This window comes from Luteibacter sp. 621, from assembly GCF_050435445.1.
Taxonomy (GTDB): domain Bacteria; phylum Pseudomonadota; class Gammaproteobacteria; order Xanthomonadales; family Rhodanobacteraceae; genus Luteibacter.
Window position 1 is genome coordinate 1 of record NZ_JBNDKI010000020.1, and the last position, 57,671, is coordinate 57,671.

Genomic DNA, 57,671 nt, shown 5'->3' on the forward strand with positions numbered 1-57,671 from the left:
CCGGGGCCCCCTCCGTCTCTCAACCCAAGCCCCCCGGCCCCCACTCCCGCCCCCCCCCCTCCAAAACCCCCCCCCGCGGGGGGGGGCGGGGGGGGGGGGTCGGGGCGCCCCCCCCCCCCCCCCCCCCCCCCCCCCCCCGCTCCTACATTTATTGATTTATTGGTTTGCGCGCTCGTCTTGCAGGTAGGTGGCGATCAACGCTTGCTCTTCCGGCGTGATCGCCGGGTTGGGCGGCATGCCCTTGTCGCGCAGCCCGTTGACCATCAGCGCCTTCAGCGACGCTCGATCGGTCACGTAGGCGAACTTCCGCTCAACCAGGTTGGGCGCCGAGCCACCGCGCAGGTCCGGACCATGGCAGGCGGCGCAGTGCGTGGCGATCGCGCGTTGCGTGGGCGATAGCGGTTGTGTCGCGGCCTCGACGTGGCGAGGTTCGATGGCGGGGTAAGCCTTCGGTGCGCTCGCCGGCACCAGGCGCACGATCAGGTCATCGTCCGGGCGCGGCTGTCCTTCCGCCGGGTCGTACTGCGACGTGCTGAAGTACAGGTAGCCCTCCGGGCTCGCCGTCACCGCGCGAATACGCCCGAACCCACGGAAGAACAGGCGCCGCGGATTCGACAGGCGGTTGCCGTCGCGATCGAGCACGAGCAACCCTTCGCCACGCAGCAGCGCGACGATCAGCTTGCCCTTCAATTCGGGAAAGGCGCTGCCCTGGTAGAGCATCACCTTGCCCGGTGCGATCGACGGCGAAAACTCCAGCAACGGCGAACGCATGCCCTGCTGGGTCGCCGCATGATCAATCACCGGCCATCCGTAGTTGGCGCCGCGCTCGATGATATTGATCTCGTCACCGCCATTCGGGCCATGCTCGCTTTCGAACAAGGTGCCCGTGCGCGGATCGAACGCAAGCCCCTGCGGGTTACGGTGGCCGTAACTCCACACCTCGGGCCTGGCGCCCGGCGTATGCACGAACGGGTTGTCCGCCGGCACCGAGCCATCCCGCTCAAGCCGGAGGATCTTGCCATTGAGCTCGCCCAGTTGCTGGGCTTTCGCTGGCTCATCCGCATCGCCGGTGGTGATGTACAGCCTGCCATCGGGCCCGAACACCAGCCGGCAACCGGTGTGGTTGGTCGCCGCGGGAATGCCCTCGATCAGCGTATGCGGCTCAACCAATGCATCCCTATCGAGTCGGTAGCGCGCCACGCGCAGCTTGAACCGGCGCACCCCCTCGTTCGCATCTGCATCGCCAATGACGTAGTCGTAGGCCACGTACACGAAATGATTGCGGGAAAAATCCGGGTCCAGCACGAGGCCGAGCATGCCCATCTTGTTTCCCAGGGCCACCGCATTACGCAGCGCGGGCTCCGCGCCGCGCCCTTGCCCGAGCAGGCGCACGTGGCCGTCGCGTTCGGTGAAGATCAAGGCGCCATCGGGCAGGAAGGCGAGCTCCCACGGCACGCGCAGATCAAAGCCGACGCGCTCGAAGCGATGCGCCGTTGATAACGTCATGTCGGGCAGTGTCGCGATGGACTGCGTCGCGGGTAACGACGTGGGCGGATTCGTCGCAGCGAACGCGCCTGGTAGCAACGCGACGCTGCAGACGAGAAGAACAAGCGCCTGGCGGTGCCTCATGGGGTCGCTGCCGGTGGTCTTCGGAGCCCACATCGTGAGGCGGCCCGGGATCGCGCGCAAGCGCGCTCCCGGAGGTCAGGCGGCTTCGGTGTAACCGCGGGCGTGCATGACCTGGCTCACGGCCGCTTCGGCGTTGCCGATGACCGTGGCGAGCGGCTGGTTGGCATCGATATCCACGATGGGCGCGCCGCTGTACTTCAGCAGCGGCGTCACCGCGATCTTGCGGGCCAGTGCCTCGGGCCGGTGATCGGGCTTGCGTGCGCACGCCGTTTCGAGCGCTACGTTGAGGCGGAGCACCAGGTCCGGCTTGTAGCTGGCCATCCACTGGAAGCTGTCGTGCTCGAACTTCGCCAGGCGCAGTACAAGCCACGATCCCTTTGCGGTTTCAGGGAACCCCGGGCCATCGTACGCACCCGGAATCTCCACCTGCGGGAAACGATCGGTCACCACGATCAGGCCTTTCCGGCGCATGGCCAGCATGCGCTTGAAGCGGCGGATGCGGCGCAAGGTGAAGGCGGCGATGACCAGCGAGGGGAACAGCGTCGGCTGCTTGTGCTCGTCGATCCGCTTGTTCACGCCATCGGATTTCTTCCGGATCAAACGCCCCAGGTAGCCGCCAATGAGCGGCAATTCGGCGAGTGCGCGACCGATATTGCCGGCCTGCTTGCCCAGGTGGGCCTGCCCCGCGGGCCCAAAACGGCCGATCCAGCCGACCATGTGTTCGGCCACCGTCGACTTGCCAGACCCGTCCGTGCCAATGATCGCAATGAGGGGTGCGAGATTATTGCCATTTTGTGACACGGTGTTTATCGACAATTTCATGTGAAGGGGGGGTTATATTCTAGTGGACGCGACAATATATAGCGTCATAACATCGTAATTATATTGCGCTACCGGGCCCCTGGTGTGCTCCCCCTTTCTGATAACACTATGTCAATGAAGCCGTTACCGGTTATTGCCTTGACCGGCTCCGACGGTTCCGGCAAATCGACACTGGCCGCCTCCCTTGTGGCGCGGCTGCGTACGCTCGCGCCTGTGGAACAGCTTTATCTGGGCCAATCCTCGGGAAAGATCGGCGACTGGATCGGCACGCTGCCCGTAATCGGCAAGCGCTTCAAGGCCTACCTGGTACGCAAATCGGACAAGGTGCACGACCAGCCGGGCAAGCCGCCGGGTAACGTGACGGCGCTGGCCATCTACCTGCTTTCGCGCTGGCGTGCGTACAAGTTCCGCCGCCTGCTGGCCATGGCCCGCCGCGGCACGCTGGTCGTCACCGACCGTTTCCCGCAGGCCGAGAAGCCGGGCTTCAGCATTGATGGACCGCAGCTGGCCAAGACCGAGGGCGGCAACTGGTGGGTGCGCATGCTCCGCCAGCGCGAACACCGCCTGTATGAGTGGATGGCCACGCATGTGCCCCTGCTCGTGATCCGCCTTAACGTGGATGTCGAGACGGCACACGCGCGCAAGCCGGACCACAAGATCTCGTCGTTGCGCGAGAAGATCGCCGCCATTCCGCACCTGCATTTCAACGGTGCCGCCATTCTCGACCTGGATGGCCGCGACGCCGCCGACCATGTGCTTGAATCCTCCATGCGTGCCGTCACCGCGGCGCTGCAGGTAACCGGCGCATGAGCGCGCAGGCCGCCCGCATGGCTGCTGATATCGAGCCCACGACACCGACGATGCCCACCGCCAAGGTGAAGACGCCCTTGCTCAGCGGCCTCGTGGCCGTCGTGGGTTGCGATGGCACCGGCAAATCCACCATCACCCACGACCTGGTGAAGCACTTGCGTGCTTTTGGCCCGGTCGAGCGCCGTTACCTCGGTCTCATTTCCGGTGAGCAAGGCGCCAGGATCAAGGAGCTGCCGATCATCGGCCCGCGCCTTGAACGCCGCCTCGCTGCCAAGGCCGATAAGGCGCAGGACACGAAGAACAAGCTGCCAGGCGTGCTTGGCTCGCTCATCATGTACGGCTTCTCGCTGTGGCGTGCGCGGCACCTGAAGCGCGTGTGGCGCCTGGCCAACAGTGGCGTGCTGGTGATCAGCGATCGTTATCCGCAGGCCGAAGTAACCGGCTTCCGCTATGACGGCCCGGGCCTGGGCGTGAACCGCAGCAAGAACTGGCTGGTGCGCAAGCTGGCCGTCCGCGAGCAGCGCCTCTACGAGCGCATGGCCCAGTACAAGCCCACGCTGATTATCCGGCTTGATATCGACCTGGCCACGGCCTATGCGCGCAAGCCGGACCACAGCGTCGCCGAGCTCAATGACAAGATCGCGATCATGTCGAAGCTTCAGTACAACGATTCGACCATCGTAGACCTTGATTCTCGTGCGCCGTACACCGATGTGTTGGCTCGCGCCATGAGCGCTATCCGAGGCAGCGCCACCGCAGGTGAATCGCAAACGTGAATACCATTGCATCCAAAGCCGCGCAGGCGCCCTTGTGGCGACGCGTACTGATCAAGGGCGGCAAGCGTTTCCTGCGCTGGAGCGGCCGCTTCCAGGCGAAGCATTCGCTGGTTCCGTCGACGCCTGTTATCGCGAACAGTGAGTTCGCGTGGGTGCCACAATTGGAAGCCGCCTGGCCAGAGATTCGCGCCGAGCTCGATCACCTGCTCGAGCACCCGGAAGATATCCCGGCGTTCCACCAGCTCTCCCCGGACCAGAAGCGCATCTCCAAGGGCGATAACTGGAAGACGTTCGGCTTTTACGTTTACGGCAACCGCTCGGACGAGAACTGCGCCCTGTGCCCGCGTACCGCCGCCGTGCTGGATACCCTGCCCGGCATGCGCAGCGCCATGTTTTCCATCCTGCAGCCGCGCTACCGCATCGCCGCGCACCATGGCCCCACCCGCGCCGTCATCCGTGCGCACCTGGGTCTCAAGGTACCGGCAGACTCGAAAAACGTCTGGATCCGGGTCGATGACCAGATCCTGCACTGGGAAGAAGGCAAGGTCGTGCTGTTCGACGACACGTACGAGCACGAGGTGCACAACGACACCGATGAGCTCCGTGCCGTGCTGTTCATCGATATCGACCGACCCATGGACCGCCTGGGCACCTTCTTCAACGGCATTATCTTTCGCCTGATCCAGGCCAGCCCGTATGTTCGGGCGCCGATCAAGAACCTGGCTAACTGGAACCGGGAACGGGTCCGACGAAGTTAAGGCTCCGAACGGCCAAAGCCGCCTTCAGGCGACGGCCGTAAGCGATTCCGGCAGGGAAATGTGAAGTCCCTGCTAAAAGGCACGTGGCATGTAAACGAAAACCGGAGCATTCTGTCACCCGCTCTGAGGATTTTCTTAACAAGCCTGAAATATGGTACCATCCGGTACAGTTACCTGTTGGCACGGGCCGTGGGCTGTTCCCCGGAGTGCGCAACTCGCTGGTGAGTTCAATAAAACCATGAGTGCAGACGGAAATCTTTCAATTGAACCCGGGGTCGCAACCCCTACCGTGAATACGGTACCGCTGCGTCACGGCGACTTTGCCACCCTGGCAGAGGCGCTGGACTATGCGGCTGCGGGCGTTACCGGGGCAAATTTCTACGCGGGCGGCAAACTGGTCACCGCGCTCCCCTACCGAACCTTGCGCAAGCAGGCGACGGAACTTGCGCACCGTTTGGCGACGCTGGCCCTTCCGCGTGGATCGCGTCTTGCGATCGTCGCGGAAACCAACGCCGACTTCCTGCGCTTCTTCTTCGCCTGCCAGTACGCCGGCCTGGTGCCGGTGGCGTTGCCTTCCTCGGTGAACCTGGGCGGCCACGACGCGTTCGTGCACAAGCTCAACGGCATGCTCCAGGCGGCTGACGCCTCGATCGCCGTGGCTTCCGACGGTTTCCTGGGCCTGCTCGGCGAAGCCGTACAGGGCCTGGAGCTGGCCATGTGGGGCGCGCCCGCCGCGTTCGATGCGCTGGCCCGCGACGACGCCGCACTGAAACCGCTCACCGCGAACGAAATCGCCTACCTGCAGTTCACCTCGGGCAGCACCGGCACGCCGAAGGCGGCCATGATCCCCGGCCACGCGCTGATGGCAAACCTGCAGGGTTCGGCTGGCCCAGGCCTGGGCCTGCGCGATGACGATCGCTTCGTCTCGTGGCTGCCGTTCTATCACGACATGGGCCTGGTCGGTTGCCTGCTCACCGTGATGGCCGCGCAGCGCTCGATCGATTACCTGGATACGCGCGAATTCGCGATGCGTCCGCGCCGCTGGCTGGAGCTGATGACCCAGTCGAAGGCAACGATCGCGTACAGCCCGCCGTTCGGTTACGACATGTGCGCGCGCCGCGTGCGCCCGGGCGATATCGCCTCGTACGACCTCTCGCATTGGCGCGTCGCCGGTATCGGCGCCGAGCCGATCCATCCGGAAGTGCCGGCGCGTTTCGCCGAGATGCTTGCACCGGCCGGTTTCAACGCGAACGCGCTGGTGCCGTCGTACGGCATGGCCGAAGCCTCGCTGGCGGTGAGCTTCTCGCCGGTCGGCAAGGGCATCGTCGTCGAGTGGATCGATGCCGACGAGCTGTCGGAAAACCTGCTTGCCGTGCCCGCCGTTGAAGGTACGGGTACCGGTTTCGTGCGCTGCGGCGGCCCGCTGCCCGGCCACGAACTCGAAATCTGGAACGATGCAGGCGAGCACCTCGCCGATCTGCACGTTGGCCGCATCATGGTGCGTGGCCCGAGCGTCATGTCGGGTTATTTCCGCCAGCCGGAAAAGACCGCCAGCGTGCTGGCCGAGGATGGCTGGCTCGATACCGGCGATATCGGCTACGTCGTGGACGGCGAGGTCGTCGTGACCGGCCGCCATAAGGACATGATCATCGTCAACGGCCGCAACATCTGGCCGCAGGACATCGAGCACATCGTGGAACGCCAGCCGGAACTGCGCTCGCAGGATGCCTCCGCATTCAGCGTGCCGGGCCCGAGCGGCGCCGATGTGGCTGTCGTGGTCGTCCAGTGCAACACCGTGGATCCGGAAGCCCGCGAAGCGCTGGTGCACCGCATCCGCCGCGAGCTCATCGAAGAACTCGGCATCACCTGCCTGATCGAACTGGTGCCGCGGCACACGCTCCCGCGCACCTCCTCCGGGAAGCTGTCGCGTTCGGCGACGCGCCGTGGGTACCTGGAACGCCGCGCACAGGAGCTCGTTCCCGAAGCTGTCGCCTCGTGAATAACGAGGCCACGGGGGAAGGCGGCCCGGTCGTTGCACTGACGGGCGCCACGGGGTTCATCGGCACCGCGCTGCGTGCGCAACTCATGGCCGCGGGCTATCGCGTGCGGGCGCTGTACCGCCCCCGCCGCGGCCGTAACGTACAGTGCGCCGATGGCCTGAAATGGGTGGCGGGTGACCTGGGCGACCGTGATGCGCTTGCCGCGCTGGTCGAAGGCGCCGATGCCGTGGTGCATTGCGCCGGCAGCGTGCGCGGAGCCAGCCCCGAAGCATTCAACCAGGTCAACGAGACCGGTGTGCTGGATATCGTGCAGGCGGCCACCGCCTCGCCGACCTGCCACCGTTTCCTGCTGGTGTCCTCGCTTGCCGCGCGCGAACCGGAACTCTCCGATTACGCGAACAGCAAGCGCCTGGGCGAGATCGCACTGGAGGCGAATGCGGGCCGCCTGAACTGGGCCATCATCCGCCCGCCCGCCGTGTACGGCCCGGGCGATAAGGAAATGCTGCCGCTGTTCCAGGGCATGGCCCGTGGGCTGGCAGCGATCCCCGGTGACGGTAGCGGGCGCTTCTCGCTGATCCACGTGGCCGACCTCGCGTCCGCCGTGGTGGCCTGGCTGAACACCGAGTCCGCCTCCGGCTGTACGTACGAACTCGATGACGGCCACGAGCGTGGCTACGACTGGGATACCGTGCTCGGCACGGCCTCGCGCGTACTGCGCGGCAATGCGCCGATCCGGCGCCTGCATATCCCCGTACCGGTGCTGCGCACCGTCGCCGGCATCAATCTCATGGCCGCGCGCGCCTTTGGCTACGCGCCCATGCTTTCCCCGGGCAAGGTGCGTGAAATCACCCACCCCGATTGGGTCGGCAATGGCCATGCCTTTACACAAGCCACGGGCTGGCAGCCTGCGCTAGGGTTTGAACGTGGCCTTGCCGAAACACTCGGCGTGGCTGCCCCCGCTATTTCCGGAATACCGTCGTGAACCTTCCTGACATCACCACCCGCCTCATCCAGATCGTCACCCCGTTCGGCCAGGGCCGCGTGCCCGTGATCAGCGCCGCCACGGAACTCACCGGTGACCTGGAGCTGGATTCGCTGCGCGTCATGGACCTCATGCTGGCCGTGGAAGACGAGTTCGACATCTCCGTGCCGATCAACTCGCTGGCCGATGTGCGCACCGTGGGCGACCTGGCCGTGCTCATCCAGAAGACCGTGGGCGACAGCGCATGAGCCTCAACGCGCGGCTGCAGGCCGTTCGTGCGGTTCGCGAAGAACTGGCCACGCTCGGCATCGATCCGTTTGGCGTGGAGATCGACCAGATCATCACGCCCACCGAGGGCGTGATCCAGGGCCGGCCGACGATCCTGGCCGGCACCAACAACTACCTCGGCATGACCTTCAACGAGGCGTGCATCGCCGCGGCGCGCACCGCGCTGGAAACGGCCGGCACCGGCACCACCGGCTCGCGCATGGCCAACGGCAGCTACGCCTCGCACCGCGAGCTCGAAGTGGAACTGGCGCGCTTCTACGGCAAGCGCGACGGCATCGTGTTCTCTACCGGTTACCAGGCCAACCTGGGCATGATCTCGGCGCTGGCCGGCCCGGGCGATAACGTGCTGATCGATGCGGATAGCCACGCCAGCATCTACGACGGCTGCAAGCTGAGCGGCGCAAACGTCATCCGTTTCCGCCACAACGATCCGGCCGACCTGGCCAAGCGCCTGCGCCGCCTGGGCGCCGATGCGTCGAAGGCGCTGATCGTGATCGAAGGCGTGTACAGCATGCTCGGCGATCGTGCGCCGCTGCAGGAGTTCGTCAACGTCAAGAAAGAATTCGGCGCCGCACTGCTGGTCGACGAAGCCCATTCCATGGGCGTGCTCGGCGAACGCGGCCAGGGCCTGGTCGAAGAAGCCGGCGTGCTCGCCGATGTCGATTACGTGGTCGGCACCTTCAGCAAGAGCCTGGGCAACACCGGCGGCTTCTGCGTGGGCGATTCCGAAGACATGGACGTGCTGCGCTACGCCAGCCGCCCGTACGTGTTCACCGCCTCGCTCGCCCCGGCCACCATCGCCGCGACGCGCCAGGCACTCAAGGTGCTCGAGGCTGCCACCGACCTGCGCGAGCGCCTGCGTGAGAACGCCGAGCGCCTGCACTCGGGCCTGAGCGCCCTGGGCTTCCAGCTCGGTGCACCGGCCAACGCGGTCGTGGCGGTGCTGGTCGGCGAGAAGGTCGAAGCGCTGCGCTTCTGGGACCACCTGCTCAAGCACGGTGTGTACGTGAACGTCATGGTGCCCCCGGCCACCCCTGGCGAAAGCTCCCTGCTCCGCTGCAGCGTCAGCGCCGCGCACACGCCCGAACAGATCGATGCGATCTGCGCCGCGTTTGCGAGCTGGCCCGGCGCGAGGCAGCCTGCGCATGGCGGGTGATCAGGTAGCGGCGGCATGAAACACTGGTTCTCCGATGGCTCGTTCCGCACCATCCTGCGGAACGCGTCTTACCTCGGCTCAAGCAATGTCGTGAGCGCCCTGCTGGGCCTGCTCGCGCTCGCCTGCGCCGGCCGCGCCATGTCGCCGGCGCTGTTCGGCACACTGGTCGTGGTCCAGGCGTACGCCAAGAGCGTCAGCGATTTCGCCAAGTTCCAGACCTGGCAGTTCGTGGTGCAGTTCGGCACGCCGGCGCTCGAGCGCAAGGACCTGGCGCGTTTCCGCGATGTCACCGGCCTGTCGTTTGGCCTGGATCTCGCCAGCGGCGCGGTGGCGGTGGTCGGCGGCATGGCCTTGCTGCCGCTGCTGGGCCACGCGGTGGGCCTGAAGCCGGAGGATTTCTGGTGGGCCCTGGCGTATTGCACGCTCATCCCGACCATGACCGCGGCAACGCCTACCGGCATCCTGCGCTCCATCGATCGCTTCGACCTGATCGCCGTGCAGCAGGCGGTGACCCCGTTCCTGCGCGCCGTGGGCAGCGTCCTCGCTTACCTACTCCACCTCGGCTTCCCCGGTTTCATCGCCACCTGGTACATCTCCAGCCTGGTCGGCGACATGTGCCTGTGGGTGTTCGCGGTGCGCGAACTGCGCCGGCAGAACATCGAGCATGCGCTGCGCCCGGGCCTGCTCGCCCCTGCCCGCCGTATCAAGGGTGCGTGGGATTTCGTCTGGACCACCAACTTCGCCCACTCGATCTGGTCGGCGCGCAACGCCGGCAGCAACGTGCTGGTCGGTATCGTGCTCGGCCCGGCCGCGGCCGGTGTGTTCAAGGTCGCGCTCACCTTCTTCGATGCCGCCGGTACGCCCGCCTCGCTGATGCAGAAGAGCTTCTACCCGGAAATCATGCGCCTGGATCCTGCCAGCACGCGCCCGTGGAAGCTGGGCATCCGCTCCGCGGCGCTGGCCGGCGGCCTGGGCGTGCTCGTGGCCCTGCTGGTCATCCTGGTTGGCAAGCCGCTGATCGGCTCGGTATTCGGCGCCAAGTACCTTGAGGCGTACAGCCTGCTGCAGGTGATGTCGGCGGCCCTGGTGGTCTCCATGGCCGGCTTCCCGCTCGAATCCCTGCTCTATATCGCCAGCCGCCAGCGCGCCGCCCTGGTCGCGCAGGCCCTGGCGGCCCTTACCTACGCGGGCCTGCTGGTCGGCCTGAGCCACCTCATGGGGCTCATGGGCGCGGCGATCGCGTATTTCATCGGGACGTGCCTGGAGGCATTGTTCTCGCTAATCCCCACCGTGGCGGCGTATCGTCAGCGACACACGCTCTCCTTCCATGCACCGGAGGAAGCACGTTAATGAACACCATGATGACCGAGTGGCCTAAATTTTCCCCGGAGACGCTGGGCCGTCTCTTCGATGCCGTGGATGTCGATGACATCATCGATGCACACACCTGCCTGCCCGATCCAATCGTGCTGGCCGTGCCCGAGGATGCGATCCGCCGTTGCTATGCGCTGTGCCTGCAGTTCTGGGACGATGGCGTATCGCGCGAAGAGCTGGTGCATCTGGTCGAGAAGCTGATGCGCAATGAAGGCCTGAGTGCCGACGAGCGCCTGCAGTACAAGCACAGCCGTGCACGCTACAAGCACTTGCGCTTTGCCCAGCGCCTGTACAGCCGCAACCATCGCTCGAGCTACCTGTTCGACCTGACCACGCGCGTGCTCGGCCACATGCAGGATGGTTTCCGCGGCGGCAAGCGCGGCACGATCGTGCGCCAGGGCTGGAAGCTGCGCGTGCTGCTGTCGAAGCCGGTGTGGAATTTCGTGCGCCGCGGGATGGTGGAGACGCGCCTGGATACCGAGGCGGGTGTGATCGCGTTCCAGAAGGCGGAGATGAGCCGGCTGAAGAAGGCGGTGAACCGCACGATCTTCGCGGGCGATCAGTTCCATGCGGTGCGGAAGATCGTGAGCATGCAGGTGTCGTATTACGACACGCTGCGTTCGCTGGCGCCGAATGAGCATGCGTATTGCATGTCGCGGTTCCTGGCGGCCATTAACGGGCTGATGGGGTCGCGGCACGATGAGATGGTGGCGGAGTCGCTGTCGGGGCGCCGCAGCTACAACACGCCTGCACCGTTGGCGAAGGAAACGCGGTCGCGTCTTGAGACGCTGGTGGCGCGTTATCCGCTTTGAAGCGGTTCATTCGCTTCGCGAATGCGTGAGGCCAGCGGCTTGCGCCGCCTCGCTCGTGATCGGTTGAGGAAGCTGCGGGTGGGCAGGCCCTTGGGGCCGCCAGTCGCGGACCTTCGGACCGGGCCGTAGGCGCCCATATCTCGACAAGCGTGGCGTCGGGCGGCCCTCCGCTCATGTCGGCCCCAAGGGCCTGCCCACCCGCGCACCCCACACCGCGGATAGCCTTAACGCGGCAGGCGAGAAGCTTCTTGTTCGACTCCGGGGGGGGCGGGTCTTTACGTGATTACTCACCAGATAGGCCGACACGGCCGCGCTACATGAATAGCTCGGCCGCCGTCGAACGCTCTGGTGCAACCTACGCTCCACTGGCCTTGTTCAGCACGCTACGCAACAACTCCGGTACTAAGCCCGCGGCCTGCAGCGTGGCCGCCCGATAGGCATGCTCATTCTTCGACAGCCGCACTCCCGTAGCTGCTTCCAGTTCGTCGCACGCGTTCATCCACTCAGGCCACCTCGCACTCAAGAAGGCTTCGAGATGATCATCGAAAATTGCGATCGTATCGGCAACAACTTCAGCCGGAAAATCCTCTTCCGGCCGGCCGAAGTATTTCAAGACACTTCGATTGGCCGCAGTATGCGTTCTTCGCTCATCCGCTATCTTCTCAACCGATTTGCCATTTGCCCTAGCCCTTGCATCAAATCCTACATCGGCATCAAAAAGCGCATAAACGGGAATGCCAAACGATGAGAGGATTGCGTGCGCTAACGGAATGGATGTCTTGCCTCCTGCCGCAACGATACACAAGCCGGCAGCCTCCAATGCACCCAGCGAAGCTTTGTCACCTATACCATGGAAGATGGCGGCCTCTGTGGTACCTTCCACGATGAAAGCCCTGTGCGAAAACATTGCTATTGCAAGCTGATTCGTCACGCTGCTGTCCAGTTGCCGATCAACAGTCTCGGCACTCAATACATTCAGAAGTTTCGCCTTGACGTCAGCAGCGGTTGCGGCGTGTACCGTTACCACAGGATTCGCGCCCACCGTGCGGGTCAGTCGCCGCACCTGGTCGAAATGACGCGCTTCCAAGAAGAACGGACTGTGCGTCGCATACGTGACCTGAATACGCTTCGCGGGATTCTCCGCTAACGAGCGAAGAACTTTGGCGAAAGTCTGAGCTTGGATTGGATGCTGAAAAAGCTCCGGCTCTTCAATGGCCAAGCAGATGACCCCGTCAGCAGAGGCAGCTCCGGATTGAGCCAGCAACTGCAGTGCGGAGATGAGAAGTGTTCGTTGAAATCCGTGCCCCTGTCGGTCGACAGGGGTTTCGGTGCCGCTGTCCAAGATGGCCACATTGAAGGTAGTTCGCGGCGCCTTGATTTCGATTTCCGCAGGCGAAACTGCCACCGAACGACCTGGCGAATACGAAGCTACAACCTCATTCAGCTGCGCCGTCATCAGATCGAGCTGCTCTTTGAATTTGGCCTGATACACTTGCTGCTGTCGAACGCGGGACTCTTCCACGATTTGCGCAATCTCCGCGTCGGCGGCTGTGCGATCTATCGAACGCTCGAGTATTCGACCTATGATGCTGGCGCGCCCGTCCACTGATTCTTCGCTCGCACGAAGGTCGGCCGTAACCAACACGAAGTCAAACAGTCCACTCATTTTTCCGCTACTGTTAAAGCCGAAAAAGTTGGTTTGTAGAGACTCTGGCGCGTCAATAAGCTGATCCGGATGCTGGGCCTCCCAGCTCGTCATCGCCTGATTAATTGCGTCGACGTTACTCCATTTCGGCAAGCCCAAGCCGGGTTCGGCAACACACAAGGCGGCGTAGGCAGCCTTCCTGTCCCCTGCGGCATTGATACTTCGAACCAAGTTGAACGGTGGATAGCTTTTGGCGTTCGCAGATAGCGTTTCGGCCCCGTTGACGTCTCGGCGCTTCCACGCGGTAAACGTTGCGACTCCCGGTGGGGCGTATTTCCCAAGAGCTTCCCGATCCTTCTCGGTAAGAGCGCCAAAACTAACCTGGACTTCGATGTCGTCCTGGAACGCACCGAGGTAGCAATCGCGCTCACTCAACAAGCCTGCGCGTCCATTGAAGAACCAGTCCAGCGCACGAAGCACCGTCGATTTTCCAGCGCCGTTAGGCCCAATGAACGTAGTGACCGAATCAAAGGAGATCGTCACATCCTGAAGGGCCCGAAAATTCTTAATGCGAATCGCCTCGATTTTCACGTCAACAGGCTCCTCAGATCACTCAGGCATATCGAAAGTCATATGATCCGTATGCGCTCGAGATACGCGGCTATTTGGTTGTGCAACGTCTACCTCGGCCTCGACCCGCCCGCTGCTCAACTTGCCGAGAATTGCTATCGAGAGCCCTGACGGAAACCAGGGCTCGACCCAACACTTCCTAAACCTCATTAGCGCTTAGTGAATCAAAATAACCGTCGCAACCGCTAAAGTAGCTGCTCAACGCGCTCATGGCATCGGAGAGGGCCGTGACGTCGAGTTCGCCGAAGGCTATTGGGATCGGATTCCCTTTGATATCCACCGGGTAGCGGTAGGAAAACGAATTGGGGTCGACCTTTGCGAATTCCGCGATAATCGCTTTCACGGCAGGATCGGTGCCTTCAGGGTCGCCACTTGGGTAAGCATTCAGTAGCCCCGAAAAGATCTTCCATAGTTCATCGAGACGATGAGAAGTCCAATTCGCCGCTATGTTCACTTGAGGACCATAGGTGGCGATCAAGTACTTCAGAGATAGCTCAATAAACTGTCGATAGTTGAAAATTATCGGATAGACCAATGCGTCGCGATCGTATCGATCCCTCGTCGCTTGGGCCACCATGAGATCGGCGGCCCGCTTATAGCCCGTGATCATCATCACCGCCCGGCTCGAGACAGGTAACGCTATCTCAGCGTTACTCCCGCGAGTGGGGGATGTTGCAAAGGCCTGGTCGCCTCGGCGCGGCCACCGAAAGTCACTCTCTAAAAAGTGTTCGAACGTCGGTTGCTCGCTCACGACCTCTCCCTTCCAATTTCGACCGGTGTAGGCAGCGCCCAGATATCTTAACGCCGGAGCAACTACCAACGTCTGCTCAAAGATTACAGCGACCACCCCGGTTGGGGCGACGCGTTCCTCTCGACGAACTCACCATCACCAAGTCGCAGACATATTAGACAAATCGTCGCAGATCATCCTCCGCGTCTCGACCGTGGTGTACGCACTCCGTTGATTCGTCTCGACGTGCTGACCTCTGCCACACGGGCGAGAGGCAACGCGACGATATGCAATGGGCGCGCACTATACGCAGCGTTCCGTAGACGCATCACCTCTTATTAGGCGGATACCTCTTTCTACCCGTCATAAGGAGCTCCTCTCCTCGTCATCCTCGCAAGCTATGGTGCCGGCATCCTTGTTTATGCCGCGGACTTCTCCATGCCGCCTACGTCAACCGACAACAAGACGATCGGCGAGCAACGAGAAATCTTGAAGAACTCGCGAAGACAGCAGTGACATCAAGTAGATGAAAAATCGGCAATTCCTCGGCCATCTTTTGGCTTGCCAGACGCACAAGCGACCTCAAACCTTATCATTCCGTGGCCCATTCTTGATGCCTTCCGACAATTTTTCGGGGAGATGAATCGCTATGGCGAACGTTCGGGGCGATACAGTGGCCACGATGACCGAGCTACTAATCAATGAGCGGATAATGGGCGGATGTAATCATCCGGATTTCATTATCGAGGCAGACATGCAAGGAGGGCATCGTTTTGAGTATGCGGCATGCACTCATTGCGACACTAAGGCTCATCTTTACCGAGACGTCGTCAATATTTCCGATCCCGCACTGGAACTCAGAAAGCTGATTCCGCGGCACTGCCTGGACATGATTGCCATCAACAAGGTGCTCCGGCATCTTGAGCAGAATGGGTGGCGGTGGACAGTACAGCGACGAAACGGTTCTCACCAGTTCACGCTCGAAAATATAACGGAGCGGATTGAGGGGCCTTCGCACAAAGACGAGGCCAAGGCGGCTGAGGGTGCACTAGCTTTATTGGCGAACACCGAATCCCGTCGCTAGCCCACGCCTATGCACGCGACCTTTATTAGAGTCCTAGTTATGGTTGTCAGGCTTGCCAACAGGGGGACCGAGGCTTCGAGAGCACGCTTATACCGCACGCAATGAAACGTGTGGACTCGGTGGCGGGCAGGCCCTTGGGGCCGACATGAGCGGAGGGCCGCCTGGCCCCTCGCTTTTCGCGAGAGGGGCACCTACGGCCCGGTCCGAAGGTCCGCGACTGGCGGACCCAAGGGCCTGCCCGCCGCCGACTGCGACGGCCTAGCAGCCTAAGGCGGCGCAAGCCGCTGGTTACATGCATTCGCGACGGCGAATGAACCTTTTATTGAGCCGGCGACGGTGCCTGAGCCTGCGCATCGGCCTGGGCGGGCTCAGCCTGCCACCCACCACCCAACGCCACGATCAGGTTCACACTCGTATCCAGCCGGCGCAGACGCAACTGCAACTCGCCGCGGCCCGCCTCAAGCGCACCATTCGTCGCCTGCACCACCGCCGGGTAATCCGCCACGCCTTCCTTGTACTGGTTCTGCGTCACCCGATCCGACTCGGTTGCCGCAGCCGCCGCCTTCGCATGCAGCTCGGCAACGTTCGCCAGCTCATTCGTCGCAACCAGGTTATCTTCCACCTCGCGATAGGCATCCAACACCGTCTGGCGATAGTTCGCCACCGCCTCGGTATAGCCCTCGCCCGCCGACTTCACCTGCGCATCCAGGCGGCCACCGGTAAACAGCGGTCCCTTCACGTCCGCCGTGCCGGTCGGGCCGCGGCGCACGCCGATGCCGGCTGCAAGACTGATCGAAGGAAGCTCTTCCGCCTTCGCCACGCCGATGCGCGCATTCGCGGCCGCCATGCGGCGTTCGCTGGCGGCCACGTCGGGACGACGCTCGAGCAGGATCGCCGGCACACCCGGCGGGATCACCGGCACCTGCGTATCAAAAGGTGCCGCTGCGAGCGAAAACTCCGCCGGCGGCTTACCCAGCATGACGGCAATCGCGTGTTCGTATTGCGCGCGGGCACTGCGCGTATCGGCCAGTTGTAGCTGCGTACCACTGAGCTTCACCAGCGCATCGGAGACATCGGCGCTGGAGGCCTGGCCCTGCGTGTACTGGTTGCCAACCATCCGGTGCCACTGGGTGGCTACGTCCGTCGAGCGCTGCAACAGGTCGATCGCGGCATCACTCTGGCGCAGCGCGAAATACGCTTGCACCAGCTGCGCCTGCATCGACAGCGTCGCCGCGGCGAGATCATCCGCGCTCGCTTCGGCGGAAGCGCGATGCGCCTCGACATCGCGGCGGATGCGGCCCCACAGGTCCAGCTCCCAGCTCACGCCCAGGCCGAAATCATTTTCGTTGCGACGGCCGGATTTGATCGTACCCACGCTCACCTGCGGGTACGCCGCGCCGTGCGCTTCCTGCACCAGCAGCTGCGCTTCGCGCATGCGTGCGGCGGAGGCGGCCAGTGACTGGTTATCCACGGCCACGCGCGAGACGAGGTCGTTGAGCACCGGGTCGCCGTAGATCTCCCACCACTTGCCGGCAATCGGTGCCGCCGGAGCGCTCTGCGCCGCCTGCGGTTTGGCTTCCTTGAACGCCGCCGAGGTCGGCGCCGCTGGGCGCACGTAATCGGGGCCGACGGTGCAGCCGGCCACCAGGGTGACGGTCGCGACCGCCATCAGTACGCGCAAGCCACGGGCGCTCACGGGAGCGGCTCCTCGTGCTGCGCCGGCCATGCCGCGTCGCGGTCCTGGCCGCCGAATCTTTGCATCCATCTGCCAGCCCACCTGCTGAAACGGTCGAGATAAAGGTAAACCACGGGGGTCGTATAGAGGGTCAGCAACTGGCTCACCACCAGGCCGCCACCGATCGCAATGCCCAGCGGGCGATGCATCTCGGCGCCATTGCCGCGCGAGATCGCCAGCGGCACGGCCGCCACCATGACCGCGAGCGAGGTCATGAGAATCGGGCGGAAACGCAGGCGGCACGCATGCTGGATAGCCTCCGACGGGGTCATGCCCATCGTACGCCCGGAAACGATCGCCACATCGACCATCATGATGGCGTTCTTCATCACAATGCCGACCAGCGAGAAGATGCCGACCAGCGCGATCACGTCCAGGTCGGTATGCAGCGCCATCAGCGCGAACACCGCGCCCACCGCCGCTGAAGGCAGCGTGGAGAGGATCGTCAGCGGGTGCACGACGCTCTCGTAAAGGATGCCCAGCACGATGAACAGCGTAAGCACCGCGCCCAGGATCAGGGCGGGCTCGCTATCGGAGACCTGGCGCGCGGCGCCGGCCGAGCCCTGGAAGCTGCTGCGCACGGAGGTCGGCACGGCGAGGCGATCCATCACCTTCTGGATCGCCTGGGTCGCCTTGGAGAGCGAGACACCGGGTACGCGGTCGAACGAAATCGTGGTGGACACCGACTGGCCGTAATGCGAGATCGAGAGCGGCACCTGGTATTGGTGCACCTGGGCCAGGCCAAGCAGAGGCACGCCGGGGCCGCCCGTGACCGGCACCTGGATCGGCGCGAAAGCATCGGGCGATTGCGACTGCGCGGGGGCCACGCGCATGAGCACGGGGTATTCGCCCGAGGGCGAGAACATCGTGGCCACGCGCCGGTCGGCGAAGGCATCACGCAGCACGCCATCGATGCGGGCATACGACGTACCGGCCTGCGCCGCGGCATCGCGATCCACGCTGAGTGCGGTGGCCACGCCCTTGCGGCCATTGTCGCCATGCACGTTGCGCAGCTCGGGCAGGCGCATCATGCCTTCCACGATCGGCGGCACCCAGCGGCGCAGCAGTTCCGGCGAATCCGCCTGGAGGGTGTATTCGTCCGAGGCGCGGCTGCGCCGGCCGCCGACGCGGATGTTCTGCACCGACGTGACGGTGAATACGCCGCCCGGGAGCTTGGTGAGCTGTGCGTTGAGCCGGGCCGCCACTTCATCGGCGCTGGCATCGCGCTTCGACAAGGGCTTCAGCGTAACGAACAGCGAGCCCGAATCACCTTCGGCATAACCCGCGGCGCTTTCCACGGCGGGATCGGCACGCACCGTGGCGAGGAACGCGCCCAGCTTGTCCTTCGACACCGCGAACGACGCGCTGCCGTCGGTATCGAAATCGCCGGTGAGCTCACCGGTATCCTGGCGTGGGAAGAAGCCCTTGGGCACCACGATGAACAGCACGACGCTAAGGCACAGCACGCCCAGCAGCGAGAGCATGGTGAGCGGCGCCCGGCGCAGCGCCCAGGTCAGGCTACGGTCGTAGGCGCCCTGCAGCGCCACGAACTGACGCTCCGTCCAGCGGAACACGGCACCATGCTCGCGATCCGCGCGGGCCGGCTTAAGCCACCAGGCGCACAGCATGGGCACCACGGTGAGCGACACGACCAGCGAGATGGCGATGACGGTCGCGATGGTGACCGAGAACTCGCGGACGAACAGGCCGACGTAGCCGCCCATCAACAGCAGCGGGATGAACACCGCGATCAGCACCGCGCTCATCGAGAGCACGGTGAGACCCACCTCGCCGGCGCCGACATACGCCGCTTCGCGCGGGGGCATACCTTCTTCGATATGGCGGGCGATGTTCTCCACCACCACCACGGCATCATCCACCGTGAAGCCCACCGCGATGGTCAGCGCCATCAGCGAGAGGATATCGAGGCTATAGCCCAGGAAATACATGACTATCATGGCGCCGACCAGCGAGATCGGCGCCACGGCGCTGGCGATCAGGGCCGTACGCAGGTCACGCAGGAACAGCAGCATCACGACCACCACCAGCACCACGGCCAGGGCGAGGGTGTGCTCGGCCGCATGCAGCGAGGCCCGCACGGTGGTGGCGCGGTCGACGATCACACTGACCTGCATGTCGCCCGGCAGCGATGCGCGCAGGGCCGGCAGGCGGTCGGTGATGCCGTCAATCACTTCGATGATGTTCGCGCCGGGCTTGTGCCGGACGAGCGCGAGCACGGCGGGCTCGCCGTTGGCCAACGCAGCGTTCGCCGGCTCACGCACGGAATCGACGACCCGGGCGATATCGCCCAGGCGCACACTGCCGCCGCCGTCATGCGCCACGGTGAGTGCACTGAGCGTTGCGGCCGAATCCACCTGCGCGTTCGCGGCCACCTGCAGGTAGCGCGCACCCGACTCGATAGCGCCCAGCGGCGCATTCGGCAGCGCGGCCGACACGGCGCGGCGCACCTGATCGAAGCTGACGCCATGCGCATTCATCGCCTGGGGGTCCAGTTCGATCCGCAGTGCGGGGATGGAGCTGCCCACCAGCTCCACATCGCCCACGCCATCCACCTGCGAGAGCGCCTGGCTGAACGTCGTGGACGCCACGGCGTACATCTGGCCGGGCGTGGCGTGCTTCGAGGTCAGGCCCAGCACCAGCACCGGCGCATCCGCCGAGCTCACCTCGCGGTAACTCGGGCTGGCCGGCATCTCGGGGGGCAGCTCGCCGCGCGCCGCATTGATGGCGGCCTGCACATCGCGCGAGGCACCGACCACATCGCGCGACAGATCGAACGCCAGGCGGATATCGGTCGTGCCGTTCGCGCTGACCGAGGTCATTTCGGTGAGACCGGAGACACGACCCAGCGTGCGCTCGAGCGGCGTGGCCACGGCGTTCACCATGGTCGCCGGGCTCGCGCCGGGCAGCTCGGCCGAGACCTTGATGGTCGGCACGTTCACCTCCGGCATGGAGGCGATCGGCAGCAGTCGCCACGCCAGCGCACCGGCGATCACCAGGCCCAGGCACAGCAGCGAGGTCGCTACCGGGCGGTCGATGAAGGGCCGTGAGATGTTCATGCCGGCGGGCTCAGGCGCGCTGGCCGCGCGCCAGGAACACGCGCTCGAACGCCAGGTAGATCACCGGCGTCGTGAACAGGGTCAGCACCTGGCTCACCGCCAGGCCCCAGAAGATGCCCACGCCCAGCGGGTGGCGCAGCTCCGCGCCCATGCCGCCGCCCAACATCAGCGGCAACGCGCCGAGCATGGCCGCGAGCGTGGTCATCAGGATCGGACGGAAGCGCAACATGCAGGCCTGGACGATCGCGTCGCGGGCGCTGAGCTTGTCGTTGCGCTGCGCTTCCACCGCGAAGTCGATCAGCATGATCGCGTTCTTCTGTACGATGCCGATCAGCAGGATGACGCCGATCAACGAGATCACATCCAGCTCGAAGCCGCCGATCAGCAAGGCCAGCAGCGCGCCGATACCGGCCGAAGGCAGCGTGGAAAGGATCGTCAGCGGGTGGATGTAGCTCTCGTAGAGTACGCCCAGCACGATGTACACCGTGATTAGCGTCGCCAGGATCAGCCACGCCTGGCCTTCACGCGAGACGCGGAATGCCTCGGCGGAGCCTTCCCACTTCACCTGTGCACTGGCCGGCATGTTCAGCCCGGCGTGCACCTTGTCGATCTCGTGCATGGCCGTGCCCAGGGCGACGCCCGGGGCCAGGTTGAACGAAACGCTCGCCGCCGGCAGCTGATCGATGCGGGTGACCAGCAGCGGCGCGGCACGCTCACTCACCGTGGCGAACGACGCCAGCGGGATCAGCGACGACGCCGGATCGTTCGGATCGGCATCGGCATTCGCCGCCGCGCCCTGCCCGGCCAGGTAAATGCCATTCATCGCGTCGGCAGCATCGCCACCGGTGGCCTTCGCCTCCAGGATCACGCGGCGCGGACTCGACGAGGTCAGCAGCGTGCCGACCTGGCGCTGGCCAAAGGCGTTGTACAGCGCATCACCGACGGCCGCCGAGGTCACGCCGTAGCGGTTGGCCATATCGTGGTCGACGTTGATGTACGCCTCCAGGCCGTGATCCTGCTGGTCACTCGCCACATCCACGAGCTTGCGCGAGTCACGCAACGGTTCCACCGCGCGCGACACCCACGGGCCCAGCTGCGCAGGGTCGGTACTGGAAACGGAGAACTGGTACTGGCCACGGCTCACGCGGTCATCGATGGTGAGGTCCGGTACCGGTTGCATGTACAGGCGGATGCCCTCGACCTTGGCGGCCGCATCGGCAAGGCGCGCCATCACCTTCGGCACGCGGTCGCGGTGCGCGAGCGGCTTCAGATGGATGAGCAACTGGCCACTGTTGAGCGTCGTGCCGCCTTCGCCCACGCCGATCGACGAGGCCACGCTGGCGACGGCCGGATCGGCCGAGATGGCACGGACCAGGGCCTGCTGGCGCTCACCCATCGCCGCGAACGAGATCGACGCCGGGGCTTCGGAGATGCCCTGGATATCGCCGGAATCCTGCGCCGGGAACAGCCCGCGCGGGATGACGACGTAAAGCACAACGGCCAGCACCATCATCAGGCCGACGCCGGCCAGGGTAAGGGTCTGCCGCGCAAGCACCCACTCCAGCCCACGCGCATACGAGGCGAGCACGCGGTCGAGCCACGCCTTGCCGCGGCGCGAAAACGCGCTCTGACGCTGCTCAGGGACCTTGCGCAGCATGCGCGCGCACATCATCGGGGTAAGCGTGAGCGAGACCACGCCGGAGATCAGGATCGCCACCGCCAGCGTCACCGCGAACTCGCGGAACAACCGGCCCACCAGGCCACCCATGAACAGCAGCGGGATCAGCACGGCCACCAGCGAGACCGTCAGCGACACCACGGTGAAGGCGATCTGGCGCGAGCCCTTCAGCGCCGCCGCCAGCGGGCGCTCGCCCGCTTCAATATAGCGGGCGATGTTCTCGATCATCACGATCGCATCGTCGACCATGAAGCCGGTCGCGACGATCAACGCCATGAGCGTGAGGTTGTTGATGGAGAAGCCGGCCAGGTACATCACCGCGAACGTGCCGATCAGCGAGAGCGGCACGACCACGCCCGGGATGATCGTGGCGGTGCCACTACCCAGGAACAGGAAGATCACCAGCACGACCAGGATCACCGCGAACACCAGCTCCACCTGCACATCGTGCACGGCGGCGCGCACCGATTCGGTGCGGTCGGAGAGCGTGTCGATATCGGCGGCGGCCGGCAGGGTCGATTGCAGAGCCGGCAGCAGCTGGCGCACGCGATCGACCACTTCGACCACGTTCGCGCCGGGCTGGCGGCGGATGCGCAAAATGATTGCCGGCTTATCGTTCGACCACGCGCCCAGGCGCGCATTTTCCGCACCCTCGGCGACATGGGCCACATCGCCCAGGCGCACGACGGCACCATCGCGGTGGGCGACAGTCAGGCGCTCAAAGGCTTCCGGGCTATCAATCGGCTCGCTGATCGCGATCTCCGAGGAGCGCGTCGCGCCGTCCAGCGAACCCTTGGCCTGGTTCGAATTCGCATCGCGGATCGCGTTGCGCACGTCATCCAGGGTAAGGCCATGCGAGCGCAGCCGCACCGGATCGGCCTGCACCACCACCGCCGGCTGCTGGCCGCCATCCAGGCTCACCAGGCCAACGCCCGTGACCTGCGACAGCTTCGGCACCAGGCGCGTATCAGCCAGCTCGCGCAGCGTGCGCAGCGACAGCGTCGGCGAAGTGAGCGCGAGCGTCATCACCGGCGTATCTGCCGGGTTCACCTTGCGATAGATGGGCGGATGCGCGATGTCGGCAGGCAGGCCGGGTGAAGCCGCGTTGATCGCGGCCTGCACTTCCTGCTCGGCCACATCCAGCGGCAGCGCCAGTTCAAAACGCAGCGTGATCGTGGAGGTACCGATCGCGCTGGTCGACGACATCTGCGCCAGGCCAGGCATCTGGCCAAGCTGACGCTCCAGCGGCGAGGTGATGGTCGATGCCACCACCTGTGGGCCGGCGCCCGGGTACGCCGTCACCACTTCGATGGTCGGGAAATCGACCTCGGGCAGCGCCGACAGTGAAAGGAACCGGTAGCCGAACAGGCCGACGAGCAGGATCGCGATCGCCAGCAGCGAGGTGGCTACGGGCCGCAGGATGAAGGGACGTGACGGGTTCACGGGCGCGCGTTCGGTGCCTGTGGCGTGGCGCCCGCATCGCCATCACGGCACGCGGCGGAATCCACGGCCGCGGCGGGCGGCTCCGGCGCCATCGTGGCGCTCACCGCGGTACCCGAACGCAGGCGGTCCGCCCCTTCGACCACCACATGGGCCCCCGGGCTCACGCCCGAGGTCACCACCGTGGTCGTGGCATCGGAGGCACCGACCTTCACCGGCACCACGGCCGCGGTCTTGTCGTCCTTCACCACATAGACGAACGGCCCCTGCGCACCCTGCTGGATGGCCGCGGAAGGCACGAGGACCGCCTGGGCGAGCACCTGCACCGGCAATTTCGCGGTTACAAACTGATTGGGAAGCAACGAGTTATCGGCATTAGCGAACTCTGCTTCGAACTTCACCGTGCCGGTGGCCGGGTCGACCTGGTTGTTCGCTGCCAGCAGGTGGCCGGTCGCCAGGACGTCATCCGGACCATCGCCCACCGCCTGCACCGGGATGCAGGTACCGGCGTGCATACGCTCGAGCACCTTCGGCACCACGTTCACCGGCACGGAGAACACCACCTTGCTCGGCTGCGACTGGGTGACCACGGCGATGCCGCGGGCATCGCCCGGGCCCACCAGGTTGCCCGGATCCACGCGGCGCAGGCTCACCATGCCCGCAATGGGCGAGGTGATGCGGCCGCTGGAAAGCTGCAGCTGGGCGGTATCGGCACGGCCCTGCCCGGCCTTCACTTCGGCCTGGTACTGGCGCACCAGCGCCTCCTGGTCGGCCACGCGCTGGCGCGAGATCGAATCCTGGGCGAGCAGCGCGTTGTAGTGCTTCAGCACTTCCTGCGCGTTGGCCAGCTGGGCCTGGCTGCGCGCCAGGTCGCCGCCGGCCTGCTGGGCCTGGGCCTGCAACGGGCGCGGATCCACTTCCGCCAGCAGGTCGCCCTGCTTCACCAGCTGGCCGCCAGTGAAGTCCACGCGCTTGAGCACGCCATCGACCTGGCTGCGCACGAGCACGCTGTTGGAGGGCGTGACCGTGCCCGGCTGCGAGCGGTACACCACGAAACCACCCTGGCGCACGGTGGCAGCCACGACCGGCACGGCCTGGTCGGCCTGCGACTTGCCGCCGCCGGGGCCCTTGGCCACCCACCAGATGCCGCCGATCACGACGATGCCTGCAAGCACCGCCACCCAGGTACGCGATGCTTGCCGACTCATGCGATGGTCCTCTCGTACACGCGGTAACGCTTGTAATCGTGGCCGCCGATCTGCTCGATGATGTTGCGCATGCCATCGTTGTCCTCAAGGATCCACGACAGCTCCACCTGCTTCACGCCACGCGCGACCAGGTGGTGGCGAACCGCATCGATCACCAGGAACGCGAGGCCTGGGCCCAGCGGCGTGTTGTGGAAGCTGCGGCGCACGCCCATGAGCGGCACGCGCGACGACTTCGGAAAGCGCTTCTTCAGGCCCCACAGCAGCTTCACCCAGTTGAACGGGGCAAGCTTGCCGTTGAAGCGCTTGATCACCTCGTTGACGTTGGGCAGCGCGACGATGAACGCCGCCGGCACGCCATCGACTTCGGCGATCTGGATAAGGTCGGAGGCGACGAGCAGCTTCAGGCTGGTGCCCAGGTCCTTGAACTCAGCCTCGGTGAACGGCACGAAGCCCCAGTTATCCGACCAGGCGTCGTTGAAGATATCGCGCAGCACGGTGAGCTCTTCGTTATAGCGCTTGGTATCGAGCGGGCGCACCTTGATCCGCGGCATGAACTTGGCCAGCAGGCGGTTCATCACCTTCGGCACCGGGAAATCCGGGGCGATCATGTACGCCAGCATATCCTTGGCCTTGGTGTAACCGGCCTGCTCAATGCGTGCGCCGTAATACGGCTTGGCGTGACCCATCATGAACACGGGCGGCGTATCGAAGCCATCGACCAGCAGGCCGACTTCGTCGTTGATCGACAGGCTGAGCGGGCCGCGCACGCGCTTGATGCCTTTTTCGCGCAGCCACTGCTCGGCCGCTGCGATGAGCGCATCGTAGGTTTCCTGGTTGTCCTCGGCATCGAGCATGCCGAAGAAACCGGTGGCATCGCCGTAGCGCTCCAGGTACAGGTCATCGACCTGCGCACTGATGCGGCCGACGATCTTGTCGCCACGATACGCAAGCCAGCCCTGCTGGTGCGCGTGCTCGAACCAGGGGTTGGTTTTTGCACCGAGGTGCAGGGTGCGTTCAAGAAGCAGGGGCGAGATCCAGTTCGGATCATCGCCTAGCAGGGTGGCAGGCACCCTGATGAATTGACCGAGATCTGCCTTGCTGGCAACCGGGACGACACGCAGCGAGGCCGACGCGCTCAAGGTGGAACCTCCGACGGAAAAACCACAGAATCGGCGCCCGCCAAGGGCTAAGCCATGGCAGACGCATCCTGCGCTCGAGATCCTCGTGGTTACCCCTCTGGAGCGCGCGGAATATTGTAGTCATGGCAATGTCATTTTGATACAGACATTGGTATGGCTGGCCGCGTATATGGGGCGCCCGCAGGGATAATCAACCGCCACGGGTACTGCAGGAGCGGGGGGGGGGGGGGGGGGGGGGGGGGGGGGGGGGCGCGCGGGGGGGGGCGCCCCCCCCCCCCCCCCCCCCGCGGGGGGGGGGCCACGAGCCGGGGGGGGGGTGGGCCCGCCCCGCGGCCTATCCCCCGGGGGGGCCGGCCCCCCCCCCCCCCCATGTGGTGGGGGGCGGGGGGGGGGGGGGGGGGCGCCCCCACCCCCCCCCCCCCCCCCCCCCCCCGCTCCTACAGGTTCGCCGTATCTGCGGGGATCAGCCGCCCAGGGCCGGGTCGGAGACGGAAGGCAGGCCGGTTTCGCGGTGGCCGGCGAAGCGGCGCAGGAACAGCTCGTCGGTGTCGCTGGTGGCGGTCAGATCGTACCAGTGGTCGCAGCCGGTGATGTCCCAGCGGCTTTCGATCTGCTGGCCGGGCATGAGCCAGTAGCGGCGCGGCGGCTCGTGCAGATAGTCGTTAGCCGTAACGGTAATGGCACAGGGGCGGCCACCATGGTTCACGAGCACCAGGTGCAGGTCGCCGTTGCGGCGACCTGGCCTAAGCGTGACCTCAGGAAGCGCCAGGCGGCGAGGGTCATCGCCCTTCGCGGGCTGTTTGCCGCTGAACTGGCGCAGGAAACCATTGGGGCCGAGCACGGTGAGGTCGTAGGCGTCACCGCTGTTGGCGCTGGTCCAGTAGTCCGAGAGCGCCTTGCCGGCTTCCACCGTGTATACCCACGGGCCATCCGAACGCAGCGACGAGGTCACGTGGAAACACGCACCGGCGTCGCCCGTGTTGTTGAAGTCGAGCAGGTAACGCCCCTGCCCCTGGTCGATCTTGCCCGTGACATCCAGCTCGTACGGCAGCGCACGCGCCGGGCGCTGGCCGCGCTCCTGCCGCGGCATGTGCTGATGCGTGGGCACCGGCGGGCTGAGCGTGTCGTGGTTGCCGCGGTCGGGCTCATAGCTGGCCGTCGCCGGTAGCCGCGGCACGCGGCCATCGTGCTCATCGAAATCAAACGCACGGGTCAGGTCACCGCAGATCGCGCGGCGCCATGCCGAGATGTTCGGCTCGCGCACGCCAAAGCGCTGCTCAAGGAAACGAATGATCGAGGTGTGGTCGTAGGTCTCCGAGCACACCCAGCCACCCTTGCTCCACGGCGAGACCACAAGCATCGGTACGCGCACACCCAGGCCGTACACGCCGGCGTTGAACCCGTTGCCGCCCGGATATACCTCGCCATCGATGCTAACGGTCGACAGACCACGGTCACGATTTGCCGGCGGGAACGCGGGCAAAGTGTGATCGAAGAAGCCATCGTTTTCATCGTACGTGATAAACAGCGCGGTCTTGCTCCACACCTCCGGGTTCGACGTAAGCGCATCGAGCACCTTGTCGACGTACCAGGCGCCGTAGTTCGCCGGCCAGCTGGGATGCTCGGTGTACGCTTCCGGGGCGGCGATCCACGAGACCGCAGGCAACGTCCCGGCGGCGACATCCTTCTGCAGGATGTCGAACAGCGACTGGCCGTTCAACGTGTTCGTGCCGGTGCGTGCCTTGTCGTACAGCGGGCTGCCCGGCTCGGCATTGCGGTACTGATTGAAGTACAGCAGCGAGTTGTCGCCGTAGTTGCCAATATACGGATCCGAACCCCAGCCCCAGCCACCCGCGGCATCCAGCCCCGTGCCGATGTCCTGGTAGATCTTCCATGACACGCCCGCGGCTTCCAGGCGCTCGGGGTACGTGGTCCAGCCGTAACCGAGTTCGGCATTGGAAAGCACGGGGCCACCGCCCTGCCCGTCGTTGCCGACGTAGCCGGTCCACATGTAATAGCGGTTGGGATCGGTCGAGGAGAGGATCGAGCAGTGGTACGCGTCGCACACCGTGAACGCATCGGCCAGCGCGTAGTGGAACGGGATGTCCTCGCGCGTGAGGTAGGCCATGGTCGTGGTGCCCTTCGACGGCACCCACTGGTCGTACTTGCCACCGTTGAAGGCGGCCTGCGTATCGTTCCAGCCGTGCGGCAGGTCTTCGAGGAACTGCAGGCCCAGGTTATCCGCCTGCGGGCGGAACGGCAGCAGGTAGTCGTCGCCGCCTGCCGTCAACGGCTGGTGCCATACCGAGCGGCCGCTGCCGAGTGTCAGCGTCCGTGTATCGCCAAAGCCGCGCACGCCGCGCATGCTGCCGAAGTAATGATCGAACGAGCGGTTCTCCTGCATCAGGATCACCACGTGCTCGATATCCTTGAGCGTGCCCGTGCGCCGGGCTGCCGGCACCGCCAGCGCTTTCTGGATCGAAGGCGGCACCACCGATGCCGTGAAAGCGGCGCCCGCGGCGCCAAGGGAAAGCTTCAGGAAGTGCCGCCGATCCTGGGAGGTCATGATTGCCCCGTAGGCTGAGTTGTCCCCTGCGGCGGCGATTGTCACGGCCGGTTATGACAGTTTCTGCACGCCGGTGGCCGCGACGGCGCGCGCGTGTCGAAACCGCCATGCGGGTCACAGTTTTGGCACCAGGCGCCCGTCGGGGAACTAACCGGACGCATGGCCGTCCATACCCCATCAAGGGAGCTGGAGCACGGCAACGGCATGGCGGCGGGGAATCGCAGGTTATCCAGGGGAAGGATCGCGGCCATGGTCGTGGCGATCGCCAGCCACGCCGGCCTTCTTCTCGCCTTGTTGCCGCCGGCAAGCTTTCGGTGGGTACCGGCACGGATCGATCGCGAACCGGACTCGACGCTTCAGTTGCGCCTGGTTCCTCCGTCGATTGCGGTAGCGTCACCCGCGCCGCCCGCGCCCAGACCCCGTGTGATCGCGCGTCCTGCCGCGAAGCGCCAAACGAATGCCGCCGCTGCCGCTGCCGCCGCCGCCGCCGCCGCCGTCAACAGCGTATCGGCCACGGCACCTGCCGACGCCATGAAATCCGTGACGCGGCCAGACGTGACCCCGCCACACGCCGCAACCACGGCCGCAGGCACGGTGGCATCCGGAGGTTTACCAGTGGCACCACTTCCCAGCGCTGCCGCAAGCACGCCAGGCAATCTCACCGATGGCGGCTTCGCCGAACGCCTGCGCAACGCGCAGCAAGGACAGGCGATTCACGGCGTACCCGGCTCAGATCTGCGCAGGGCACCGGGCATGCAAATGACCGACCCCATGAACCAGGGCATCGGCGCCGTGCTGCGCAACACGCAGCGCCTGTTCGGCGTGACCAACAAGCACTGCATCGATGTGGAGGTGTGGCAAAGCCTGAGCCCCGATGAGCTGGTCGCGCGCCACCTCTCACCGGCGGATGTGCAGCGCGCCAACGAGAAGTACGGCTGCAACCGGCCGTTGGGACTCAGCTTCTGATCAGTGCGCGTTGTCGCCATCCAGGCGTGCGCGCATGCGCTTGCCCGCGGCATCCATGATCTGGCCGAGGTCAGCCCAGGTCATCGTGTCCTTGTTGAAGTCGCTGGGCACGAGCGGGTCGACGGAAACCGCCAGTTGTTTTCCGGAGGGATCCAGCAGCTCCGCTTCGAGCGTCGCGGATTTCAGGTTCACGTTGGGGCCTGCCGTGGCCATGTCTTTGGCGGCGCCCACCACGAAGCCGATCGGCGTGTAGCCGAGGATGCCGCGCTTCTTCTTCTCGGCAACGACCTGGGTGATCGCGATGCGTAGCTGCAGCACATCCTTGCCCGGCACCTCGAGCACCGGGTATTCCGGCTCCAGGTTGCGCACCATCGCCGCCCTCAGGTTCTTGGTGACACCCGAAAGCTCCTCAGGATCGATGCCCTGGTAGGGCGAATCCTTCGCGTACCAGATCGTGATGGGAGCGAGTTCGAGCTTGCTGTAACCCTTCAGCGAGAAGCCAGGCGCGACGTAGATATAGCCGCCCGGATGCTTGGGATCGGCTTTCAGCGCCGGGTACGACTCAAGAAAGCCGCTATGCGGTGGCGGCGCCGCCACGGCCGCTACCGAGACGGCTGCCAGGAGGACAACAAACGCAATGGGCTGCAGGCGCATGGCACGGGCTCCTTGTCTTGTACGACGAAGGTAGCCCGATGCCATTCACGGGAACTCAGTAGGCACGCCCAGGGTGACTCCGCAGAAATACCTAGGCGATGCGAGCCCCGGGAGGGGTTAGCCTTCCTGGGCGATCTTGCGCAGCTGGCGCTCGAATTCCTCCGGCGGCTGGCCGCCCGAGATGAGCCACTTGTCATTGATGATGACCGCCGGCACGCCGGTGATACCGCGGCTCTGCCACAGGGCCTCGTCGCGGCGCACATCATCGGCGTAACGATCGGAGGCGAGCACGGCACGCGCTTCCGCCTGATCCAGGCCGACCTTGCCCGCGGCATCAACCAACGCATCGTGGTTGCCCGGATCGGTCTGCTCAGTGAAGTTCAACGCGAGCAGCTGGCGCTTGAGTGCGTGCTGCTTGCCATGCTCCGCCGACCACGCGAGCAAGCGATGCGCATCGAACGTGTTGTAGATGCGACTTGCATCCGATGTGTTCATGGTGAAACCGACGCTGGCCGCGCGCTGCTTGATCCGCTCGCGATTCGTGCGTGCCTCGTCGGCGGGAATGCGGTACTTGGCGACGATGTGCTCCACCATGTTCTCGCCGCCGGCCTGCATCTGCGGGTTGAGCTCGAACGGGTGGAAGGTGATCTCCGGCTCCACGACATCGTGCAGGTTTTCCAACGCACGCTCGAGACCGCTCAGGCCGATCGCGCACCAGGGGCATGCGATATCGGAGACGAAATCGATCTTCATTTTCTGGGACATGGGGTGTGCCTCAATGCGAATAAGGAAATGGTACACCTCCTTTCCTGGCACATCGCCTGGCACCGATACTTTAAGAACCCGTGGTCTGCCGTCAGTGCATTAAATGGTTCGTTGCGTGCCAGAGAGCCAGCGGCCTCACGCCGTCGTGTGCGTCGCGCCCTGTAGGAGCGCGCTTGCGCGCGATAAGCCAACGAAGCGGCGATGGCGGTCGCGGCATCCCTCGACACATCGGGCTACGGTGCCGCGGTCGTATAGGTAGCGATGTTTTCGAGCGACACGTCGTCAACGCCTTGTCGGTTGATCGCGCGCAAGCGCGCTCCTACAGAGGGCCTGCCCGCCCCCGACCTCGACAGCCCACCCGCCTAAGGCGGCGTAGGCCGCCGAAAACATGCATTCGCGTTAGCGAATGAACCGACCAAGGGCGCTCCCGAACAACCAGAGCGTCGGGCTCTTGAATCCGGTGCTCAGACCACTTCTTCGCGTTTGTTCTCAAGCAAAGCCCGGTGAATCCAGCCACCCACCGCACCGCCCAGCAACGGAACCACCCAGAAGAACCACAGCTGCCCCAGCGCCCAGCCACCCTGGTACACCGCCACCGCCGTACTGCGCGCCGGGTTCACCGAGGTGTTGGTGATGGGAATAGAGATCAGATGAATCAGCGTGAGCGCCAGGCCGATCGTGAGCGGCGCGAAGCCGGTCGCCGCGAGCTTGCAGGTGCTGCCCAGGATCACGATGAGGAAGAATGCCGTGAGCACGAACTCGGCGACGGCCGCAGCAACGATCGAATAACCACCCGGCGAATGCTCGCCATACCCGTTGGTCGCGAAACCCAGCGTCACATCAAACCCCGGCTTGCCGCTGGCAATGAGGTACAACACGCCGCCGGCAGCGATACCGCCGATAACCTGCGTGATGATGTAAGGGAGCACATCACGCGCCGCGATGCGTCCGCCGGTTAAGCAGCCCAGTGTGACCGCTGGGTTGAAGTGCCCGCCGGAGAGATGCCCCACCGCATACGCCATAGTGAGCACGGTGAGCCCAAACGCCAGGGCCACGCCGGCGAAGCCGATGCCAAGCTCATGAAATGCCGCCGCGAACACGGCACTGCCACAACCGCCGAACACCAGCCAGAACGTGCCGAAGAACTCGGCCCACAAGCGCTTTGCCATGTCGCAGCTCCTCCGGTAGACACCTCGGTTCCCCCGCGGGCATGTTCCGGCGCCACGTAAAACGGCGCCTGCGTACAATTACGCAGGCGCCGTAGGTAGCCCTTCTAGTCAGCCTGGGCTGACCCGATCAACGTGATCAGATCTGCGCCTGGCCACCATCGACGAACAGCTCGATGCCGGTGATGTAGCTCGCATCATCCGAGGCCAGGAACGATACGGCCTTGGCGATCTCGTCCGGCTCGCCCGTGCGGCCCAGCGGGGTGATGCCGGCCACGTAAGCGGCGTAATCGGAGATCTGCTGCTCGCTCATGCCCAGCTCGGTCGAGTAACCCGGGGTGACGATCGTGCCCGGGGCCACCACGTTCACCCGGATATCGCGGCCCTTCAGGTCGCTGGCCCAGGTGCGGGCAAACGAGCGGAGCGCGGCCTTGGTGGCGGCGTAGACGCCGAACGCCGGGGCGCCCTTGATCGAGACCATGGAACCGTTGAGCACGATGGCGCTGCCCGGGCCCATCAGTTCCAGTGCCTTCTGCACGGTGAAGAGCGTGCCCTTCACGTTGATGCCGAAGTACTTGTCGAACTGGGCTTCGGTGATCTGGCCCAGCGGTGCGAACTCACCGCCGCCGGCGTTGGCGAACAGGATATCCAGCTTGCCGCTGCGCGCCTTGATCGTGGCGAAGATGCGGTCGAGGTCGGCCGGCACGGCGATATCACCCTGGATGGCGATGGCGCCGGTCTTCGCGGCAGCGGCATCGAGCTCGGCCTGGCGGCGGCCGGTGATGTAGACGGTGGCGCCTTCGCGGATAAGGCGCTCCGCGGTGGCGAGGCCCAGGCCCGAGCTGCCGCCGGTGACCAGGGCGATCTTGCCGGCGTGGCGGGTGGTGTGGATGTTGCTGTTGGCGAGGGTATGCATGGTCTGGCTCCGGTGACCGCGGCGCGGTCGATGGGTGATAGTCTGGCTATTCGCGATTCGCGGATAAATAATCCGAAAGCGATTTCACTATCCCTGGGGAGAAACAATCTTGGACCATCTGCTCGCCATGCGCGTTTTTGGCCGGGTTGTGGAAACCGGCGGGTTCGCCAAAGCCGCGGACGGGCTGCGGCTGCCGAAATCCACCGTGACCAAGCTCGTGCAGATGCTGGAAGCCCAGCTTGGCGTCCGGCTGTTCGAGAGAACGACCCGCCGGGTCTCCGTGACTGCCGAGGGCGCGGCATATTACGAACGCACGCGCCACTGGCTGGCCGAGCTCGACGATTTTGAGACCACGCTGGCCAGGGGCAGTGCCAGCCCGACAGGCACCTTGCGCATCGACACCGGCGGCTCCGTCGCCGCAGGCCTCATCATCCCCGCCCTGCCCGCGTTCCGTGAGCGCTACCCGGGCATCCGCCTGCAGGTGGGCGTCTCCGATCGCACCCTGGACCTCATCGGCGAGGGCATCGACTGCGCCATACGCAGCACGGCCGACGATCCCAACCTCGTGGCCCGGCACATCGTGAACCTGCCATGGACGACCTGCGCCTCGCCGGATTACCTCGCCCGCCGCGGCACGCCACAGCATCCCGATGACCTGGTACGCGACAGCCACGACGTGGTCGGCTACTTCTCCGCGCGCACCGGCCGTGCCCACCCGCTGCGCTTTGCGGACGGCGAACGCGACGCCGACGCGGGGCTCTCACTCACCGTCGAGGTGAACGAGAGCAACGCGCATACCGCGGCCGCTGTCGCAGGGCTGGGCATCGTGCAGACCTTTACGTTCGCCGCGGCCCCTCACCTGGCGCGCGGCGAACTGGTGTCGGTGCTTGCCGATTGGCAGCCAGCGCCGTTACCGGCCTACCTGGTGTACCCCGCCGATCGTCGCAACAACGCCCGGCTCCGGGCGTTCCTCGACTGGATCACCGAGGTGCTGCCGGAGCGGGCGGGCGTGGCCAGTCACTTCAAACCGTCGTAAACGATCCGGGTGAAGAAATCCGGACCGATGACGAAGTGGCCATAGACATCGTCGTATTTCGCGGTGGGCTTGGCCGCGACCACTTCATCGCGTGATTTGCCCTGCTTTTTAAGTGCCGCCACGTTGTCGCGAATACCGGCCAGCATGTCGCGGAACGCCTGCAACTGCTTCTTCGTCCCTGCCGGGCCGTGCCCAGGAACAAGCACCACATCATCGTTCAGCGCCGCCAGGATGGCATCGTCGGCCTTGATCATGCCGTCGATCCCACCGCCGTTCTCGTTATCGATGAACGGATACACGCCGTTCCAGAACAGGTCACCCAATGAGGCAACGTTGGCTTCCTTGAAGTACACGTACAGGTCCGTGTCGGTGTGCGAGGGCTCCAGAAGCCGTACCTCCACGGTCTGGCCATCGAAATGGTAGGTCTTGTTGGACTTCAGGATTTCGGTCGGTACGCCGCCCTTCGCCAGCGGTGTAAAGGTGTAGTCCCAATCGTCCACGCGCGTCGTCGCGGTCACGCGCTTGACGGTGCCAGCAGTGGCGATAATGGTGGCGCCGTCTTCATGCACCCAGGGGTTACCGTCAGTGTGGTCCCAGTGGTAGTGCGTGTTGATCAGGTATTTGACCGGCCCTTTGCCTAGCGCAGTGAGTGCCTCCTCGATCCGTGGCCGCGAAACGGCGATGCCCGCATCGACCATGAGCTTGCCCTGCTTACCGGTCAGCACCGTGATGTTTCCGCCCGAGCCCGACAGCATGCTGAGCGGGCCACGCAGGGGCGTCGTTTCGATCTTCGCGGTGGCCGCTGCGGCGTTGATCTTCACCACCGGGCTGTTCGGGTTCGGTGCCGCCTGCGCCCACGCGGGCCCGCTGGCGGCGCCTGCCATCATCGCCAGCGCGACGGCCGAACTCAGAAGCGTTTCTTTCAACGAGATACGTGTCACGGCACTCACTCCCCGAAGAGCCGCTGGAAGCGGCGGATAGCCGAGGATTCAGCGCGCGCGAAATGGGCCGCGTCTTGGTGATTCCCGCCCGCCCCGACCGGCGGCCCGCTTAGCCAGAACTCACGGGCTTTAACACGTGGGCGCGCCCACGCGGGGCTAACCTGTTCGCCTGCCGCGGGGTTTTCGCCCCCATGAGGGCTCGCCATGCTCACCATCGTGCAAGCATTCGATCGCCAACCGATCACCGAGGTACCGACGGACGATGCCACCGCGCTCGAAAAGAAACTCGACACGGCCCACACGTTTTTCCGCAACCGCTCGGCATGGCTGAAAGCACACCAACGCATCGACGTACTGCATAAGCTCGCCGCGCTGATGGAAGGCAAGCGCGAGCATTTCGCACGGCAGATCGCGCGCGAAGGCGGCAAACCCTACACCGATGCCATGGTGGAAACGAACCGCGCGATCGATGGTGTGCGCGGTGCCGCCGAAACCCTGCGTACGCGTGGTGGCCGGGAAATCCCCATGGGCGTCACGCCCTCCAGCGAGAACCGCCGCGCGTGGACGATCAACGAGCCGATTGGCGTTGTCGCGGCCATTTCCGCCTTCAACCATCCTTTGAACCTCATCGTGCACCAGCTGGCGCCGGCGATTGCCACCGGGTGTCCGGTGATCATCAAACCTGCCGCAGCCACGCCATTGAACTGCCTGGAGATGGTGCAGTTGGTCCAGGAGGCCGGCATGCCGCCCGGCTGGGTGCAGGCGTTCCTTCCCGAATCACGCGAACTCGCCGAGGCGTTCGTTGCCGACCCACGGGTGGCCTTCCTCAGCTTCATCGGCTCAGCCAGCGTCGGCTGGCACCTGCGTTCGAAGCTCGCCCCGGGGGCACGCTGCGCGCTGGAGCACGGTGGCGTCGCGCCCGTGATCATCGACCAGAGTGCCGACGTGGAGCGCTTGATCGAACCGATGGCCAAGGGCGGTTACTACCATGCCGGCCAGGTATGCGTGTCGGTCCAGCGCATCTACGTGCATGAAAGCCTGCGCCAGGACTTCTCCGACCGCTTCGCACGCCGCGTGCAGGCCTTGCGTACCGGTGACCCGTTGCTGGCGGAAACCGAGGTCGGCCCGCTCATCACGCCGAAGGAAGCCGACCGCGTACAGGCCTGGATCGATGAGGCCGTGGCAGCCGGCGCGCGTCCGATCGGCGGTGGCCGGCTGAGTGAAACCACGCTGTACCCCACCATCCTGCTGGATCCGCCGAAGACCGCGAAGGTCTCGACGCTGGAAGTATTCGGCCCGCTCACGTGCGTCTACAGCTTCACCGACCTGGACGACGCCATCCGCGAGGCGAACTCGCTGCCCGAGGCCTTCCAGTCCAGCATCTTCACCCGCGACCTGGGTTCGGCCTTCCGGGCGGCCGAACAGCTGGATGCCTCGGCGGTCATGGTGAATGACCACACCGCGTTCCGCGTGGACTGGATGCCCTTCGCCGGCCGGCATGTCTCCGGCCATGGGGTGGGCGGCATTCCTTACACGATGCAGGAGATGACCGCGGAGAAGATGATCGTCTTCCGCGCGGGGTAAGGGCCGAACGGATTTACCAATCTTTTCCCAGGGGCCGCCGCTAAATCCCTTGCGATGGCCTTTATTGCGCTTGCACGAATACTGCCCAGGTTGCTGGTGGCCGTGGCCCTGGCGTGCGCCGCCGTGGCCCATGCCGCCGATAACGGAGCGCTACAGCCGGGAAACTTCGTCCACCAGGCCTGGACCACGCGGGATGGCGCACCGCCAGCCAACATCGCGCTGGCGCAGGCGCCTGATGGCTACCTGTGGCTTGGCTCGGGGACGGGTCTTTACCGCTTCGACGGCGTGGCCTTCTCGCGCTACCAGCCACCCGCCGGGGAGCACTTACCCTCGGCCAATATCACCGCATTGAAGTTCACCGCCCGCGGCGGCCTGTGGGTTGGCTTCTACGATGGCGGTGCCGCATACATCGCGGATGGCGCATTGCGTGCCTATGACGTGGCCGATGGCTTTCCGCCTGGCTGGGTACTGGTGTTCGCTGAAGGGCCTGATGGCGACCTGTGGGCCGCCACCAGCCAGGGACTGGGCCGCTTCGATGGCGCGCGCTGGCATAAGGTCGGTGATGATTGGGGTTACGCCGCCGATCGTGCCGACTGGGCGCAGTTCGATGCCGAGGGCACGCTGTGGGTGGCGGCGGTTAACCAGTTGGTCTACCTGCCACGGGGCGCCGCGACGTTTAAAGCCACCAACGTGGCGCTTGCCCCGGGCGCTACGCTCGCGCTTGATGGCAAGGGCACGCTGTGGGTTTCCGATCGGTTGCACGGAACGCGCCCCCTGTCCGGCCTTTCCGCCGCTCACCCCACGATGGCCGATGCCGCCTCCCTGCCGGTCACCGATGTACACGCGGCGCTGCGCATGGCGTTCGACCATGACGGCGGGCTGTGGGCCACCGGGCTGGGCACCGGCAAGGTCTTCCATGTCGCGGCACCCGATCAACTCGGCACCCCCGGCATCGTCGCCGACGACGATGTCACCAGCAACTTCACCGCGCCACAGGGCCTTACCTCCAATACGGCCACGCCGGTCATCGTGGATCGCGAGGGCAACGCATGGATCGGTACGGCCGCGGGCATCGATAGTTACCACCGTGGCCCCGTGGGCGCGCTGCGCGACTTCGGACCCGAGGCGCGCCTGCATACCAGCGTCACGCGCGATGCCCACGCGCAACTGTGGCTATCCAACCAGGAGACGGTGTACCGGCTGGACGGCGATAACCTGGTCACCGTGCTTGCCGGGGTTCCCGACATCCTCAGCATCCTGTTCGATGCCGATGGTGTGCTCTGGGTGGTGGGCTACCACGACCTGTACCGCTACCGCGATGGGCACCTGGAGACCGTGCCGCTGCCTAATGGGCTCTACGGATCGCGGCTCAAGTTCCTCGCGGCGGGCGCGGCGGGCGAGTTGTGGGCGTCGATCGAAGGCCTGGGTGTGCATCGGTTCCGCAAGGATCGCTGGGAGCCATGGGCGCCGAAAACAAAGGGAACCAAGGGGTATCCGACCACCGGCGCCATGGCGGCCGATGGAACGTTCTGGCTCGGCTATGCGGGCGGCGAAGTGCTCGGCGTGGGCCCGGCTGGCCGGGAAGCGTTGTACGACCAGCGCAACGGCATGGATATCGGCAGCCTGGCGACGATCACGGCAAGCCACACCGACGTGTACTTCGGCGGAAGCACCGGCCTTGCCCGCTACCACGGCGGCCAGATGCAATCGCTCACCGATCGTGACTTCCCTGCCCTCATGGGGATCACCGGGATTGTCCAGGCCGCCAACGGCGATGTATGGATCAATGGCGGCCACGGTGCGCTGCACTTCACCGCAGCGGAACTGGCGAGCGCATTCGCCAATCAGCGCTACCGCCCACAGGCCGGGCCATTCGATTTCCGCGACGGCATCCAGGGCATTGCCCGCCAGGGCCAGCCCGTGCCGAGCATGCAGCAGGATGACAGCGGACGGATCTGGCTGGTGACCAACGAGGGGCTGTACTGGCTGGCCGCCTCGGTGCTGCGGCGGAACACGAACCCGCCGCCGGTCTATATCACCGGGGTGCAGGCGGATGGCCGCGTGCTCGATCCCGCGGGACCCGTGCGCCTGCCTGCCGGCGATGGTTCGCTACAGATCGACTACACCGCGGTGAGCCTCACCTCCCCCTCGCGCGTGCGCTTTCGTTACCGGCTCGATGGCGAGGACAAGGACTGGGTGGATGCCGGCACGCGGCGGCAGGCGTATTACACCAACCTCTCACCCGGCACGTACCACTTCAACGTGATCGCCTCGAACGACGATGGCGTGTGGAACGAACGCGGCGCGCGCATCGCCATCGATATCCCGCCACGCTTCTACCAGGCTGCGTGGTTCATCGCGCTTGAGGCACTGCTGGTGCTCGCACTGATCGGCATCGCGTACGTGTGGCGCATCCGCAGCGTATCGCGCGCCGTACGCCTGCAATCGGAAGCGCGCCATGAGGAGCGCGAACGGATAGCGCGTGAACTGCACGATACGTTGCTGCAGGCCATTTACGGCATCATGCTGCGCTTCCAGGCCGTCGCCTCGGCGATTCCGAAGGACGACCCCATGCAGGAAGGCATCCAGGGCACGCTGAAGGTAGCGAACGATTTCATCGTGGAAGGCCGCGACCGGGTGCGTGAATTGCGCACGAACATCACCTCGTTGCGCAAACTGGGGGCGGCGGTGGAAGAGCTGGCGCACCTCCTTGAGAAGGCTTCCGCGGTGTCGATGGCGATTGAGGTGCACGTGGAGGACCAGGATATCGACCCCGAAGTGGGTGAAGATATCCTGGCGATCTGCCGGGAAAGCCTGGTGAATGCATTCCGCCACGCCAGCGCGGCGCGGATCGAGTTACGCCTCGTGACGACGCGCAGAGCACTCGAACTCACCATCTCGGATGACGGCATCGGCATGGGCCATAACGCAGACAGCGATCCACGGGAATCCGGCCACTGGGGCATCGCTGGCATGCGCGAACGCGCGACCACGCTCGGCGCGCCGCTATCGATCCAGTCGAACACCCGGGGCACCCGTATCGCCCTGGCCTTGCCGCTGCGCTGCCTGCGCCGGCGCGCCAACCGCCCGGCGCGCAGCTAGAGACACGCGCTCAACCAGCGCCACGATGCCAGCAGGCCGGCCACCTGGCGGCGTGCGCGCGGCGCGGCAACCGGCGGGTATTGCGCAAGCACGACATACGTGGCCTTGCCCCGCCCGCGCGAAAACTCACTAAGGGTAAGGGCCGCCCCGCGACGCGACATCGCGTATTGAACCCACGGCGTGCCAGCGATCGTGCGCCGCACGGGCGCGCCGGCGACCCAACCCAGCGAGCGGTAATAGGCGTGGGCGTGGGGAAGATCGCCCGGGCCGCGCGGGTACCCCGCGGCGATGCCTATGGAGATGCACGAGGGGCCGGGGCACGGCGCACCCCACTCCATGGTGATGCCTGATCCATCGGCGCGCGGAATCACCTTCGCGACGCCCGCCGGTTGCACGATGCGATAACAGAACATCGGGTTGACGTACTCATCGCTCGCGCGCGCACCCGCCGCCATCAGCAGCCACAGCCCCATGGTGATCGCGGTTCGCATGCGCGGTACTCGTTGCCCGTGGCAAAGCCCCACCCACGCAGCGTGACGGCCACGGGCGCCCGGTGCAAGGGCCATGCGCGGCTTAACGGGGCTTGGCGCACTTTTGCAATCCCGGCATCCGCGGCCGGCATAGCATCGCGGCATGACCGGCATCGCCAATAGCCAGCTGTTGCAAGCCGTGGCCTTGCTGGGCGCGGCCGTGCTGGTCGTGCCCCTGTTTCGTGCACTGAAGCTGGGCGCGGTACTCGGCTACCTCGTGGCCGGCGTCCTGGTGGGCCCCTTCGTGCTGGGTTGGTTCACCGACCCGGAGGCGATCCTCGGCCTGGCCGAGCTTGGCGTGGTCATGTTCCTGTTCGTGATCGGGCTGGAAATGCGCCCCGCGCACCTGTGGGCGCTGCGCAGCACGATCTACGGCCTGGGCCTCATCCAGCTGGTGGCCTGCGGTGCCGCCCTCACGTTGGTGGCCTGGCTGCTCGGCGCACCGCCGCGCGTCGCCTTCGTGGGTGCCATGGGCTTCGTACTCACTTCTACCGCCATCGTGATGCAGTTGCTGGCCGAATCGGGGGAACTGAACCAGCCCTCCGGCCAGAAGGTGGTCGCGATTCTCCTGCTGGAGGACCTGATCATCGTGCCGCTGCTGGCCGTGGTCGCCTGGATGTCGCCCGCGCACGAAAGTGCCGCCAGCGGGGTGCCGTGGATATCGGCGCTGATCGGCATCGGCTGCCTGCTGGCGTTGCTCATCGCCGGCCGCTGGCTGCTCGATCCGCTGTTTCGCGTACTGGCCCGCTCAAAGGTGCGCGAGGTGCTCTGTGCAGGCGCACTGCTCGTCGTGCTGGGCGCCGCGCTGCTCATGCAACTGGGCGGCCTGTCCATGGCCCTGGGCGCGTTCCTCGCCGGCGTGCTGCTTTCCCAATCCAGCTTTCGCCACCAGCTTGAGGCGGACATCGAGCCTTTCCGCGGCCTGCTGCTGGGCCTGTTCTTCCTGGGCGTAGGCATGGCACTGGACCTGGATGTCGTGCGCGAACACCTGGTGTCCGTGCTGCTGGGCGTCGTGATCATGATGGCCGCCAAGATGGCCGCCATCTATGGCGTGGGCCGTGCGCTCGGAGATGGCCATGCAGAGGCGCTGGACCGCGCGCTGTTGATGCCCTTGGGCGGTGAGTTTGCCTTCGTGCTTTATGCCGGCGCGGCGGCCACCGGGCTCATGAGCCAGGAAGACAACGCACGTTTTACCGCGATCGTCGTGCTTTCCATGGCCCTCGCCCCGGTGGTGCATGCCACGGCCCGCCGCTTCCTGCCCGCGCGCTCGGTGGTGCCGCATGCCACCGATGTACCGCCCGGCCTCACGGGCAGCATCCTCATGATCGGCTTCGGCCGTTTCGGCCAGGTAGTGAGCCAATCGCTACTGGCGCGCGATGTGGATGTCACGGTGATCGATACCGATGTCGAGATGATCGAGGCGGCGACCGGGTTCGGCTTCAAGATCTATTACGGCGATGGCACGCGGCTGGATGTGCTGGACGCCGCAGGCGCTGAGAAAGCACAGGTCATCGCCATCTGCGTCGATTCACGCACCACGGCGAACACCATCATCGACATCACCAAGGAGCGCTACCCCGCCGCGACACTGATGGTGCGCACGTACGACCGTGAACATTCGCTGCGCATGGCCGCACTTGGGGTAAAGATTCACCAGCGCGAAACCTTCGAATCGGCGCTGCGCTTTGGCAGCCTGGCACTGGTGGAACTCGGTGTTCCCCGCGTGGAAGCCGATGAAGTCGCTGAAACGGTACGCCGACGCGACGCCGACCGCTTCGCGCGCGAGCTCGCCGGCATTGACTGGGCTACCGCGGGACTCGCGAATTTCCAGCGCCCGCAACCCACGCCATTCACGCGGCCCACCCATGAAGCACGCACGCTGCATGCGCCGCCGGCCAGTGACTCCGCGCCCGCGAAGTAAGTGCTGACGCCACGCGCTTAGCATCGTTCGCCGCGGTTTTACCGCGCTTAACAGGCACCTTTGCCAGGTGCCGTGTTACACCAGAATGCACCTGCGCCGTGGAGTCGGTGGCCATGCCACGCTCGTTCCAGACACTCACGCTAGCCGATGCCAAAGCCATGATCGCCGCCGCGGAAGCCAAGGCTACGTCACTCGGCATCGCCTACAACATCGCGGTGGTGGATGCCGGTGGCAGGCTGCTTGCCTTCGTCCGCCAAGACGGCGCGTTGATCGGCAGCATCGACCTGTCGATCCACAAGGCCCTTACCGCGCGCATCTTCGACAAGACCACCGCATTCCTCAGCGGGCTGGCCCAGCCCGGCAGCCAGCTGTACGGCATCCAGAACAGCAACGAAGGCGCGGTGGTGATCTTCGGCGGCGGCATGCCGGTCATCCACGAGGGCCAGATCATCGGGGCCGTGGGCACCAGCGCAGGCACCGTCGAACAGGACATCGCCGTGGCCGAGGCCGCGCTCACGGCACTCGCGTGACATCCCTTCCCCATCCATCCCGAGGTGAGACACCATGAAAGCGGCACGCATGCATGAGTACGGCAAGCCCCTGGTCCTGGAAGACATCCCGGTGCCCGATATCGCCGAGGACGAGGTGCTGGTACAGGTGAAGGCCTGCGGCATGTGCCGTTCGGATGTGCAGCTGATCGATGGCTACTTCCGCCCGTATGCCGACCTGAAGCCGCCGCTCACGCTCGGCCACGAGATAACCGGCGTGATCGCGAAGATGGGCTCGCTGGTACCCAAGGGGGCGGGCATCTCGGAAGGGGATCACGTCGTCGTGGCGCCCGGTTGGGGCGATGGCATCTGCCGGCACTGCCAGGTGGGCGATACGCAGATCTGCCCGAACGTGCGCTGGCCGGGCTTCGGTCCCGTGGGCGGCTTTGCCGAGTTCATCCCGGTGCCGGTGCGCTACGTCATCAAGGTGGGTAAGAACCTTCCGTTCGAACAACTCGCCCCGCTCACTGATGCCGGCCTGACTACCTACCGCGGGGTGCGCAAGCTGCGCGATGCCGGTGCACTGGGACCCGATCGCGTCATCGGCGTGCTGGGTGTCGGTGGCCTGGGCGCGTATGCCGTGCAGTACGCCCGCCTGCTCGGCGGCGGCGCACGCGTGGTCGCCCTGGCGCGTAGCGAAGAGAAGCTGGGCGTGGCGCGCGATTACGGTGTAGACCACACCATCGCGGTGAAGGGTAAATCGGAAGCCGATATCAGGAAGGACCTCACCCAGGCGTTCGGCCAGGGCGAACTGGACGCGATCATCGACTGCACCGGTGCGCCGGCCATGATCCAGCTGGGCATGAGCCTGCTTTCCATCAGCGGCCACTACGTGGATGTGGGCCTCGTCGGCGATCGGATCGATATCCCGCTGTTCCCACGCGTGTCGCGTGAGCAGAGCTTCCACGGTTCGTTCTGGGGCAACAACGCCGATCTCATGGAGGTCATGGCGCTCGCTGCGCAGGACAAGATCAAGCACACGATCAAGAAGATCACGTTTGACGAGCTCAACACGTACATCGACCTGTTGCGCACCGGCGACATTGTCGGCCGTGCGGTGATGACCTTCTGATCGTCGCCCTTTCCTTCCACCCCATCGACGGAGCCACCACCATGCGCGTCAAGCACGTTCTCTGCATTGCGACCAACACGGCAGTCATCGGTAATTTCGAACGCACCACCGGGTTCTTCTTCCCGGAGATCGCCCATCCGTTCGAGCAGCTGGAGGAAGCCGGCATCGCCGTCGAATTTGCCTCGCCGCTTGGCGGCATTGTTCCGCACGATGGGTACGACGGCTCGGACCCGGCCCAGAAGAAGTTCCTTGAGAGTGCGGCCTTCCGCCGCCTGCAATGCAGCCGCAAGCTCTCCGAAGTGGATGTGCTCGACTACGACGCGATCTTCTTCCCAGGAGGCCTGGGCCCCATGGTCGATATCTCGAAGGATCGCTACGTGAAGCAGGCCGTGTTGCGAGCCTGGAACGGCGGCAAGATCGTCTCGGCGGTGTGCCACGGTCCGGTCGCCTTCCTGGGTGTGCGCTTCGAGGACGGCACGCCGTTCGTCAAAGGCCGCAAGCTCACCTCGTTCTCCAAGGCGGAAGAGGATGGTTACGCCGCGCGCGATGTCGATTTCGACCTGGAAGGCGTGCTGCGCGAAGCCGGTGCCGAGTACACCTGCGTGGATCCCTGGCAGCCGCACCTGATCGTGGACGGGCGCCTGATCACCGGGCAGAACCCGGCCTCCGGCACCATCGTCGGCAAGGCGATCGCTGAAGCCCTGGCCAAGGTCGATTAACCTGCAGGCTTTCGCCACCCCAAGGAAATGCCGCCATGTCGTCGAAGCAAGTAAAGGTGATAGCCGTCCTGACCGCCAAAGAAGGCAAGGCCGGCGAACTCGAAGCACTGCTTCGCGGCATGACAGCACCCTCGCGCGGCGAGCCGGGCAACGTGCACTACAACCTGTGGCGGCACCGCGAAACGCCCGGCGTCTTCGTGATCGACGAGTTGTATGTCGATACCGCCGGCGCCGAGGCGCACCGGGCAAGCCCGCACTACCAGGACTATCTTGGCCGCATCAACGACCTGGCCACACGCAACCCCATCCCGCTCGAGGCAGTGGATGCGCTTTGAGCGCGTGCGCCGCCGCGGGCCTTGAGAGGCTCGCTCCATGCATGAGAAGGCATTTGAAGCACAGTGCGCCGCGGTGCAGGTGCACTGCCAGGACCGCAAGCAAGCGGCACGGCGCACGTTGACCTTGTTCGCCCTTGCCCTGGGCAGCTTCTGCATCGGCACGTCCGAGTTCGCCAGCATGGGGATCCTGCAGCTGTTCTCGGCGTCATTGGGCATCAGCCTACCTACCGCGACCAACGCGATCACGGCCTATGCTTTCGGTGTAGTGATCGGCGCGCCGGCCGTGACGCTTGCCGCGGCCAGCCTCAACCGCCGCGCGCTGCTGCTATCCCTCATGGTGCTGTTCGTGATCGGCAACGTATTGTCGTCGCAGGCGGTCAACCTGGGCATGCTCGCCGCAGCACGCTTCATCAGTGGCTTGCCGCAAGGCGCTTACTTCGGCGCGGGTGCCGTGGTGGCCTCGTATATCGTCGGGCCGGGCAAAGGTGGCAAGGCCTTCGCACTCGTTATGACCGGCCTCACCGTGGCCACCATCATCGGTTCGCCGTTGGCCACCTTCCTCGGCCAGAACCTCGGTTGGCGGAACACGTACCTCGCGGTGGCCGGGCTGGGGGCGCTGGCGTTCTTCGCACTGCTGGCCTGGGTGCCGCGCACCGATGCCTTGAAGGGCGCCCCTTTGGTCCAGGAACTCAGCGCCCTGCGCAAGGGCTCGGTATGGGCCACGATGCTCGTGGCGGCGCTCGGCGTCGCCAGCATCTTTGCCGTGTACACCTTCATCGGACCGTTCATTACCGATGTGGTGGTGCTGGACCGCTCATGGATTCCCGTGGCGCTCGCGCTGTTCGGTATCGGCATGACCCTGGGCAACCTCGTGGGTGGCCAGCTCGCCGACCGGTACCCGCAGCGCGGGCTGGTGATCGGCTATGGTGCCGCGCTGTTCGTACTTGCGACCCTGGCCGTGGCTGGCGACAACCCATGGATCCTCATGGCTACGCTGTTCGGCGTGGGCACCACCATGATGATCGCCATCCCGACGATCCAGGTGCGGCTCACCCAGTTCGCACCCGAGGCACCCACACTCATGGGCGCGATGAACCTGGCGTCACTCAACGTTGCCAACGCGATCGGCGCATGGGGTGGCGGCGCGACGATTGCGGCCGGGCTAGGCCTGCTCTCGGCCGCTTGGGCAGGCTTCATCCTGACCCTGCTTGGGCTGGTGGTGTTTGCGATCACGCTGCCGCGTTCACCGCGTATGGCAGCGGCCGCAGGTGGCGCGACGGCCTAGCCTTCGCGCTATCGCCGCTCAGATCGTCGAACCGACCCAGCGCCATGACCACGTACCGGCCAGCCAGGTGGGCTTCGGAATCGCTGGCGTGGGACCCGTTACCTCCACCGGCCGGGTGACGCTGGCCAGGAAGGTATAGCCGCGCCCCGGGACGCTGGCGATGTAACCGGCGCCCTCGCCTTCGCGGCCAAGGGCCTGGCGCAGGTTGGCGATCTGGACGCGTACGTTGGATTCGCCGACGACGAGGCCTTGCCAGGCGACGGCCATGAGTTCGCGCGGGGTGACAACACCTCCGCGCCGCTCCACGAGCATCACCAGGATATCGAAGGCGCGGCTGCCCAGTTTCACCGCGGTGCCATCGCGGTAGAGGGTGCGGCGTGAGGGTTCAAGGCGGAACGGACCGAACAGAGACGTTGCAGGCATGGCGATGCTCCACGGAGTTTCCCGTCCTCAACGGTAGGCCAGCCCGTCATAAAGCCCCACCCCCTGCGGGCTGGACCTTGCCGCCATGGCCGGGGGTCACACTTTCACTCCCTTGGGTATTGACCGGGAACCGCCCGCGATGCACGGTGGCGTTATTACGCGCGGGGAGCGCCACCGTGAGCGACGCGGATAACGCAGGCAGCCTGATTCGCGTACTGATCACCGATGACCACCCGGTCATGCGGCATGGCCTGCGCGCTGCCATCTCTACCCAGGCGGACATGGCCCTGGCGGGCGAAGCGGCCAACGGCCGTGAGGCGATCGAGAAGTTTCGCGAACTGCGCCCCAGCGTCGCCCTGATGGACGTGCAGATGCCTGATGTGGATGGGCTTGAAGCGATCAGCGCCATTCGTGGCGAGTTCCCCGATGCCAATATCATCGTCCTGACCAGTTACCCCGGCGATGCGCGGATCATGCGCGCGCTCATGCTCGGCGCCACGTCGTACCTGCTGAAGTCATCCAGCCTGGACGAGATCATCCGTGCCATTCGGGCTTCCATGTTGGGGCGCCACGTCATGGATCCCGATGTCACGCACGATCTGGCCGCTTATGCGGGCACGGAACTGCTGACGTCCAAGGAGATCGCCGTGCTCGCGCTGGTGGCCCAGGGGCATGGCAACAAGATGATCGCCGGTGAGCTGTTCGTCTCCGAGGAGACGGTGAAGTCGCGGATGCGCAGCATCCTTTCCAAGCTCAACGCCCGCGACCGAACCCACGCCGTCATGCTGGCGATCCAGCGTGGGTTCTTGCAGCTATAGCGACGGCTCGTTTCCGTCAGTCGTCGCCCGGCAACGGCGCATCAGGCGCCACCAAGCCTTCCTTGCGCAGCTCGAGCCAGAACGAACGCGGCACATGCTCGCGCATGGCGTCCTTGTCTTCGGCGATGCGGCCCGGATGGCTGGCCCCGGGGATGACCGCGGCAACGGCAGGATGGGCCAGGCTGAACTGCAGGCCGGCAGCCTTCATGCTCACGCCGTGTGCTTCCGCAATGCCGCGAATGCGTGCCACCTTGTGCAGGATCTCCGGGCTGGCCGGGGCGTACTCGAAGTGCTTGCCGCCCACGAGCGCGCCGGAACTGTACGGACCACCGACGACGATACCCAGGCCTTCGCGCTGCGCCGTGGGCATGACGCGTTGCAGGGCCTTGCTGTGATCGAGCAGCGAGTAGCGCCCGGCAAGCAGGAAGCCATCGGGGCGCGGCCCTTCCAGCTCCATCAGGATCTCGATGGGCTCCACGCGGTTGACGCCAAGGCCCCAGGCCTTGATGACGCCTTCATCGCGCAGGCGGTCGAGCGCGCGAAACGCACCCTTGCGTGCGCTCTCGAACTGGGCGAGCCATTCGTCGCCGTAGAAATCCTGCGCCACGTCGTGGACCCAGGCGATCTCGATCACATCGGTGCCCAGGCGCTTGAGGCTGCCTTCGATGGAGCGCAGCGTGGCGTCTTCGGAGTAATCGTTCACGACCTTGTTGGGCAGGCCATAGCGGAACACATCGCCTTTCTCGCCGAAGTCACGGCTGTTCACGTCCTCGACCTCATCGAGCACGATGCGGCCGACCTTGGTGCTGATGACGTAATCCTCGCGGGCATGGCCGGCCAGCGCCTTGCCGAGGCGGATCTCGGCGAGCCCCGCGCCGTACAGCGGCGCGGTGTCGTAGTAGCGGATGCCGTGGCCCCACGCGGCATCCACGGTGGCCTGGGCCTCTTCTTCGGGGATGTCGCGGAACATGTTGCCGAGCGGCGCGGTGCCGAAACCAAGCGGATCGGTGATCAGGTCTTTCAGTGCCATGGGGGCGCTCCGAGGGGTGACGTGAGGGCGGCGTAGCCTGTAACGCTAGCACCGCGCGCGGTCACTGGCCTGTCAAATCCCGCCAAATCCTGCCAAGGGTGGCGTGTCACGGTGGTTTGCTTCAAATGCCGTGGGCTCGATGCTGCCCATGGCTTCCCAGCGGGCTTGCGCCCTGGCTTCGCCGAGCTGCTGCGTACCCATGCGAGTCATGGCGGCGATGGCTTCGAGCGACAGGGCCAGGTGCTGGCAATCGACCTCCTCAGCCTCGTGGATCAGGTCGGCCAGGGTAAGCGTGACGCCGCGGGCGTATTGCAGCCAGGTGGTGGCATCGTTGAGCAGCTCGTCGGCGGAGGTGTCGTGGTTAGCGGGCCGTGTGTTCTCGATGGTGGTCATCATCGTGTTCTCCTTGGTGCGTTCATCCCGCGCCTTGACGTGGCATGACAGTCATGCGGACCTGCCATGCCACGGACCATAGGTTCGCGGGTTCTCCGGCTGCCCGTGCCCGGGCACCGGGCGGCGTGATTGATGAAGTGGTTGCGGCGACGTTCGGCTGTGAGGCGGTGCGCCTTGGAGGGTGCGTGTCTCATTCGATCAAGAATTGCCTCAAAGCCAGGCGTCACTGCGGTTCATCAATCGTGCCTGCGTCTTATGCAGGCGGCCCGTTGACCGTTGAGGTGTCGCCGGGGGGATTCGGCGGGCGTGCGGGTGCCGTATGATCAGGGGTAGCCAAAATCAACTTCCTTTCAGTTGGTTGTGGTTAGCGGGCCAGCGGTGTTGGTAGCACTGCTGGCTCGCGACTTACACCGCCGTGTGCGGTGGTTGCTCGCGCGGGGTTGGTTAGGTGCGCGCGAGCAACGAGACGAACGTAGCAAATGTGAGTTGACGTTGTCTGTAAGAAGAACGGACAACGTGTGTAGGCGTCGCTTCGCGACTTTTCTCAAAACTGCGTTTCGTCAATTCGTGCTGCAAACCACGCCCCCGCGACTCCTGTAGGAGCGCGCTTGCGCGCGAAAAGCCAACGAAGCGGCGATGCGTGTGAGCGACCTACTTGATCAACGCCAACACAAGTTCGACGGCGATCAATACCACGATAGTCATCTCCAATAGACCGGCACGACTCACCGAAGCCTCGTCGTACAACGCAGCATAAGTATCCCTGACGATTTCGAGCTTCCGATCCACAGCACTGCCGAGCGCCGGCACGCCAAAGAGCTCAAGCGTCGTCGTGTAAACCTCCGCCAGGTACGGATGCCCCGTCGCTTCAAGGGCGTTCTCAACCTTCTCGGTCAGCTCGGTCACCTCGGCCCACACGGTGTAGAGGCGGCGTGCGACGCGGGAGAGCTGGCTCGGTGCCGAGAACGCGGGCACGGTTCGTGTCCGATCCACAAGGTCGTACATCTGCGGCAGCTCGTCATCGAGCAGGTTGCTGTAGTAGCGGAGTTCGAGCAGCTGGGCATTGGCGACTTCAAGAACGGAGGCCACGCCGGCGTCGCCGCCAGGCTGGTACAGCAACGCGCGGTCGCGGGTCACGATGACGCAATCGTCGGCGAGGTAGCCGAAGCGGTGCTTCAGAAGGGTGTCGCGCATGCTCTCCGAGAGCGGCCTTGCATCGCCGGCCAGCAATGGCGTGAGGTCCACGGCGCGGTGAAGGGCATCGCCGAGAGGCGCCTCGAAGGCATCGATCTCGATGAGCTGGTAGTCCTCCTGGATACCGGCTTCGTTGGGCCGCTCGAGGGCCGATGCGAAGCGGGTCTTGACCTCGGCAAGGAGCGACGGCCATGGCGCTGACGGCTTATCGAAGGCGAGTGCTTCTTCGATCTGGAGGGCGGTCTCCGTGAAGCGGGCCCACGGCAGGTCATCCAGGTCGAAGGAGATGGCCAGGGCGATGGCGCCGAAATCGTAGAGGCGTACACCGACGGAACCCCGGCGAGGCGTGCCGCCCACCATCACGTCGACGGAGCCGTACTGCAGGCGGAGCGGCGGCACGTCGAAGGTCAGCGGGCCTTCGAGGCCCGTCTCTACGGGCAAGTCTGCACAGAGCCCCCTCGCCTTTCCTACGTCCACCGCATAGGCCACATCGAAGAAGCCAAGCGCCGTGAAGCGGGCGCGCTTGACGACGGGCAAAGTCGGTTCCGTTGCGGTGGGCACGTGGTTGCATCCTGGTTGGGGTGGCACCGTCATACAGGGTCAGGATGACAACCGGGGTGCTAGAGGGTTGTGAATGTGGGCGGGTGCGGCTTCATGGCTTCGTTGGTCTATCGCGCGCAAGCGCGCTCCTACAGGGGGTGTCGCGCCTGGAGCGATGCGGGGCGCCCGCAGGGGCGACGCGCGCGCTAGGCCTCAGGGCGGACCGACACGAGCTTCAGGAAGGCTTCGTGCTGATAGCGGCTCATGCGCAGTTTCTGGCCGGTATCCATGGTGAGGACGTGGTAGCCGTTGAACCAGGGGTTCACCGCTTGTACCCGGCGGACGTTGACGATGGCCGAGCGGTGCACCCGGGCGAACTGCCTGGGATCGAGGCGCTCGGCGAGGCCGGCCATGGTCTCGCGCATTTCGTGCACGCGATCCGCCAGGTGGATCAGCACGGTGTTGCGGCTGGCCTTGATCCAAACGATCTCGTTCACATCCACGAACGTGATCTGCTCGCTTTCGCGAATCGGGATGCGCTCAAGATAGTCATCGCGCCTTCGCAGGGCATCGAGCGCCTGCATGATGCGCGCGGAGGCTTCGGCGGCGGGCCCCGCCGTCGCCAGGCGCGTCTTGGCCCGCGCCAGGGCATGGGTGAAGCGCTCGCGGTTGAATGGCTTCACCAGGTAATCCACGGCGTTCGCATCGAACGCGCGCACGGCATAGTGCTCGTAGGCCGTGACGAAAATCGTGGCCGGCATGCGCTCGAAACCGACCGTGCGCACCACATCCAACCCGGACATGGCCGGCATCTGGATATCCAGGAACACCAAGTCGGGTGAGCCGGCGCGGATCGCACCTACGGCCGAGGCGCCATCACCGCATTCGCTGAGCTGGGCTACGTCGGGATCTTCGCGGAGCAACCGCACCACCGCCTGGCGGGCGATCGGTTCGTCATCGACGACCAGCACCGAGAGCTTCATGCGTCGACGACCTCGGGCTCGTCCTCGTCGATTACCTGGTACGGCAAGCGTAGGCGGCACGCCACGCCTTGCGGCCACAGCATCTGCAGTTCGACCTGGCCTTTGCTTCCATACAGCTCGCTCAGGCGCAGGCGGGTGTTCGACAGGCCAATGCCATGGCCTTCCGTGGAGGACCCTTCAGGCTCCAGGACGCTGTTGCGGTTGCGTACTTCGATCACGAGGCTGTCGCCATCACGGCGGCTTTCGATCTCGATGCAGTCGTTGCCCACGCGCTCGCCGATGCCGTGGCGGATGGCGTTCTCGACAATGGGCTGGAGGATGAGGCTGGGCACCGCGCAGGTGAGCGTGTCGGGGGCCACGTAGATGCGCGTATCAAGTCGATCCTTGAAGCGGGTGCGCTGGATGCCGAGGTAGAGATCAAGCAGCACGAGTTCCTGTTGCAGCGTGATTTCCTGGCCCTGGCACTCTTCGAGGAAGGCACGCAGCAGATCACTCAGGCGCAGCAGCATGTCTTCCGCCGAGTTCACGTCCTCATGCAGCAGCGTGGCGATGGCGTGCATGGTGTTGAACAGGAAATGCGGCTGCAGCTGTGTGCGCAGCACCTGCAGGCGTGACTGGGCGAGTTCGCTTTCGAGCTGGGTGGCTTCCAGTTCGCGGCGTGCCTTCTCTTCGCGGAACTGCATGGCCTGCTGGATCACGAACAGTGCCCAGCAGGTGAGCAGCCCCGTGGCCGCATGCTGGCCCACGAACTGCCGCCACTGCTCCGCCAGGCCCGACGGTTCCGTAACGGTCGATACCAACGCGCCGATGAGCAACGCCAGCCCGGTCATGCCCAGGCTGGCGAGCAGCGGAATCCACAGTTCACCCAGCCGCAACGGCACGCGTATGGGGTAGTGCTCGCCCAGCCGGAACACCAGCGGCGCGAGTGCCGCCCACGTGTACCACTGGATGGCCGACCAGCGCATGTAATCGATGAAATCCCAGGTATGGCCCAGCAGGTCATCGCGCATATAGCCCTGCCATGCGAAGACCAGGGCCACCACGCCCCATAGCCCGAGGTAGCGGCCCATGCCGATCTGGGTGTTGCCAAGGCGCACGTTCATCGGGGCGGTCCGCGAGGGGTAGCGGGGCCATCTTAGGCACCGTGGCTCGCGCGTGGGAAGCGAATCGCGGTGTTCCTGCCATTGGTCATGCCGCTACGACGATTCGTCCCGAAACCGTTTTCCGGAAGCGGGGCGCGGGCGCCAGATGGGGCCGCCGGGCACACACAGGCCGGCATCACCCCCACGCTGGAGCCTCCCCATGACACGGACCCTGCCCTGCCTCGCGATCGTTCTGGTCACCCTGGCATCCGCCGCCTGCGCCGCTACGGCGCCGCGCGCGGATGGCGAACGTCAGACATCCGCACCGTTCAATCTGGTCAATGCTACGGCCAATAGCGTTGCCGTTCTCGCGATCGCACCCGCGGGCAGCGACAGCTTCCAGCCCGTCGACCTTGGCGGCTCGCTGACGGGCGGCCTGAACGCGACGGCCTTCCAGCTTCCCAACGGCCCGTGCTTGCGCGATATGCAGGTCACGTTTGCCGACCAGCGCGTGGCACACCTCAACGGCATCGATGTGTGCCGTACCCACGGCCTGCGCCTCGACAGCCTCACGGGCCGTATGATCAGCCCCGACGCCCTGGCCAATGATGGGCCAGTCACCGATCGGATCGTGAACTGACGGAGGTCGCATGAAGCACGCTTTCCTGGCATCCATACTGGCCGCGGGGCTTGCCCTGTGCGTTTCGGCCTCGGCCACGGCGCCTGCCGCCGCGCCGCTGATGGGCAAATGGGCGGTGGATACCTCCCGCCTGCCCATGGCACCCGAGGCGAGGCCGAAGAGCGTGACCATCACATTCGCGGATGCCGGCAAGGATCGTGTGTCGATGGGCGTAGATATCGTCTACGCCCCGGGCCAGGAAGTGCACTCCAAAGGCGTCTCGGCGGTGGACGGCAAATCGTTCACCGTCGAGGGCAGCCCCGAAGCCGATGCCGCCGCGTGGGAACACCCGCAGCCCAACGTGCTGGTCGTGGGCTTGAGCAAAGGTGGCGTGCCCGCCTCGACGCGCATCTACACCGCCGCACCCGATGGCAAGACCATGACCGAAATCGTGTCGTACTACGACAACGATGGCCGGCCGGCGATGCGGATGCATTATTTCACGCGAGCAAACTAGCGAGGCTTTGTGTAGGAGCGCGCTTGCGCGCGATAAGGTCTGCGGCAAGCACTTGCCTGCTCTTCTGTAGGAGCGCGCTTGTGCGCGATGGGTGCTCGTCGTAAACCCCCGTCGCGCAAGCGCGCTCCTACAGTTAGGCTTTCGCGAATGCGGCGGCTACGTGATCCATGAACGCCCTCACCTTCGCCGAATGCCGCCGTTCCTGCGGACTGACCAGGTGGATTGGGGACAGGATGGACCAGTCGGGCAGCAGCTTCACCACGTCACCAGCGGCGATTTCTTCTTCGAACAGCCAGGTGGGTGTGTAGCAGACGCCCATGCGCGACAGGATCGCGGCGCGGACGACCGCGCTGCTGTCGGTTTGCAGGCTTCCCGATACTGGCACGCGATGTTCGGTGCCGACCGGCTCGGCGGCGCCTGGACCGGCGACGAATCGCCAGCTGCTGCGCATGCCGGTGCCGTTGTAGACGATGCAGTTGTGCTGCGTGAGGTCCGTTGGGTGCTTCGGCGCCTTCAGGCCTTTGGGCAGCCCACGTACGTAGTGGCGGTGCGCGAGCACCTCGCGCACGGAGTGACCCACACGCCTTGCGACCAGGCTGCTATCGGCCAGTTCGCCGATGCGCACGGCGACATCGATGCCGCGTTCGACCAGATCGATGTAGCCGTCGCTCAGGCGCAGGTCGATGCGCAGATCCGGGTGTTGGGCGAGGAAGCTCTGAACCAGCGGCATGAGCCGCAGGCGGCCGAAGCCCACCGAGGATGCAACACGTAGCGTGCCCTTGAGGGTCTGCTGGCCGCTGCCTAATGTCGCTTCGGCCTCCGCAATGTCGGCCACCAGCCTGCGCGCCTGCTCGAAATAGCGCTCTCCGTCGTCGGTCAGCGCCAATGACCGCGTGGTGCGAACCAATAACTTTGCGCTGAGTTCCTTTTCGAGCGCCGCGACCTGCTTGCTGATCGCGCTCTGGGTGGCGCCTTGCTCCTTCGCCACGGCCGAGAAACTCCCTGCTTCTACGACGCGCACGAAGGTGTGCATGGCTTGCAGCTTGTCCACGGCGCGGCTCCATTCAGTCCTAATTGGCATGAATGATATGCCTTTTCCTTGGCTAGTGACACCTCACGGAATGGATCAAAGTTCGCCCATCGACCGATCCACCACCTAGCCACGGAGTCCACCCATGAATACCCCCGTCGTCCTGATTACCGGCGCCCTCACCGGCATTGGCCGCGCTACCGCCCTCGCCTTCGCCGCCGATGGCGCCCGCCTGATCGTGAGCGGCCGCCGTGAAGAAGTGGGCCACGCCCTTGCCGCCGAGCTTCGTGGCCTGGGTGCGGAGGCCGAATTCGTCCGCGCCGATGTGCGCCACGAAGCCGACGTGCGCGGCCTGATCGACCAGACCGTCGCCCGCTTCGGCCGCCTCGATATCGCGATCAACAACGCCGGCACCGAAGGCCAGCTAGGCCCGGTCAGTGAGCAGACGACCGACAACTACGAGAGCACGTTCTCAACCAACGTGCTTGGCACGTTGCTCTCCCTGAAGCACGAAATGCGCGTGATGCAGGCCCAGGGCGCCGGCTCCATCGTCAACGTGTCGTCGATCGCCGGCCATGTCGGCATGCCGGGCGCCTCGGTGTATGTCGGCAGCAAGCATGCGGTGGAAGGCATGACCAAGTCGGTCGCGCTCGAAGGCGCCGCCGTGGGTGTGCGCGTGAACGCTGTCGCCCCCGGCCCGGTCGCCACCGACATGCTCGATCGCTTCGTCGGCAACGACGAGCAGGCCAAGAACGGCTTCCTCGCCACGATTCCCGCCCGCCGCGCCGCGACGGTCAACGAGATCGCCCAGACCATCCTCTTCGTCGCCGGCAACAAGGCCCGTTATCTCACCGGCCAGGTCATCGCTGTCGATGGCGGCTACACCGCGCAGTAACGCCTTCATTCATTCAACCCACCACGGAGCACCCTTATGTCCCGCATTAACGTACCCACCCGCGACGACGTTTCCCCGGCCAACCAGGCCCTGTTCGATACCTTGAAGAAAGGCCTCGGCATGGTGCCGAACCTTTACGCCACGCTCGCGCATTCCGAGAACGCCCTCGGCAGCTACCTCGCCCTGCAGAACGCCAAAAGCAGCATCACCGGCAAGGCACGCGAGGTGGTGAACCTCGTGGTCAGCCAGGTCAATGAGTGCGAATACTGCCTGGCCGCCCACACCATGATCGGCAAGATGAATGGCTTTACCGACGCACAGGTGCTGGAGATCCGCAGCGGCATGGCCTCGTTTGATCCGAAGCTCGATGCCCTGGCGCGCCTGGTGAAGGCCATTGCGTCGCAGCGCGGCAAGATCGACGACACGCTGCTCGACGCCTTCTTCGCCGCCGGCTGGACCAGGGAGAACCTGGTCGACACCATCGTCACCATCGGCGACAAGACGATCACCAACTACCTGCACTCCGTGACGCAGGTGCCGGTAGATTTCCCGGCCGCACCGAAACTGTAACCGCCTGTTGTAGGAGCGGGGGGGGGGGGGGGGGGGGGGGGGGGGCGGGGCGGCGCCCCCCCCCCCCCCCCCCCCCCCCCCCCCCCCCCGCTCCTACAGGGGTGCTGTTTCACTCAAGGCCGCGCGTAGCGATACGCGCGGCCTTGGCGTTGCCGTTACTTCACCGGCAGATAATCAAACGCGCCCTTGGCCGTGACGAAGAAGATGCATTCGGTTTGCGAGATGCACTTGGTCACGTGCGGCTCGTTGCCTTTCTGGTACCAGTACGAGCCGGGGGCGAGCGGGCGATCCTGCTTCGAACCCGGGGGCTCGTTGGCGACGACGCCGGCGATGACGACGCCATAGTACGACTCGCTGTGCGTATGTACGCCACTGGCGGTGCCGCCGGCCATCTTGATGTAGTTGCTGTGCGGGCCGTTGGCGGGGTCGCCCCAGCCGTTGGCGATCGTGAGGCCTTCCTTGTTCTGGTAGAACTTCAGGTCCGTGACCGGCACGACCTTGCTGGTGTCGGCATAAAGCTCGGCGTTCGTCGCGGCGAAGGCCGCGGGAGCGGCAGCAATGAAGGCGGCGGCCATGGCGAGACGTTTGAGCGTAGCGTTGCGATACATGGGGAAATCCTCGGAAAGGGTGGTAGCGCGAAGGGGGCGAATATCTCCGGATACGGAGGATTCATAAGCTAGGCCGATCGCCTGCTTTGCAGAACGACTCACGGCGGAAGATGCCGTTGCGTTAGGCGGAAGAATCCACGCGGCCCGCCGAAGCGTTACGGGCGGCGCAATAAAGAATTCCGCACCCCGGCGGTTTTCATCGCAGGCTACGGCCACGACCATGGTCTTGCCCTGATGCGTGCGGGCTTTCCTCAGCGCACCAGGCACCTCGCCCCCATCATCAGGTCGTCATACCCATGAGCAAGAAAGCCATCATCGTCGTCGATATCCAGAACGACTATTTCCCCGCCGGCAAATTCCCCCTGAAGGATGTCGAGAAGGCTGCTGACAACGCCGCGCGGGTTATCACCCACGCACGAAAGCACGGCGACCTCGTGGTGCACATTCGCCACGATTCGCTGGAGGCGGATGCCGCCTTCTTCGTGCAGGACACGCACGGCGTGCAGATTCACGACACGGTCGCCAAACTTCCCGACGAAACACTGATCATCAAACATTTCATGAACCCGTACCGCGAGACAGAACTGAAATCCTTCCTCGACGAAAAGGGTGTGACGGATGTCGTGGTCGTCGGTAACATGAGCCACATGTGTATCGATGCGGTAACGCGCGCCTCGGATGATTTCGGCTTCGTCACCACGGTAGTGCACGACGCCTGCGCCACGCGCGATCTCTCGTTCGACGGCGTGGATGTACCGGCGAAGATGGTGCATGCCGCGTTCATGGCCGCGCTGCAGTTCGGCTACGCGAAGGTCGTCACGACCGATGCATACGTAGTAGCCGCCTGATTTTCGTGTCTGTGTTTTTCCGTGCCGCTGGAGGATGCCAGCGGCACATTCCCAAGGTCTCCCGCCATGTCCCTACCTGTCTCGCGCAATACGCTGGCACTCATCGGTGTCTGCCTTGCCTCCTTGCTATTCGGCCTGGAGATTTCCAGCGTGCCCGTGGTCCTTTCCAAACTGAAGGACGTGCTCGGTGCAGATTTCCGCGATCTGCAGTGGATCATGAATGCCTACACCATCGCCTGTAC

At 65.1% G+C, this 57,671-nt stretch carries 51 protein-coding genes (1 of these 51 running past the window's edge); 27 read left to right on the plus strand and 24 right to left on the minus strand.

Annotated features, from left to right (window positions below):
• Window positions 1-156: 156 nt before the first annotated feature.
• The gene (locus tag ABIE56_RS18090) at window positions 157-1,689 is read right to left on the minus strand and encodes a PQQ-dependent sugar dehydrogenase (RefSeq protein ID WP_429245191.1); all 1,533 of its coding nucleotides are present in this window, start codon (window positions 1,687-1,689) and stop codon (window positions 157-159) included.
• A gap of 15 nt (window positions 1,690-1,704) precedes the next feature.
• Window positions 1,705-2,451, minus strand: coding sequence for a hypothetical protein (locus tag ABIE56_RS18095; protein WP_429245192.1), 747 nt, complete (start codon window positions 2,449-2,451; stop codon window positions 1,705-1,707).
• Window positions 2,452-2,589: 138 nt separating this feature from the next.
• Between ABIE56_RS18095 and ABIE56_RS18100 the strand changes: the two genes are divergently transcribed.
• The 9 genes from ABIE56_RS18100 to ABIE56_RS18140 all read left to right on the plus strand — a co-directional run bounded on the left by ABIE56_RS18100 (window position 2,590) and on the right by ABIE56_RS18140 (window position 11,407).
• A complete protein-coding gene (locus ABIE56_RS18100; RefSeq protein ID WP_429245193.1) occupies window positions 2,590-3,261 on the plus strand; it encodes a hypothetical protein in 672 nt (223 codons plus the stop codon).
• Complete coding sequence (locus tag ABIE56_RS18105) at window positions 3,258-4,037, plus strand: hypothetical protein (protein ID WP_429245194.1); 780 nt, start codon at window positions 3,258-3,260, stop codon at window positions 4,035-4,037. The genes ABIE56_RS18100 and ABIE56_RS18105 overlap by 4 nt, the downstream gene beginning before the upstream one ends.
• Complete coding sequence (locus tag ABIE56_RS18110; protein WP_429245195.1) at window positions 4,034-4,795, plus strand: aspartyl/asparaginyl beta-hydroxylase domain-containing protein; 762 nt, start codon at window positions 4,034-4,036, stop codon at window positions 4,793-4,795. Before ABIE56_RS18105 ends, ABIE56_RS18110 begins: the two co-directional genes overlap by 4 nt.
• A 289-nt stretch (window positions 4,796-5,084) precedes the next feature.
• A complete protein-coding gene (locus ABIE56_RS18115) occupies window positions 5,085-6,794 on the plus strand; it encodes a fatty acyl-AMP ligase (protein ID WP_429245196.1) in 1,710 nt (569 codons plus the stop codon).
• A complete protein-coding gene (locus ABIE56_RS18120) occupies window positions 6,791-7,777 on the plus strand; it encodes an NAD-dependent epimerase/dehydratase family protein (protein ID WP_429245197.1) in 987 nt (328 codons plus the stop codon). Before ABIE56_RS18115 ends, ABIE56_RS18120 begins: the two co-directional genes overlap by 4 nt.
• Window positions 7,774-8,025, plus strand: a complete 252-nt coding sequence (locus ABIE56_RS18125) for an acyl carrier protein (protein WP_429245198.1) — start codon at window positions 7,774-7,776, stop codon at window positions 8,023-8,025. Before ABIE56_RS18120 ends, ABIE56_RS18125 begins: the two co-directional genes overlap by 4 nt.
• A complete protein-coding gene (spt, locus tag ABIE56_RS18130; protein WP_429245199.1) occupies window positions 8,022-9,221 on the plus strand; it encodes a serine palmitoyltransferase in 1,200 nt (399 codons plus the stop codon). The genes ABIE56_RS18125 and spt overlap by 4 nt, the downstream gene beginning before the upstream one ends.
• A 15-nt stretch (window positions 9,222-9,236) precedes the next feature.
• Window positions 9,237-10,571: a lipopolysaccharide biosynthesis protein gene (locus ABIE56_RS18135; RefSeq protein ID WP_429245200.1), complete on the plus strand. Its 1,335-nt coding sequence runs from the start codon at window positions 9,237-9,239 to the stop codon at window positions 10,569-10,571.
• Window positions 10,571-11,407 (plus strand): hypothetical protein, encoded by an 837-nt coding sequence (locus tag ABIE56_RS18140; RefSeq protein ID WP_429245201.1) that lies wholly within the window; start codon window positions 10,571-10,573, stop codon window positions 11,405-11,407. Before ABIE56_RS18135 ends, ABIE56_RS18140 begins: the two co-directional genes overlap by 1 nt.
• 355 nt (window positions 11,408-11,762) lie before the next feature.
• Here the strand turns inward: ABIE56_RS18140 and ABIE56_RS18145 are convergent, their stop codons facing one another.
• Window positions 11,763-13,643, minus strand: a complete 1,881-nt coding sequence (locus ABIE56_RS18145; RefSeq protein WP_429245202.1) for an ATP-dependent nuclease — start codon at window positions 13,641-13,643, stop codon at window positions 11,763-11,765.
• Between the two features lie 178 nt (window positions 13,644-13,821).
• Window positions 13,822-14,433, minus strand: a complete 612-nt coding sequence (locus tag ABIE56_RS18150; protein WP_429245203.1) for a hypothetical protein — start codon at window positions 14,431-14,433, stop codon at window positions 13,822-13,824.
• Between the two features lie 661 nt (window positions 14,434-15,094).
• Between ABIE56_RS18150 and ABIE56_RS18155 the strand changes: the two genes are divergently transcribed.
• Entirely contained in the window at window positions 15,095-15,496 is a 402-nt protein-coding gene (locus ABIE56_RS18155; RefSeq protein WP_429245204.1) for a hypothetical protein, read from the plus strand.
• Between the two features lie 319 nt (window positions 15,497-15,815).
• Here ABIE56_RS18155 and ABIE56_RS18160 read toward each other — a convergent pair whose 3' ends face one another.
• From ABIE56_RS18160 to ABIE56_RS18185, 6 genes are all read right to left on the minus strand, one after another.
• Window positions 15,816-17,192: an efflux transporter outer membrane subunit gene (locus tag ABIE56_RS18160; RefSeq protein WP_429245205.1), complete on the minus strand. Its 1,377-nt coding sequence runs from the start codon at window positions 17,190-17,192 to the stop codon at window positions 15,816-15,818.
• The gene (locus tag ABIE56_RS18165; RefSeq protein WP_429245206.1) at window positions 17,189-20,308 is read right to left on the minus strand and encodes an efflux RND transporter permease subunit; all 3,120 of its coding nucleotides are present in this window, start codon (window positions 20,306-20,308) and stop codon (window positions 17,189-17,191) included. The genes ABIE56_RS18160 and ABIE56_RS18165 overlap by 4 nt, the downstream gene beginning before the upstream one ends.
• A 10-nt stretch (window positions 20,309-20,318) precedes the next feature.
• The gene (locus ABIE56_RS18170; RefSeq protein WP_429245207.1) at window positions 20,319-23,429 is read right to left on the minus strand and encodes an efflux RND transporter permease subunit; all 3,111 of its coding nucleotides are present in this window, start codon (window positions 23,427-23,429) and stop codon (window positions 20,319-20,321) included.
• Window positions 23,426-24,634: an efflux RND transporter periplasmic adaptor subunit gene (locus ABIE56_RS18175; protein WP_429245208.1), complete on the minus strand. Its 1,209-nt coding sequence runs from the start codon at window positions 24,632-24,634 to the stop codon at window positions 23,426-23,428. The genes ABIE56_RS18170 and ABIE56_RS18175 overlap by 4 nt, the downstream gene beginning before the upstream one ends.
• Window positions 24,631-25,773, minus strand: a complete 1,143-nt coding sequence (locus ABIE56_RS18180) for a hypothetical protein (protein ID WP_429245209.1) — start codon at window positions 25,771-25,773, stop codon at window positions 24,631-24,633. Before ABIE56_RS18180 ends, ABIE56_RS18175 begins: the two co-directional genes overlap by 4 nt.
• A gap of 463 nt (window positions 25,774-26,236) precedes the next feature.
• On the minus strand, window positions 26,237-28,342 hold the full coding sequence (locus ABIE56_RS18185) for a phosphocholine-specific phospholipase C (protein ID WP_429245288.1): 2,106 nt from the start codon (window positions 28,340-28,342) through the stop codon (window positions 26,237-26,239).
• 246 nt (window positions 28,343-28,588) lie between these two features.
• Between ABIE56_RS18185 and ABIE56_RS18190 the strand changes: the two genes are divergently transcribed.
• Window positions 28,589-29,305, plus strand: a complete 717-nt coding sequence (locus ABIE56_RS18190) for a hypothetical protein (protein ID WP_429245210.1) — start codon at window positions 28,589-28,591, stop codon at window positions 29,303-29,305.
• Here the strand turns inward: ABIE56_RS18190 and ABIE56_RS18195 are convergent, their stop codons facing one another.
• From ABIE56_RS18195 to ABIE56_RS18210, 4 genes are all read right to left on the minus strand, one after another.
• Window positions 29,306-29,959 (minus strand): DUF3313 domain-containing protein, encoded by a 654-nt coding sequence (locus ABIE56_RS18195; RefSeq protein ID WP_429245211.1) that lies wholly within the window; start codon window positions 29,957-29,959, stop codon window positions 29,306-29,308.
• Between the two features lie 117 nt (window positions 29,960-30,076).
• On the minus strand, window positions 30,077-30,724 hold the full coding sequence (locus ABIE56_RS18200; RefSeq protein ID WP_429245212.1) for a DsbA family oxidoreductase: 648 nt from the start codon (window positions 30,722-30,724) through the stop codon (window positions 30,077-30,079).
• A gap of 464 nt (window positions 30,725-31,188) precedes the next feature.
• The gene (gene aqpZ / locus ABIE56_RS18205) at window positions 31,189-31,893 is read right to left on the minus strand and encodes an aquaporin Z (RefSeq protein WP_429245213.1); all 705 of its coding nucleotides are present in this window, start codon (window positions 31,891-31,893) and stop codon (window positions 31,189-31,191) included.
• A 136-nt stretch (window positions 31,894-32,029) separates the two neighbouring features.
• A complete protein-coding gene (locus ABIE56_RS18210) occupies window positions 32,030-32,806 on the minus strand; it encodes an SDR family NAD(P)-dependent oxidoreductase (protein WP_429245214.1) in 777 nt (258 codons plus the stop codon).
• Window positions 32,807-32,915: 109 nt separating this feature from the next.
• Between ABIE56_RS18210 and ABIE56_RS18215 the strand changes: the two genes are divergently transcribed.
• Window positions 32,916-33,842, plus strand: coding sequence for a LysR substrate-binding domain-containing protein (locus ABIE56_RS18215; protein WP_429245215.1), 927 nt, complete (start codon window positions 32,916-32,918; stop codon window positions 33,840-33,842).
• On the opposite strand, the gene ABIE56_RS18220 is transcribed toward ABIE56_RS18215, so the two are convergent.
• Window positions 33,824-34,783: an MBL fold metallo-hydrolase gene (locus tag ABIE56_RS18220; RefSeq protein WP_429245216.1), complete on the minus strand. Its 960-nt coding sequence runs from the start codon at window positions 34,781-34,783 to the stop codon at window positions 33,824-33,826. The two genes, ABIE56_RS18215 and ABIE56_RS18220, sit on opposite strands and share 19 nt — an antisense overlap.
• A 204-nt stretch (window positions 34,784-34,987) precedes the next feature.
• Between ABIE56_RS18220 and ABIE56_RS18225 the strand changes: the two genes are divergently transcribed.
• On the plus strand, window positions 34,988-36,367 hold the full coding sequence (locus ABIE56_RS18225; RefSeq protein ID WP_429245217.1) for an aldehyde dehydrogenase family protein: 1,380 nt from the start codon (window positions 34,988-34,990) through the stop codon (window positions 36,365-36,367).
• A 96-nt stretch (window positions 36,368-36,463) separates the two neighbouring features.
• On the plus strand, window positions 36,464-39,469 hold the full coding sequence (locus tag ABIE56_RS18230; RefSeq protein WP_429245218.1) for a triple tyrosine motif-containing protein: 3,006 nt from the start codon (window positions 36,464-36,466) through the stop codon (window positions 39,467-39,469).
• Here the strand turns inward: ABIE56_RS18230 and ABIE56_RS18235 are convergent.
• Window positions 39,466-39,960, minus strand: coding sequence for a hypothetical protein (locus ABIE56_RS18235; RefSeq protein WP_429245219.1), 495 nt, complete (start codon window positions 39,958-39,960; stop codon window positions 39,466-39,468). The genes ABIE56_RS18230 and ABIE56_RS18235 overlap by 4 nt on opposite strands.
• A 142-nt stretch (window positions 39,961-40,102) precedes the next feature.
• Here ABIE56_RS18235 and ABIE56_RS18240 point away from each other — a divergent pair, with 142 nt between their 5' ends.
• The 6 genes from ABIE56_RS18240 (at window position 40,103) to ABIE56_RS18265 (ending at window position 45,879) form a co-directional block, all read left to right on the plus strand.
• Window positions 40,103-41,920, plus strand: a complete 1,818-nt coding sequence (locus ABIE56_RS18240; protein ID WP_429245220.1) for a monovalent cation:proton antiporter-2 (CPA2) family protein — start codon at window positions 40,103-40,105, stop codon at window positions 41,918-41,920.
• Between the two features lie 113 nt (window positions 41,921-42,033).
• Entirely contained in the window at window positions 42,034-42,450 is a 417-nt protein-coding gene (locus ABIE56_RS18245) for a GlcG/HbpS family heme-binding protein (RefSeq protein WP_429245221.1), read from the plus strand.
• 34 nt (window positions 42,451-42,484) lie between these two features.
• Window positions 42,485-43,540 carry an NAD(P)-dependent alcohol dehydrogenase gene (locus ABIE56_RS18250; protein ID WP_429245222.1) on the plus strand — a complete coding sequence of 352 codons (1,056 nt, stop codon included), beginning with the start codon at window positions 42,485-42,487 and terminating at the stop codon, window positions 43,538-43,540.
• A gap of 41 nt (window positions 43,541-43,581) precedes the next feature.
• On the plus strand, window positions 43,582-44,259 hold the full coding sequence (locus ABIE56_RS18255) for a type 1 glutamine amidotransferase domain-containing protein (RefSeq protein WP_429245223.1): 678 nt from the start codon (window positions 43,582-43,584) through the stop codon (window positions 44,257-44,259).
• 35 nt (window positions 44,260-44,294) lie between these two features.
• Window positions 44,295-44,594, plus strand: a complete 300-nt coding sequence (locus ABIE56_RS18260; RefSeq protein ID WP_429245224.1) for a putative quinol monooxygenase — start codon at window positions 44,295-44,297, stop codon at window positions 44,592-44,594.
• A 37-nt stretch (window positions 44,595-44,631) separates the two neighbouring features.
• Entirely contained in the window at window positions 44,632-45,879 is a 1,248-nt protein-coding gene (locus tag ABIE56_RS18265) for an MFS transporter (RefSeq protein ID WP_429245225.1), read from the plus strand.
• Between the two features lie 18 nt (window positions 45,880-45,897).
• Here the strand turns inward: ABIE56_RS18265 and ABIE56_RS18270 are convergent, their stop codons facing one another.
• A complete protein-coding gene (locus ABIE56_RS18270; RefSeq protein ID WP_429245226.1) occupies window positions 45,898-46,302 on the minus strand; it encodes a winged helix-turn-helix domain-containing protein in 405 nt (134 codons plus the stop codon).
• Between the two features lie 176 nt (window positions 46,303-46,478).
• On the opposite strand from ABIE56_RS18270, the gene ABIE56_RS18275 reads away from it, so the two are divergent.
• On the plus strand, window positions 46,479-47,120 hold the full coding sequence (locus ABIE56_RS18275; RefSeq protein ID WP_429245227.1) for a response regulator: 642 nt from the start codon (window positions 46,479-46,481) through the stop codon (window positions 47,118-47,120).
• Between the two features lie 16 nt (window positions 47,121-47,136).
• Here the strand turns inward: ABIE56_RS18275 and ABIE56_RS18280 are convergent, their stop codons facing one another.
• From ABIE56_RS18280 to ABIE56_RS18300, 5 genes are all read right to left on the minus strand, one after another.
• Window positions 47,137-48,150, minus strand: coding sequence for an aldo/keto reductase (locus ABIE56_RS18280; protein WP_429245228.1), 1,014 nt, complete (start codon window positions 48,148-48,150; stop codon window positions 47,137-47,139).
• A 72-nt stretch (window positions 48,151-48,222) separates the two neighbouring features.
• Window positions 48,223-48,546, minus strand: a complete 324-nt coding sequence (locus ABIE56_RS18285) for a hypothetical protein (RefSeq protein ID WP_429245229.1) — start codon at window positions 48,544-48,546, stop codon at window positions 48,223-48,225.
• A 648-nt stretch (window positions 48,547-49,194) separates the two neighbouring features.
• Complete coding sequence (locus ABIE56_RS18290; RefSeq protein ID WP_429245230.1) at window positions 49,195-50,298, minus strand: hypothetical protein; 1,104 nt, start codon at window positions 50,296-50,298, stop codon at window positions 49,195-49,197.
• A gap of 185 nt (window positions 50,299-50,483) precedes the next feature.
• Window positions 50,484-51,260 carry a LytR/AlgR family response regulator transcription factor gene (locus tag ABIE56_RS18295; protein WP_429245231.1) on the minus strand — a complete coding sequence of 259 codons (777 nt, stop codon included), beginning with the start codon at window positions 51,258-51,260 and terminating at the stop codon, window positions 50,484-50,486.
• Complete coding sequence (locus ABIE56_RS18300; protein ID WP_429245232.1) at window positions 51,257-52,363, minus strand: sensor histidine kinase; 1,107 nt, start codon at window positions 52,361-52,363, stop codon at window positions 51,257-51,259. The genes ABIE56_RS18295 and ABIE56_RS18300 overlap by 4 nt, the downstream gene beginning before the upstream one ends.
• A 199-nt stretch (window positions 52,364-52,562) precedes the next feature.
• Here ABIE56_RS18300 and ABIE56_RS18305 point away from each other — a divergent pair, with 199 nt between their 5' ends.
• Complete coding sequence (locus ABIE56_RS18305) at window positions 52,563-52,982, plus strand: hypothetical protein (RefSeq protein ID WP_429245233.1); 420 nt, start codon at window positions 52,563-52,565, stop codon at window positions 52,980-52,982.
• A gap of 10 nt (window positions 52,983-52,992) precedes the next feature.
• Window positions 52,993-53,478 (plus strand): hypothetical protein, encoded by a 486-nt coding sequence (locus ABIE56_RS18310; RefSeq protein ID WP_429245234.1) that lies wholly within the window; start codon window positions 52,993-52,995, stop codon window positions 53,476-53,478.
• A gap of 133 nt (window positions 53,479-53,611) precedes the next feature.
• Here ABIE56_RS18310 and ABIE56_RS18315 read toward each other — a convergent pair whose 3' ends face one another.
• Entirely contained in the window at window positions 53,612-54,529 is a 918-nt protein-coding gene (locus ABIE56_RS18315) for a LysR substrate-binding domain-containing protein (RefSeq protein ID WP_429245235.1), read from the minus strand.
• Between the two features lie 124 nt (window positions 54,530-54,653).
• On the opposite strand from ABIE56_RS18315, the gene ABIE56_RS18320 reads away from it, so the two are divergent.
• Both ABIE56_RS18320 and ABIE56_RS18325 read left to right on the plus strand, forming a co-directional pair.
• The gene (locus ABIE56_RS18320; RefSeq protein ID WP_429245236.1) at window positions 54,654-55,403 is read left to right on the plus strand and encodes an SDR family NAD(P)-dependent oxidoreductase; all 750 of its coding nucleotides are present in this window, start codon (window positions 54,654-54,656) and stop codon (window positions 55,401-55,403) included.
• Window positions 55,404-55,439: 36 nt separating this feature from the next.
• The gene (locus ABIE56_RS18325) at window positions 55,440-55,973 is read left to right on the plus strand and encodes a carboxymuconolactone decarboxylase family protein (protein WP_429245237.1); all 534 of its coding nucleotides are present in this window, start codon (window positions 55,440-55,442) and stop codon (window positions 55,971-55,973) included.
• Between the two features lie 155 nt (window positions 55,974-56,128).
• Here the strand turns inward: ABIE56_RS18325 and ABIE56_RS18330 are convergent, their stop codons facing one another.
• The gene (locus ABIE56_RS18330) at window positions 56,129-56,581 is read right to left on the minus strand and encodes a DUF4437 domain-containing protein (RefSeq protein ID WP_429245238.1); all 453 of its coding nucleotides are present in this window, start codon (window positions 56,579-56,581) and stop codon (window positions 56,129-56,131) included.
• Window positions 56,582-56,877: 296 nt separating this feature from the next.
• Here ABIE56_RS18330 and ABIE56_RS18335 point away from each other — a divergent pair, with 296 nt between their 5' ends.
• Window positions 56,878-57,429, plus strand: a complete 552-nt coding sequence (locus ABIE56_RS18335) for a cysteine hydrolase family protein (protein WP_429245239.1) — start codon at window positions 56,878-56,880, stop codon at window positions 57,427-57,429.
• 66 nt (window positions 57,430-57,495) lie between these two features.
• On the plus strand, window positions 57,496-57,671 hold the 5' end (the start) of the coding sequence (locus ABIE56_RS18340) for an MFS transporter (protein ID WP_429245240.1). Its footprint extends 1,357 nt past the window's final position; the window shows 176 of its 1,533 coding nt (coding positions 1-176); the start codon lies at window positions 57,496-57,498; its stop codon lies off the right edge, out of view.

Bases quoted from the DNA above. Each gene is read 5' to 3' on its own strand.
- ABIE56_RS18325 (WP_429245237.1), top strand. From the start codon at position 55,440: ATGTCCCGCATTAACGTACCCACCCGCGACGACGTTTCCCCGGCCAAC.
- aqpZ (WP_429245213.1), bottom strand. From the start codon at position 31,893: ATGGCAAAGCGCTTGTGGGCCGAGTTCTTCGGCACGTTCTGGCTGGTG.
- ABIE56_RS18175 (WP_429245208.1), bottom strand. From the start codon at position 24,634: ATGAGTCGGCAAGCATCGCGTACCTGGGTGGCGGTGCTTGCAGGCATC.
- ABIE56_RS18135 (WP_429245200.1), top strand. From the start codon at position 9,237: ATGAAACACTGGTTCTCCGATGGCTCGTTCCGCACCATCCTGCGGAAC.
- ABIE56_RS18245 (WP_429245221.1), top strand. From the start codon at position 42,034: ATGCCACGCTCGTTCCAGACACTCACGCTAGCCGATGCCAAAGCCATG.
- ABIE56_RS18165 (WP_429245206.1), bottom strand. From the start codon at position 20,308: ATGAACATCTCACGGCCCTTCATCGACCGCCCGGTAGCGACCTCGCTG.
- ABIE56_RS18300 (WP_429245232.1), bottom strand. From the start codon at position 52,363: ATGAACGTGCGCCTTGGCAACACCCAGATCGGCATGGGCCGCTACCTC.
- ABIE56_RS18190 (WP_429245210.1), top strand. From the start codon at position 28,589: ATGGTCGTGGCGATCGCCAGCCACGCCGGCCTTCTTCTCGCCTTGTTG.
- ABIE56_RS18255 (WP_429245223.1), top strand. From the start codon at position 43,582: ATGCGCGTCAAGCACGTTCTCTGCATTGCGACCAACACGGCAGTCATC.
- ABIE56_RS18305 (WP_429245233.1), top strand. From the start codon at position 52,563: ATGACACGGACCCTGCCCTGCCTCGCGATCGTTCTGGTCACCCTGGCA.
- ABIE56_RS18285 (WP_429245229.1), bottom strand. From the start codon at position 48,546: ATGATGACCACCATCGAGAACACACGGCCCGCTAACCACGACACCTCC.
- ABIE56_RS18265 (WP_429245225.1), top strand. From the start codon at position 44,632: ATGCATGAGAAGGCATTTGAAGCACAGTGCGCCGCGGTGCAGGTGCAC.
- ABIE56_RS18200 (WP_429245212.1), bottom strand. From the start codon at position 30,724: ATGTCCCAGAAAATGAAGATCGATTTCGTCTCCGATATCGCATGCCCC.
- ABIE56_RS18195 (WP_429245211.1), bottom strand. From the start codon at position 29,959: ATGCGCCTGCAGCCCATTGCGTTTGTTGTCCTCCTGGCAGCCGTCTCG.
- ABIE56_RS18260 (WP_429245224.1), top strand. From the start codon at position 44,295: ATGTCGTCGAAGCAAGTAAAGGTGATAGCCGTCCTGACCGCCAAAGAA.
- ABIE56_RS18235 (WP_429245219.1), bottom strand. From the start codon at position 39,960: ATGCGAACCGCGATCACCATGGGGCTGTGGCTGCTGATGGCGGCGGGT.
- ABIE56_RS18105 (WP_429245194.1), top strand. From the start codon at position 3,258: ATGAGCGCGCAGGCCGCCCGCATGGCTGCTGATATCGAGCCCACGACA.
- ABIE56_RS18225 (WP_429245217.1), top strand. From the start codon at position 34,988: ATGCTCACCATCGTGCAAGCATTCGATCGCCAACCGATCACCGAGGTA.
- spt (WP_429245199.1), top strand. From the start codon at position 8,022: ATGAGCCTCAACGCGCGGCTGCAGGCCGTTCGTGCGGTTCGCGAAGAA.
- ABIE56_RS18310 (WP_429245234.1), top strand. From the start codon at position 52,993: ATGAAGCACGCTTTCCTGGCATCCATACTGGCCGCGGGGCTTGCCCTG.
- ABIE56_RS18095 (WP_429245192.1), bottom strand. From the start codon at position 2,451: ATGAAATTGTCGATAAACACCGTGTCACAAAATGGCAATAATCTCGCA.
- ABIE56_RS18295 (WP_429245231.1), bottom strand. From the start codon at position 51,260: ATGAAGCTCTCGGTGCTGGTCGTCGATGACGAACCGATCGCCCGCCAG.
- ABIE56_RS18240 (WP_429245220.1), top strand. From the start codon at position 40,103: ATGACCGGCATCGCCAATAGCCAGCTGTTGCAAGCCGTGGCCTTGCTG.
- ABIE56_RS18335 (WP_429245239.1), top strand. From the start codon at position 56,878: ATGAGCAAGAAAGCCATCATCGTCGTCGATATCCAGAACGACTATTTC.
- ABIE56_RS18270 (WP_429245226.1), bottom strand. From the start codon at position 46,302: ATGCCTGCAACGTCTCTGTTCGGTCCGTTCCGCCTTGAACCCTCACGC.
- ABIE56_RS18140 (WP_429245201.1), top strand. From the start codon at position 10,571: ATGAACACCATGATGACCGAGTGGCCTAAATTTTCCCCGGAGACGCTG.
- ABIE56_RS18330 (WP_429245238.1), bottom strand. From the start codon at position 56,581: ATGTATCGCAACGCTACGCTCAAACGTCTCGCCATGGCCGCCGCCTTC.
- ABIE56_RS18210 (WP_429245214.1), bottom strand. From the start codon at position 32,806: ATGCATACCCTCGCCAACAGCAACATCCACACCACCCGCCACGCCGGC.
- ABIE56_RS18155 (WP_429245204.1), top strand. From the start codon at position 15,095: ATGACCGAGCTACTAATCAATGAGCGGATAATGGGCGGATGTAATCAT.
- ABIE56_RS18320 (WP_429245236.1), top strand. From the start codon at position 54,654: ATGAATACCCCCGTCGTCCTGATTACCGGCGCCCTCACCGGCATTGGC.
- ABIE56_RS18280 (WP_429245228.1), bottom strand. From the start codon at position 48,150: ATGGCACTGAAAGACCTGATCACCGATCCGCTTGGTTTCGGCACCGCG.
- ABIE56_RS18250 (WP_429245222.1), top strand. From the start codon at position 42,485: ATGAAAGCGGCACGCATGCATGAGTACGGCAAGCCCCTGGTCCTGGAA.